Source organism: Microbacterium luteum (genome assembly GCF_015277875.1).
In the GTDB taxonomy this organism is placed as follows: Bacteria; Actinomycetota; Actinomycetes; order Actinomycetales; family Microbacteriaceae; genus Microbacterium; species Microbacterium luteum.
Genome location: NZ_CP063814.1, coordinates 399820 through 455552, shown reverse-complemented (window position 1 = coordinate 455552; position 55733 = coordinate 399820). Strand labels below are relative to the sequence as shown.

Annotated in this window: 57 protein-coding genes and 1 pseudogene (2 of these 58 only partly in view); 25 read left to right on the top strand and 33 right to left on the bottom strand. The window is 68.6% G+C overall.

Translation table 11 applies throughout. The features are described 5' to 3' along the window. On the bottom strand, nucleotides 1-808 hold the 5' portion of the coding sequence (locus IM777_RS02225; RefSeq protein ID WP_194384476.1) for an SLC13 family permease. Its footprint begins 755 nt before the window's first position; only the first 808 of its 1563 coding nucleotides appear in the window; it begins with the start codon at nucleotides 806-808; its stop codon lies beyond the left edge, outside the window. A 16-nt stretch (nucleotides 809-824) separates the two neighbouring features. After that, entirely contained in the window at nucleotides 825-1043 is a 219-nt protein-coding gene (locus tag IM777_RS02220) for a three-helix bundle dimerization domain-containing protein (protein WP_194384475.1), read from the bottom strand. An 84-nt stretch (nucleotides 1044-1127) separates the two neighbouring features. Here IM777_RS02220 and IM777_RS02215 point away from each other — a divergent pair, with 84 nt between their 5' ends. The 4 genes from IM777_RS02215 to IM777_RS02200 all read left to right on the top strand — a co-directional run bounded on the left by IM777_RS02215 (nucleotide 1128) and on the right by IM777_RS02200 (nucleotide 5230). Further along, a complete protein-coding gene (locus IM777_RS02215; protein ID WP_194384474.1) occupies nucleotides 1128-1826 on the top strand; it encodes an aquaporin in 699 nt (232 codons plus the stop codon). Nucleotides 1827-1903: 77 nt separating this feature from the next. Further along, the gene (locus IM777_RS02210; protein WP_194384473.1) at nucleotides 1904-2989 is read left to right on the top strand and encodes an FUSC family protein; all 1086 of its coding nucleotides are present in this window, start codon (nucleotides 1904-1906) and stop codon (nucleotides 2987-2989) included. Nucleotides 2990-3079: 90 nt separating this feature from the next. After that, complete coding sequence (locus tag IM777_RS02205; protein ID WP_194384472.1) at nucleotides 3080-3955, top strand: manganese catalase; 876 nt, start codon at nucleotides 3080-3082, stop codon at nucleotides 3953-3955. Nucleotides 3956-4015: 60 nt separating this feature from the next. After that, nucleotides 4016-5230, top strand: a complete 1215-nt coding sequence (locus IM777_RS02200; protein ID WP_194384471.1) for a cation:proton antiporter — start codon at nucleotides 4016-4018, stop codon at nucleotides 5228-5230. On the opposite strand, the gene IM777_RS02195 is transcribed toward IM777_RS02200, so the two are convergent. From IM777_RS02195 to chrA, 4 genes are all read right to left on the bottom strand, one after another. Further along, nucleotides 5227-5748, bottom strand: coding sequence for a DUF421 domain-containing protein (locus IM777_RS02195; RefSeq protein WP_194384470.1), 522 nt, complete (start codon nucleotides 5746-5748; stop codon nucleotides 5227-5229). The genes IM777_RS02200 and IM777_RS02195 overlap by 4 nt on opposite strands. A 33-nt stretch (nucleotides 5749-5781) precedes the next feature. Beyond that, nucleotides 5782-6048 carry a hypothetical protein gene (locus IM777_RS02190; protein ID WP_194384469.1) on the bottom strand — a complete coding sequence of 89 codons (267 nt, stop codon included), beginning with the start codon at nucleotides 6046-6048 and terminating at the stop codon, nucleotides 5782-5784. Then, nucleotides 6035-6382 carry a DUF7882 family protein gene (locus tag IM777_RS02185; protein WP_071045086.1) on the bottom strand — a complete coding sequence of 116 codons (348 nt, stop codon included), beginning with the start codon at nucleotides 6380-6382 and terminating at the stop codon, nucleotides 6035-6037. The genes IM777_RS02190 and IM777_RS02185 overlap by 14 nt, the downstream gene beginning before the upstream one ends. A gap of 67 nt (nucleotides 6383-6449) precedes the next feature. Next, nucleotides 6450-7688 (bottom strand): chromate efflux transporter, encoded by a 1239-nt coding sequence (chrA, locus tag IM777_RS02180; protein WP_228480913.1) that lies wholly within the window; start codon nucleotides 7686-7688, stop codon nucleotides 6450-6452. Nucleotides 7689-7730: 42 nt separating this feature from the next. Here chrA and IM777_RS02175 point away from each other — a divergent pair, with 42 nt between their 5' ends. Continuing rightward, nucleotides 7731-8573: an alpha/beta fold hydrolase gene (locus IM777_RS02175; RefSeq protein ID WP_194384468.1), complete on the top strand. Its 843-nt coding sequence runs from the start codon at nucleotides 7731-7733 to the stop codon at nucleotides 8571-8573. A 150-nt stretch (nucleotides 8574-8723) separates the two neighbouring features. Here IM777_RS02175 and nhaA read toward each other — a convergent pair whose 3' ends face one another. Next, a complete protein-coding gene (gene nhaA / locus IM777_RS02170; RefSeq protein WP_194385406.1) occupies nucleotides 8724-10508 on the bottom strand; it encodes a Na+/H+ antiporter NhaA in 1785 nt (594 codons plus the stop codon). Nucleotides 10509-10646: 138 nt separating this feature from the next. Between nhaA and IM777_RS02165 the strand changes: the two genes are divergently transcribed. The 3 genes and pseudogenes from IM777_RS02165 to trxA all read left to right on the top strand — a co-directional run bounded on the left by IM777_RS02165 (nucleotide 10647) and on the right by trxA (nucleotide 13090). After that, the gene (locus IM777_RS02165; protein WP_228480911.1) at nucleotides 10647-11657 is read left to right on the top strand and encodes a formylglycine-generating enzyme family protein; all 1011 of its coding nucleotides are present in this window, start codon (nucleotides 10647-10649) and stop codon (nucleotides 11655-11657) included. Beyond that, on the top strand, nucleotides 11654-12637 hold the full coding sequence (locus IM777_RS02160) for an alpha/beta hydrolase (protein WP_194384467.1): 984 nt from the start codon (nucleotides 11654-11656) through the stop codon (nucleotides 12635-12637). The genes IM777_RS02165 and IM777_RS02160 overlap by 4 nt, the downstream gene beginning before the upstream one ends. Nucleotides 12638-12709: 72 nt before the next feature. Next, a pseudogene (gene trxA / locus IM777_RS02155) lies at nucleotides 12710-13090 on the top strand (thioredoxin). Nucleotides 13091-13123: 33 nt separating this feature from the next. On the opposite strand, the gene IM777_RS02150 reads toward trxA, so the two are convergent. From IM777_RS02150 to IM777_RS02140, 4 genes are read right to left on the bottom strand one after another with little or no spacing between them, the layout of a single operon-like run. Then, on the bottom strand, nucleotides 13124-13858 hold the full coding sequence (locus tag IM777_RS02150; RefSeq protein ID WP_194384466.1) for a VIT1/CCC1 transporter family protein: 735 nt from the start codon (nucleotides 13856-13858) through the stop codon (nucleotides 13124-13126). Between the two features lie 37 nt (nucleotides 13859-13895). Next, entirely contained in the window at nucleotides 13896-14573 is a 678-nt protein-coding gene (locus tag IM777_RS17120; RefSeq protein ID WP_228480910.1) for a DUF6596 domain-containing protein, read from the bottom strand. Then, a complete protein-coding gene (locus tag IM777_RS17115; protein WP_228480909.1) occupies nucleotides 14518-15111 on the bottom strand; it encodes a sigma factor-like helix-turn-helix DNA-binding protein in 594 nt (197 codons plus the stop codon). The genes IM777_RS17120 and IM777_RS17115 overlap by 56 nt, the downstream gene beginning before the upstream one ends. A gap of 1 nt (nucleotide 15112) precedes the next feature. Then, nucleotides 15113-15475, bottom strand: coding sequence for a YciI family protein (locus tag IM777_RS02140; protein WP_194384465.1), 363 nt, complete (start codon nucleotides 15473-15475; stop codon nucleotides 15113-15115). Between the two features lie 127 nt (nucleotides 15476-15602). Between IM777_RS02140 and IM777_RS02135 the strand changes: the two genes are divergently transcribed. From IM777_RS02135 to IM777_RS02125, 3 genes are read left to right on the top strand one after another with little or no spacing between them, the layout of a single operon-like run. Continuing rightward, a complete protein-coding gene (locus IM777_RS02135; RefSeq protein WP_194384464.1) occupies nucleotides 15603-17495 on the top strand; it encodes a heavy metal translocating P-type ATPase in 1893 nt (630 codons plus the stop codon). Further along, complete coding sequence (locus IM777_RS02130) at nucleotides 17492-18124, top strand: hypothetical protein (protein ID WP_194384463.1); 633 nt, start codon at nucleotides 17492-17494, stop codon at nucleotides 18122-18124. Before IM777_RS02135 ends, IM777_RS02130 begins: the two co-directional genes overlap by 4 nt. Before the next feature lie 51 nt (nucleotides 18125-18175). Further along, complete coding sequence (locus IM777_RS02125; protein WP_194384462.1) at nucleotides 18176-19504, top strand: MFS transporter; 1329 nt, start codon at nucleotides 18176-18178, stop codon at nucleotides 19502-19504. 21 nt (nucleotides 19505-19525) lie between these two features. Here the strand turns inward: IM777_RS02125 and IM777_RS02120 are convergent, their stop codons facing one another. Both IM777_RS02120 and IM777_RS02115 read right to left on the bottom strand, forming a co-directional pair. Then, nucleotides 19526-20563: a lactonase family protein gene (locus tag IM777_RS02120; RefSeq protein WP_194384461.1), complete on the bottom strand. Its 1038-nt coding sequence runs from the start codon at nucleotides 20561-20563 to the stop codon at nucleotides 19526-19528. Next, nucleotides 20560-21546: a Gfo/Idh/MocA family protein gene (locus IM777_RS02115; RefSeq protein WP_194384460.1), complete on the bottom strand. Its 987-nt coding sequence runs from the start codon at nucleotides 21544-21546 to the stop codon at nucleotides 20560-20562. Before IM777_RS02115 ends, IM777_RS02120 begins: the two co-directional genes overlap by 4 nt. Before the next feature lie 169 nt (nucleotides 21547-21715). On the opposite strand from IM777_RS02115, the gene IM777_RS02110 reads away from it, so the two are divergent. Genes IM777_RS02110 through IM777_RS02100 form a run of 3 tightly spaced genes read left to right on the top strand, consistent with a single transcriptional unit; the run spans nucleotide 21716 to nucleotide 24899 of the window. Continuing rightward, nucleotides 21716-22693 carry a phosphodiester glycosidase family protein gene (locus IM777_RS02110; protein WP_194384459.1) on the top strand — a complete coding sequence of 326 codons (978 nt, stop codon included), beginning with the start codon at nucleotides 21716-21718 and terminating at the stop codon, nucleotides 22691-22693. A gap of 5 nt (nucleotides 22694-22698) precedes the next feature. After that, nucleotides 22699-23955 (top strand): GtrA family protein, encoded by a 1257-nt coding sequence (locus IM777_RS02105; protein WP_194385404.1) that lies wholly within the window; start codon nucleotides 22699-22701, stop codon nucleotides 23953-23955. 41 nt (nucleotides 23956-23996) lie between these two features. Next, a complete protein-coding gene (locus IM777_RS02100) occupies nucleotides 23997-24899 on the top strand; it encodes a hypothetical protein (protein ID WP_194384458.1) in 903 nt (300 codons plus the stop codon). Nucleotides 24900-25021: 122 nt separating this feature from the next. Here the strand turns inward: IM777_RS02100 and IM777_RS02095 are convergent, their stop codons facing one another. Together IM777_RS02095 and IM777_RS02090 are read right to left on the bottom strand one after the other, a co-directional pair. Then, the gene (locus IM777_RS02095) at nucleotides 25022-26272 is read right to left on the bottom strand and encodes an alpha-amylase family protein (protein WP_194384457.1); all 1251 of its coding nucleotides are present in this window, start codon (nucleotides 26270-26272) and stop codon (nucleotides 25022-25024) included. A gap of 70 nt (nucleotides 26273-26342) precedes the next feature. After that, on the bottom strand, nucleotides 26343-27941 hold the full coding sequence (locus IM777_RS02090; RefSeq protein ID WP_194384456.1) for an NAD-dependent epimerase/dehydratase family protein: 1599 nt from the start codon (nucleotides 27939-27941) through the stop codon (nucleotides 26343-26345). A 306-nt stretch (nucleotides 27942-28247) separates the two neighbouring features. On the opposite strand from IM777_RS02090, the gene IM777_RS02085 reads away from it, so the two are divergent. After that, nucleotides 28248-28601 carry a hypothetical protein gene (locus tag IM777_RS02085; RefSeq protein ID WP_194384455.1) on the top strand — a complete coding sequence of 118 codons (354 nt, stop codon included), beginning with the start codon at nucleotides 28248-28250 and terminating at the stop codon, nucleotides 28599-28601. Between the two features lie 74 nt (nucleotides 28602-28675). Here the strand turns inward: IM777_RS02085 and IM777_RS02080 are convergent, their stop codons facing one another. Then, complete coding sequence (locus IM777_RS02080; protein WP_194384454.1) at nucleotides 28676-29161, bottom strand: CinA family protein; 486 nt, start codon at nucleotides 29159-29161, stop codon at nucleotides 28676-28678. Nucleotides 29162-29423: 262 nt separating this feature from the next. On the opposite strand from IM777_RS02080, the gene IM777_RS02075 reads away from it, so the two are divergent. The 5 genes from IM777_RS02075 (at nucleotide 29424) to IM777_RS02055 (ending at nucleotide 34305) form a co-directional block, all read left to right on the top strand. Beyond that, on the top strand, nucleotides 29424-29825 hold the full coding sequence (locus IM777_RS02075) for a DUF6153 family protein (protein WP_228481192.1): 402 nt from the start codon (nucleotides 29424-29426) through the stop codon (nucleotides 29823-29825). Between the two features lie 85 nt (nucleotides 29826-29910). Beyond that, complete coding sequence (locus IM777_RS02070) at nucleotides 29911-30489, top strand: DUF305 domain-containing protein (protein WP_194384452.1); 579 nt, start codon at nucleotides 29911-29913, stop codon at nucleotides 30487-30489. A 180-nt stretch (nucleotides 30490-30669) separates the two neighbouring features. Beyond that, nucleotides 30670-31398, top strand: coding sequence for a WD40/YVTN/BNR-like repeat-containing protein (locus IM777_RS02065; RefSeq protein WP_228480908.1), 729 nt, complete (start codon nucleotides 30670-30672; stop codon nucleotides 31396-31398). Between the two features lie 123 nt (nucleotides 31399-31521). Next, nucleotides 31522-32118 carry a DUF305 domain-containing protein gene (locus IM777_RS02060; RefSeq protein ID WP_228480907.1) on the top strand — a complete coding sequence of 199 codons (597 nt, stop codon included), beginning with the start codon at nucleotides 31522-31524 and terminating at the stop codon, nucleotides 32116-32118. Nucleotides 32119-32172: 54 nt separating this feature from the next. Further along, nucleotides 32173-34305, top strand: coding sequence for a heavy metal translocating P-type ATPase (locus tag IM777_RS02055; RefSeq protein ID WP_194384451.1), 2133 nt, complete (start codon nucleotides 32173-32175; stop codon nucleotides 34303-34305). A gap of 424 nt (nucleotides 34306-34729) precedes the next feature. Here the strand turns inward: IM777_RS02055 and IM777_RS02050 are convergent, their stop codons facing one another. The 8 genes from IM777_RS02050 to IM777_RS02015 all read right to left on the bottom strand — a co-directional run bounded on the left by IM777_RS02050 (nucleotide 34730) and on the right by IM777_RS02015 (nucleotide 42430). After that, a complete protein-coding gene (locus IM777_RS02050; RefSeq protein WP_194384450.1) occupies nucleotides 34730-35236 on the bottom strand; it encodes a Fic/DOC family N-terminal domain-containing protein in 507 nt (168 codons plus the stop codon). Nucleotides 35237-35713: 477 nt separating this feature from the next. Further along, nucleotides 35714-36427, bottom strand: coding sequence for a substrate-binding domain-containing protein (locus tag IM777_RS02045; protein ID WP_194384449.1), 714 nt, complete (start codon nucleotides 36425-36427; stop codon nucleotides 35714-35716). Then, a complete protein-coding gene (locus tag IM777_RS02040; protein ID WP_194384448.1) occupies nucleotides 36424-37389 on the bottom strand; it encodes an aldo/keto reductase in 966 nt (321 codons plus the stop codon). Before IM777_RS02040 ends, IM777_RS02045 begins: the two co-directional genes overlap by 4 nt. Continuing rightward, the gene (locus tag IM777_RS02035) at nucleotides 37386-38339 is read right to left on the bottom strand and encodes a Gfo/Idh/MocA family oxidoreductase (RefSeq protein WP_194384447.1); all 954 of its coding nucleotides are present in this window, start codon (nucleotides 38337-38339) and stop codon (nucleotides 37386-37388) included. Before IM777_RS02035 ends, IM777_RS02040 begins: the two co-directional genes overlap by 4 nt. Next, entirely contained in the window at nucleotides 38336-39739 is a 1404-nt protein-coding gene (locus IM777_RS02030) for a protocatechuate 4,5-dioxygenase subunit alpha/beta (RefSeq protein WP_228480906.1), read from the bottom strand. The genes IM777_RS02035 and IM777_RS02030 overlap by 4 nt, the downstream gene beginning before the upstream one ends. A 1-nt stretch (nucleotide 39740) precedes the next feature. Next, complete coding sequence (locus IM777_RS02025) at nucleotides 39741-40700, bottom strand: amidohydrolase family protein (protein WP_194384446.1); 960 nt, start codon at nucleotides 40698-40700, stop codon at nucleotides 39741-39743. Between the two features lie 3 nt (nucleotides 40701-40703). Beyond that, entirely contained in the window at nucleotides 40704-41396 is a 693-nt protein-coding gene (gene ligK / locus IM777_RS02020; protein ID WP_194384445.1) for a 4-carboxy-4-hydroxy-2-oxoadipate aldolase/oxaloacetate decarboxylase, read from the bottom strand. A gap of 5 nt (nucleotides 41397-41401) precedes the next feature. Further along, a complete protein-coding gene (locus IM777_RS02015) occupies nucleotides 41402-42430 on the bottom strand; it encodes an amidohydrolase family protein (RefSeq protein WP_194384444.1) in 1029 nt (342 codons plus the stop codon). Nucleotides 42431-42539: 109 nt separating this feature from the next. Between IM777_RS02015 and IM777_RS02010 the strand changes: the two genes are divergently transcribed. Next, nucleotides 42540-43454, top strand: coding sequence for a LysR family transcriptional regulator (locus tag IM777_RS02010; RefSeq protein ID WP_194384443.1), 915 nt, complete (start codon nucleotides 42540-42542; stop codon nucleotides 43452-43454). Here the strand turns inward: IM777_RS02010 and IM777_RS02005 are convergent. Together IM777_RS02005 and IM777_RS02000 are read right to left on the bottom strand one after the other, a co-directional pair. Then, nucleotides 43451-44425: an IS481 family transposase gene (locus IM777_RS02005; RefSeq protein ID WP_194384442.1), complete on the bottom strand. Its 975-nt coding sequence runs from the start codon at nucleotides 44423-44425 to the stop codon at nucleotides 43451-43453. The genes IM777_RS02010 and IM777_RS02005 overlap by 4 nt on opposite strands. Nucleotides 44426-44519: 94 nt before the next feature. Further along, nucleotides 44520-45161, bottom strand: a complete 642-nt coding sequence (locus IM777_RS02000) for a nucleotidyltransferase domain-containing protein (protein WP_194384441.1) — start codon at nucleotides 45159-45161, stop codon at nucleotides 44520-44522. Nucleotides 45162-45243: 82 nt separating this feature from the next. Here IM777_RS02000 and IM777_RS01995 point away from each other — a divergent pair, with 82 nt between their 5' ends. Together IM777_RS01995 and IM777_RS01990 are read left to right on the top strand one after the other, a co-directional pair. After that, nucleotides 45244-45996: an IclR family transcriptional regulator gene (locus IM777_RS01995; RefSeq protein ID WP_194384440.1), complete on the top strand. Its 753-nt coding sequence runs from the start codon at nucleotides 45244-45246 to the stop codon at nucleotides 45994-45996. A gap of 88 nt (nucleotides 45997-46084) precedes the next feature. Continuing rightward, nucleotides 46085-47275, top strand: coding sequence for a 4-hydroxybenzoate 3-monooxygenase (locus IM777_RS01990; protein ID WP_194384439.1), 1191 nt, complete (start codon nucleotides 46085-46087; stop codon nucleotides 47273-47275). 278 nt (nucleotides 47276-47553) lie between these two features. Here IM777_RS01990 and IM777_RS01985 read toward each other — a convergent pair whose 3' ends face one another. From IM777_RS01985 to IM777_RS01975, 3 genes are read right to left on the bottom strand one after another with little or no spacing between them, the layout of a single operon-like run. Continuing rightward, nucleotides 47554-48510, bottom strand: a complete 957-nt coding sequence (locus tag IM777_RS01985; protein ID WP_194384438.1) for an ABC transporter permease — start codon at nucleotides 48508-48510, stop codon at nucleotides 47554-47556. Nucleotides 48511-48569: 59 nt separating this feature from the next. Beyond that, entirely contained in the window at nucleotides 48570-50135 is a 1566-nt protein-coding gene (locus IM777_RS01980; RefSeq protein WP_194384437.1) for a sugar ABC transporter ATP-binding protein, read from the bottom strand. Nucleotides 50136-50167: 32 nt separating this feature from the next. After that, a complete protein-coding gene (locus tag IM777_RS01975) occupies nucleotides 50168-51283 on the bottom strand; it encodes a sugar ABC transporter substrate-binding protein (RefSeq protein ID WP_194384436.1) in 1116 nt (371 codons plus the stop codon). 261 nt (nucleotides 51284-51544) lie between these two features. On the opposite strand from IM777_RS01975, the gene IM777_RS01970 reads away from it, so the two are divergent. Both IM777_RS01970 and IM777_RS01965 read left to right on the top strand, forming a co-directional pair. Further along, nucleotides 51545-52330 carry an SDR family NAD(P)-dependent oxidoreductase gene (locus IM777_RS01970; RefSeq protein WP_194384435.1) on the top strand — a complete coding sequence of 262 codons (786 nt, stop codon included), beginning with the start codon at nucleotides 51545-51547 and terminating at the stop codon, nucleotides 52328-52330. Beyond that, nucleotides 52330-52632 carry an NIPSNAP family containing protein gene (locus IM777_RS01965; protein ID WP_194384434.1) on the top strand — a complete coding sequence of 101 codons (303 nt, stop codon included), beginning with the start codon at nucleotides 52330-52332 and terminating at the stop codon, nucleotides 52630-52632. The genes IM777_RS01970 and IM777_RS01965 overlap by 1 nt, the downstream gene beginning before the upstream one ends. Before the next feature lie 16 nt (nucleotides 52633-52648). Here the strand turns inward: IM777_RS01965 and IM777_RS01960 are convergent, their stop codons facing one another. The 4 genes from IM777_RS01960 to IM777_RS01945 all read right to left on the bottom strand — a co-directional run. Next, nucleotides 52649-53575: a LysR family transcriptional regulator gene (locus IM777_RS01960; protein ID WP_194384433.1), complete on the bottom strand. Its 927-nt coding sequence runs from the start codon at nucleotides 53573-53575 to the stop codon at nucleotides 52649-52651. A gap of 74 nt (nucleotides 53576-53649) precedes the next feature. After that, nucleotides 53650-54612, bottom strand: a complete 963-nt coding sequence (locus IM777_RS01955; protein ID WP_194384432.1) for a fumarylacetoacetate hydrolase family protein — start codon at nucleotides 54610-54612, stop codon at nucleotides 53650-53652. Then, entirely contained in the window at nucleotides 54612-54905 is a 294-nt protein-coding gene (locus IM777_RS01950; RefSeq protein ID WP_194384431.1) for a putative quinol monooxygenase, read from the bottom strand. The genes IM777_RS01955 and IM777_RS01950 overlap by 1 nt, the downstream gene beginning before the upstream one ends. Before the next feature lie 114 nt (nucleotides 54906-55019). Further along, nucleotides 55020-55733: the 3' portion of a fumarylacetoacetate hydrolase family protein gene (locus IM777_RS01945; protein ID WP_194384430.1), read on the bottom strand. It continues 264 nt past the right edge of the window; the window shows 714 of its 978 coding nt (coding positions 265-978); its start codon lies beyond the right edge, outside the window — the gene reads right to left on this strand; it ends in the stop codon at nucleotides 55020-55022.

Below are 55733 nucleotides of genomic sequence, written 5' to 3'. Positions count from 1 at the left end.
CCAGCACGACGAGATCGCCGTCGGGTGTGGTCATGCCGGGAGCGACGACGGTGCCGATCAGGGGTGAACGCGGCGCGATGACCACCTCGGTCACTCCCGAGGCGGGGCCGAGGAGCGTGCCGGTGTCGAGCGACACGTCGTACTCGTGTCGAAGCACACGGGCGTGACGGGCGAGGTCGGTCGGCAGCCGCACGCCCTCGCGCATCGGCAGCAGCGGCTTGCCGAGCAGGACGATCACCGCCGCCGACGCGATCACGAGGGGCACACCGACCAGCGCGAACTCGAAGAATCCGAAGGCGCGTCCGCCGTTCTCGGCGGCGATGTCGGAGACGATGATGTTCACCGGCGTTCCGGTGAGGGCGAGGAGCGACCCCGCACTCGCCATGAAGGCCAGCGGCATGAGCAGCTGCGAGGGCGGCAGCCCCGCGCGGGCGGCGACGACGACCACGAGAGGCACGAGGGCCGCGACGGCGCCGTTGATGCTGATGAGCGCCGACGCGATCGCGACGACGGCGCCGATCGCGAGGAGGAGCCGAGCTCGGCCCGTGCCCGCGCGCGTGATCACCTGCTTGCCCGCCCAGGCCGTGACCCCGGTGGCGTCGAGCGCCTCGCTCACGACGAAGAGCCCCGCGATGAAGAGCACGGTCGGGTCGCCGAATCCGGCGACCGCCTCCGGCAGGGTGAGCACGCCGCTGAAGAACAGCAGCAGGGAGACTCCCACCGCGATGACGGCGATCGGCACGCGGTTGCTCACGAACGCGACGACCGCGAGGGCGAGGATGATCAGTGTGGCGGCGACGGGGTCCACGCGGCCAGCGTAGCGATCAGGCCGCGTCGACGGGCTCTGTCGCGAGCCGCTCCTTGACACGGCGTTCGACCAGCACGGGGATGAACGCGCGCACGCGGGCGCCGTCGAGCTGCGCGAGCTCGTCGGCCGCGATCTCGCGCAGCCGATCCTCGCCGACGAACGGGTACGTCTCGGACAGCCGCTCGAGCACGTAGACGAGCGCTTCGTACTCCGATTCCGGCTGGAGGCGGCTCATACTCGCATTGTCCGCCCCGCCGCGGGCGTCGTCCAGGTGCTTCACGGGTCCGTCATGGATCGATCCATAGATTATGGTCTATATATGACCTCCTCGCGCCGGATCGAGACCATCCGCTCCCTCACGGGCGAGTTCGCCGGCAGCGCCGGACTCGCCGCCGTCGTCATCGGGTCGGGGATCGCCGCGCAGACCCTCTCCCCGGGGGACGTGGGCCTGCAGCTGTTCGAGAACGCCTTCGCCACGGCACTCGGACTCGGGGTGCTCATCGCCGTCTTCGCCCCCGTCTCCGGCGCCCATTTCAACCCGGTGGTGACGCTCGTCGACGCGCTGCTCCACGGGCGGCCGGGGCAGAGCGTTGCGACCTACCTTCCGGTCCAGATTCTCGGATGCATCACGGGCGCCGTCGTGGCGAACCTCATGTTCGGCCTTCCCGCCGTGTCGTGGGCGACGACCGACCGGGCGAGTTGGCCGACGCTGTTCGCGGAGGTCGTTGCGACGGCCGGCCTCCTCACGGTGATCTTCGGTCTCGTGCGCACGGGGCGCTCGCACCTCGCCGCCCCGGCCGTGGGCGCCTACATCGGCGCCGCCTACTTCTTCAACTCGTCGACGAGCTTCGCGAACCCCGCCATCACGGTCGGCCGGGCTTTCTCCGACACCTTCGCCGGCATCGCACCGACCTCCGTCCTCCCCTTCATCGGTGCGCAGCTGGTGGGCGCTGGGCTCGCGTGGGCGTTCGTCCGCGCGGTGTTCCCGCGGCCCGTGGCCACCATCCCGACGGCCTAGCCTTCGCGCTAGCCGACCGACGACGGCCATGGGGAGGGGGTTGACCCGAACAGCGCTCCACACGTGAGACTGATGCCGTGACCCGGATGAGAGAGAACCTCCGCGACTGGCGCCAGACGTCGCTGAACCGCCACCGCGTACTGCTGGCGGCCAAGACCGCGGCCGCCGCCGCGATCGCGTGGCTGCTCGTCCCCCTCCTTCCCTTCGTGAGCAACGAGTACTCCTATTACGCCCCCTTCGGCGTGCTCGTGGTCATGTACCCGACGGTGGCCGCCACAGCCCGCACCGGGGGCCAGACCCTCCTGGGTCTCGCGCTCGGGATCGGTTTGGGCGTCGCGGCGCTCGGCGCGACCGAGTTCTTCGACATCCCGCCCGTCATCCCCCTGGCCGCGGTCGTCGGTGTCGGTGTGCTTCTCGGCGGCATCCGACACCTCGGAGCCGGTCGCGACATCCTCGCGGTCGCCGCCGTGTTCGTGCTGCTGCTCGCCGGACAGGCGGGGTCCGGGGACTATCCGCTGTCGTACCTGGTGACGATGGGCGTCGGCGTCGTCGTCGGGCTCGTCGTGAACCTCGTCGTCGTTCCGCCGCTGTATTTCGAGTGGGCCAGTGGCAAGCTCACCGACCTGCGCGAAGCCGCCGCGGCGTTCCTCGACACCCTCGCCGATCACGTGCGCGAGCCGGATGCCGCCCAGGTGGACGCCGCCCTGTCGCACCTGGACGCGATGACCGAAGAGGTCCGACGCGAGGTCGCCGAGGCCGAGGACTCCGCCCGCGCCAACCCCCGGGGGCGGCGCCACCTCGCCGAGCAGCAGGAGAACGCGCGTCGCCTGCGATCGATGGACCTCACCGTCGCCGCCACGCGCGACCTCGCCGAGGTCGTCTCGGGGCGTCATCCCGCGACGCTCCGCGAGATGGACGACGAGGTGCAGCGCCTGTTCGCCGACGCGATCCGCGCCAGCGCCACGCTCACGAAGACGCCGATCGACGACGACGGCCTCGATGACCGGGTGCGCGACGCGAAGGACGCGCTCGAGCGCTACCTCGGTGCACTGCCGTCGACGACCGTCTCGACCTCGACGATGGCCCAGCGCATCGAGCCGGCGATCTTCCTGCGTCGCCTGGTCGACGCCTCCACCCTGTTCATGGATGACACCAGAGCCTGATCTCGGCGCCTGTCAACCCCCGCGGTGATTCGGGGTCTCCGACCCTAGCGTCCGAGCACAACCGCTCACGCGCACAGGAAGGGGAAGACGATGTTCTTCCACAAGCAGGAGTTGCAATTCGCCGCCACGCCCGACAAGCCCGATGCGATCTTCGCCCGGCGGCTTCAGGAGGTGCTCGGCGGACAGTACGGCGAGATCACGGTGGCCATGCAGTACGGCTTCCAGGCCGTCAACTGCCATCTGCCGGGCAAGTACCGCGATCTGCTGTACGGCATCGGCGCCGAGGAGATGGGACATGTCGAGATGCTGGCGGTGATGATCGCGCAGCTGCTCGAGAAGGCACCCGTGTCGCAGAGCGAGGAGGCCGTGGCATCGGACCCGACGCTCGCCGCCGTGGTGGGCGGCATGGACGTGCAGTCGGCGATCGTCGCCGGGGCCGGCGTTCGCCCCGTCGACAGCAACGGCAACCCGTGGCAGGGGTCGTACATCACCGCCAGCGGCAACCTTCTCGCCGACTTCACCGCCAACGCCAACGCGGAGATGCAGGGCCGCACCCAGGTGGCCCGGATCTACCACATGACAGATGACAGCGGCGTGCGGGACATGCTGTCCTTCCTTCTCGCGCGCGACACCATGCATCAGAACCAGTGGATCGCCGCCGCGGCCGAGTTGCGCGAGGAGGGCGTGGAGGACCTGCCCGTTCCGAGCAACTTCCCGCTCAGCAAAGAGGCGCGCGAGCACGCCTACACGTACTACAACTTCTCCGACGGCCAGGCAGCGGCGGAGGGCTCCTGGGCCTCCGGGCCGACGCCCGACGGCAAGGGCGAATTCCGCTATGAGGACGGCCCCGGCACCTCGGTGCCGATGCCGCCGCCGACCACACCCGATCCGCGCTACTACGGCACCGATGCGAAGCCGGGCTTCATCGACAAGGCCGAGGGCGTCGTGCGCGACGCGCTATCGTAGCCGCGAGTCGGCGCGAGACCGGGTGATCCGCCCGGTCTCGCACCATGCGGAAGGGGTCGGATGCTTGCTGTCGCCGTGATCGGTGCTCTCACGTTCGTGCTCAGCGCCCTGTCGGTGAAGCTGCAGCGCACGGGGGTGCCCCCGCTCCTGATCGCACTCGCCTGCGGCGCCCTGCTCGGGCCGTTCGCGGCGGGGGTCGTGCAGCCGACCGCGTGGGGCCTCGGATCGACAGAGGTGCTCGAGTCGGTGGCACGGGTCGTGCTCGCGGTGTCGCTGCTCGGCGTCGCGCTGAGGTTCCCGCGGGGATACTGGCGCGCGAACCTGCGCTGGATCGTCGCCAGCATCGCCGTCGGCATGGTCGTGATGTTCGCCGTCGCGACCGGGGCGGTGCTGCTGCTGGGCATCCCCCTTCTGTCGGCCATGCTGATCGCGGCAGCGATCACGCCGACCGATCCGGTCGTGACCACGCCGATCGTCACCGGCACCGTCGCAGAGGAGCGCATCCCGAAGCGGGTGCGTCTGAACCTCTCGTCGGAGAGCGGGCTGAACGACGGGCTCGCATATCTGATCCTCATGCTGCCGCTGCTGCTCGTGACCACCGGGGGCGCCGAGGCGTGGCGCGAGTGGCTGACGACGACGCTCCTGTGGGAGGTCGCGGTGCCCGTGGTCGTGGGCTTCGGCCTCGGCTGGGCCGCAGGCTGGCTCCTCGACACGGTCATCGCCCGGGGATGGTCGAACTCGACGAGCTACCTCGGCTATGCCCTCGCGCTGGCGCTCGCGATCCTCGCCGGTCTGCGGGTCATCGAGACGGATGCCGTGCTGGGGGTCTTCGTGGCGGGCGCGGCGTTCGGCAACCGCCTGACCGACGACCTCCGCGCCGAACTCGGACGCGAGATCGACGAGCTCGGTCGCGTGCTCATCCTGCCCCTGTTCGCGGTCATCGGCGCTCTCCTCCCGTTCGACCGCTGGGCGGCGGAAGGGTGGGCGCTACCGATCGTTCTCGTGCTCGCGCTGATCGCACGCCGGATCGCCGGCATGTGGCTGACGCGCCCCATCTACGCGCGCCTGCACTCCCGGACCGAGACGGCATTCATGAGCTGGTTCGGCCCGGTGGGGGTGTCCGCGCTTCTCTATGCGTGCCTGGCAGAGCGCCGCACCGGCGACGATCTGGTCCTTCCGGCGGTGCTCCTGGCGATCGCGCTGTCGGTCGTCATCCACGGCCTCAGCACGCGACCGGCCGGCGAGTGGCTGCGACGACGGGAGCGGATGGGCTAAGTGGCGCCGCCCTCGATGCGCACGTCGTCGAGCGCGCTGCCGTCACACCACTCGTCCGAGGTGATCACGCTCAGTCCACCGTTGCTCTCGAGCACCACGACGGCGATGCTCGACAGGTCGCCGACGCCAGCCTGCCGCACGGCCTGCCGCACGTCAGCGCGCGAGAGCCTCGTGCGTCGGAGCGCAGCGTCGTCGAAGCGACCGCTCTTGAGCAGCACCGTCGGCGACGCCGTCGTCAGTCGGCGCACGCGATGCCATCGTGCGGCGAGGAACGCGACGATCACCTGCAGCGCGAGAAGGAGAGCGAGCGCGATCGCGCCTTCGACGTAGGACACGTCGGAGGACAGCAGGATCGTTGCGAGGGTGGACCCGAGGGCGACCGTCACGACGAAGTCGAACGCGTTCAGCTGGGCGAGCGCGCGCTTGCCCGAGACGCGGATGAACACGACGAGCGCCGCATAGGACGCGACGCCGACGAGCAGCACGCGGAGGACGTCTGACCAGGTGTCGAACCACATGCGCCCGACCATAGGCGCGACGGCGGTCGGTGACTACGGGGTTGCGTCGACCTCGTCGAGGGGTTCGCGCTCGGCGGTCGTCTCGCCGTCGTTCACCGGGTCGGGGATCGGGATCACGGCGATCGGGATGCCGGGCGCGACGAAGAGGAACGCCCGCCGCAGCGCCCCCTCGCCGTCGTTGAAGGTCAGCCAGTCCCCGCCGCGAGCCACGGCGTGCTCGATCCGCGCTCGCAGCGCATCCGGTTCGACTCCCCCGATGGAGTACGTCTGTCCGCCGTAGACGACGTCAATGCGCTTCATGGTCACGACCGTTCTTCGACAACACCTTGCCGCCGTCCGCCGAGGGCTCGGGAACGAGGTGCAAGCCGCCCGGGGAGTTCGCCGTGTAGGACAGCGCCTCCAGCCATGCGCCGTTCAGCTGCGCGCGGCGACTGCCGTAGTACTTGTAGACCAGCGAGCAGTTGGCGTGCATCCACACCGTGGTGCGCCCGTCGCCGATGCTGGAATCGTCCTTCCAGGTGAACGTGAAGCTCTCGCCGCGACGCAGCTTTCCGGTGATCACCGTCTGCAGGTGCGCGAGCGCGCGGTCCTCGAAGTCGACCTTCACGCTGTTCTCGTAGATGAATTTCCCCATGGGCTCACCTCCACCGTCACTCAAGCACGTCGAAGGGCGTCCGACCATCGTCTTGACACCGCCGCGGTCAGCTGAACGCGACGACGATGCCGCCGCCCGCGCCGACGAGCACCACCATCCAGGGCGGGAGCCGGAACGCGACGAGCAGAACGAAGCACACCAGCGCGAGCGCGAACGTCGCGGGTCCGGTCACGGCCGTGACGAACACCGGATCGTAGAGGGCGGCGGCGAGGATGCCGACCACGGCGGCGTTGGCACCCGCCATCGCCGCGCGTGCGCCCGCGCGCCGCCGGAGGTCGTTCCAGAACGGCAGGACGCCGGTGAGCAGCAGGAAGCCGGGCAGGAAGATCGCCACGAGGGCGAGCACGCCGCCCGCGACGCCACCGGGCCCGACCGACGAGACCGCGCCGAGGTAGCCGGCGAACGTGAAGAGCGGGCCCGGCATCGCCTGGGCGACCCCGTAGCCGGCGAGGAAGGCGTCGGGCGACACCCAGCCGGGCACGACGACCTCGGCCTCCAGCAGCGGCAGCACGACGTGTCCGCCGCCGAAGACGAGCGCACCGGCACGGTAGAAGGCATCGACCAGATCGACCGCGCCCGACCCGGTCGTCGCCGCGAGCAGCGGGAGCCCGGCGAGCAGCACGACGAAGGTCGCCAGGCACAGCCAGCCGACCGTGCGCGTCACGGGGAACACTGCCGCCGGCCCCGCCGCGTCGACCGAAGCACGGCAGAGCCACAGCCCGACCAGTGCCCCGACGACGATCACGCCGATCTGCGCGAGCGAGCTCGGCAGCAGCACCACGACGACGGCAGCTCCGACGGCGATTCCGGCGCGCTGCCGATCGGGAGCGAGGGCATGCGCCATCCCCCACACCGCCTGCGCGACCACGGCGACCGCGACCACCTTCAGGCCATCGAGCACACCGGCACCGACCGGTCCGCCCACGGCCGTGCCCACGGACGCGAAGGCGATCATGAGCACCGCTGACGGCAGCGTGAAGGCGACGAACGCCGCGAGCGCACCTCCCGCGCCGGCGCGGAGCATCCCGAGACCGAACCCGACCTGACTGGATGCCGGCCCCGGCAGGAACTGGCACAGCGCGACGAGGTCCGCGTACGCTCGGTCATCGATCCAGCGACGCCGCGTGACGAGCTCGTCGCGGAAGTATCCGAGGTGCGCGATCGGGCCACCGAAGGATGTGAGGCCGAGCTTCAGGAAAGCCAGGAACACCTCTGCCACCGATCCGCGAGGACGGGGAGGAGGGGTGGGCACGTCGGCGTTCGCAAGGGGCCCGTCGGATGACACGCACACACGCTACCGTGGCCCGGGAAAGGAAGGTGGTCTGCGATGGCAGGACGACTGGTGCAGCTTTCCGGCGGACGCGCGCTCGGGGTGAGCGGCTTCGGCGATGCCCTCGCGCAGCGTGCGGTGGTGATGTGCCATCCCGCTCCCGGCGGCGGCGGGTTCGATCCCGATCCCACCGTCTCGACCCACTGGGGCGCGCGGATCGTCGGGATCGACCGGCCGGGCTACGGAGCATCCGACGCCTGGCGTGCGGGCGAGCGCCCCTCCTTCGCGACCCACGCCGACGACATCGCCCAGTACCTCTCGCGAATCGAGAGCAGCACCTCGCGCATCTCGGCGATGGAACTCGGACCGTTCGGCGTGGTGGGCTGGGGCCTCGGCGGATACGCCGCCCTCGCTCTCGCGTCGCGGCACCCGCACCTGGTGGACCGGGTGGCGCTCGTCGACGTTCCCGACCCTGGCCGGGTCGCCCGCGAGCGCGCGCCGCAGCCGCCGTTCCGGGTGGCCGACGTCGGCATCGCTCCCGCCGAGCCCGCCTTCGAGTCGACCGCGGCCGGTCGCCGCATCCGCCGGATGCTGGATGCCGCGGCGACGCAAGGCGCCGCCGGGATGCAGGGCGATTATGCGGCAGCGGCCGACGACGACTGGCAGCGGCGGCTCCGCGACATCCGCGCCGACGTGCTGCTCGTCTACGGCGACCAGCACCCGACGGTGGATGCGCATCTCGACGGCCGCCGCCTGCGCCGCCGGCTTCCCCGTGCCCGGGTTGTGCGCGTCGAGGCGGGCACGGGCCTGTCGATCACGACGCACTGGCCGAGCATCCTGAACCACGTCGCCCCACGCCACGGCGGCGTCTCGCCCACTCTGCGCGACGGCGCACCGTAACCGCGGCGCCCGCTCGCCGCGGGGCTCGCTCGAGGCGGGCACTCGCTCGAGAAACCACATTCGCCCCGAGAAACACCGCGCTGCCTGGTTTCTCGGGCCAATCGCGGTTTCTCGGCGAGGATGCGGGCGCGCCACGGGGAAAGGGGCCGGTCAGCCGGGCTCCACCGCCGCATCGGCACTCTCGGTCTCCTGCAAGGCGCGGATGAGGCTGCGCGCGTCGTAGGGACCACGATGGCGACGGCCGTTGACGAAGAACGTCGGAACCGAGGAGATCGACATCGCCTCGGCGTCGAGCATGTCATCCTGCACCCGCGCGGTGACCGCGGATGCGGTGAGGTCGCGTTCGAAACGCTCCACGTCGAGCCCGAGGCGGTCCGCCAGACGCACGATGTCGGAGGGCAGCTGGTTGTCCTGGTCGGCGAACAGACCGCGCAGGAACTCCGGGAACCTCCCCTGTCGCGCGGCGGCCTCGGCCGCCTCGGCCGCCGCGAGGGCGTTCGGGTGCTGATCGGTCAACGGCGCATGCCGCCACACGTAGCGCACCCGGTCCCCGAGTTCGCGGCGCACGTCGTCGATCGACCCCGAGGCCTTGAGGCAGAACGGGCACTGGAAGTCGCCGTACTCGACGATCTCGTAGGGAGCGTCGTCGCGCCCGAACACATGGTCGCGGGCGGGATCGACCGGGCGCACGAGGGTCTCACCCGTCTCCACAGCGGGGCGCACGGCGTCGGAGATCCGGAACACGACCGTGGCCGCCACGAAGGCGATGACAGAGGCGACGAGCACGCCCACGCGTGCTTCGTTCTGCGCCGTCGCGCCGTCGATGGCGATGTCGACGATGAAGAGCGAGATCGTGAAGCCGATGCCGCACAGCAGGCCCCCGCCGGCAATCCGGTCGAGGGTGAGCCCGGCACCGAACTCGCCGGCGCCGAATCGGCGCATGAGCGCGGAAGCCCCGAACACGCCGAGGAACTTCCCCACCGCCAGGCCGACGACGATGCCCCACGTGAGCGAGGAGGTCACCGCGCCGGCGAGGATCTCGGGACTGATGACCACCCCGGCGTTCGCGAGGGCGAACAGGGGCAGGATGACGAAGGCAACGTATGGGGCGTAGGCGCTCTGCAGCCGCTCGTTGACCGAGATCGATTCGCGCAGGCTGTTCGCCGCCGCCCGGGCGTACTCGGTGTTCGGGGACTGCCGGAAGGTGCGTGCCAGTTCCAGGGCGTGTTCGACGTCGCGCCGATTCGGACGATAGACGGGAACGAGGAGGGCGATGGCGACGCCCGCCAGGGTGGGGTGCACACCGGAGGCGAGGAAGGCCATCCACACGATGATCGACAAGGTCGCGTAGACCGGGCCGCGTCCGCTCGGCAGATAGCGGGTGGCATAGACGCCGGCCAAGCCCACGGCCGCGATGACCAGCGGGAGCACGTCGAGACTGTCGGTGTAGACGAACGCGATGATGCTGAGCGCGCCGATGTCGTCGACGACAGCGAGCGCGAGGAGGAACACGCGCAGGCGTCCGGGAACGCGCGGTCCCACGAGCGCGAGAGCACCGACGAGGAAGGCCGTGTCTGTGGAGATGACGACACCCCACGCGTGCGCGTAGCCGGAGCCGGCGGCGACCGCGACGAACAGCACGGCGGGGATGGCGAGGCCCGCGAGCGCGGCGAAGACCGGCACGCTCGCCCGGCGCCAGCTGGTCAGCTCGCCGATCGCGAACTCGCGACGAACCTCGAGGCCGACGGTGAAGAAGAAGATCGCCATCAGCGCGTCGTTGACGAGCGCATGCAGCGTGAAGTCGATCTGAATGTCGCCGAGCCCGATCGACAGGTGCGTCTCCCAGAATGACTCGTATGCGCCGTCGGCGATATTTGCCCAGGCGATGGCGACGAGGGTGGCCAGCAGGAGCAGGAGTGCTCCGGAGCGGTTCATGCCGATCGCCCCGACCTTGTCGGCGATCGAGGCGTGCTTGCGGGAGCGGGCAGAGGGGCTCGACACGTCGACAAGTCTCCACCCGTTCGGGCATCCGCGGGAGAGGTCACGCAGAACCCGCTCGGTAGAGTGACGAGGGTGGAATCCGACGACGAGCTGAGCGAAGACGCCGGACAGAGCGCATGCGGTCCGGGATGCACGTGCGGCGCCCCCGAACGATCCACGTTCCTCCCTCTCGGCACGACGAAGCGCCGCATCGAGGGGGCCGGCGAGCCGTCCGGGGCACACGGCGTCGAGCAGGCGATCATCCCGGCGGGAACCTTCGCCATGGGCGATTCCTCGGGCGACCGGAATCCCGGTGACGGCGAGGTGCCGGTGCACGATGTCACCCTCGACGCGTTCTCGATCGACGCGACCAGCGTGACCAACGACGACTTCGCCCGTTTCGTCGACGCCACGGGCTTCGAGACCGAGGCCGAGACCTTCGGCTTCTCCGCCGTGTTCCACCTCGCGCTCGACGCACCCGACGACGACGTCATGGGGCGCGCATCCGGAACCCCGTGGTGGATCGGCGTCCGCGGCGCCGACTGGCGGCACCCCGGAGGGCGGAACAGCTCGATCGACGGCCTCGGAGACCACCCGGTCGTGCACGTCTCGCACAACGACGCGCTCGCCTACTGCGCCTGGGCCGGTCGGCGTCTGCCCACCGAAGCGGAGTGGGAGTACGCCTCCCGCGGCGGCCTCGACGGCGCCAAATACCCGTGGGGCGACGAGGAGCCCGATTCCGGCGGCGCGTGGCGCACCAACATCTGGCAGGGTGCCTTCCCGCACGCCAATACCCTGGAGGACGGATTCCTCACCACCGCTCCGGTGCGCACCTTCTCGCCCAACGGCTATGGGCTGTGGCAGACGGTCGGGAACGTCTGGGAGTGGTGCGCGGACTGGTGGGATCCCCGCACCTACGCCGCGTCGCCTCCCCGGAATCCACAGGGACCGGAGCGGGGCGATGTGCGGGTGCTGCGCGGCGGAAGCTTCCTCTGCCACATCTCCTATTGCAACCGGTACCGCAATTCGGCCCGCTCGCAGAACACCCCTGACTCCTCGATGGGCAACGCCGGGTTCCGCACGGTCGCCCTGGCCGGTTCGTGAGCGGGTCATCGGATGCGCCGCGAGGCGGCGACGCGTCACGGCGCCGTGATGCGCTGACGTGGATCGCGCTCGTCGTCGCCGCCGCAGCCCTCGGAGTCATCGTGTGGGCCTGCGTCACCGCGTGGGGGGCGATCGTCCACGGACACCCGGCCTATGCCGTGCTGCTGGGCGCGGCCGCTCTGCTCGCGGTCCTGGGCGTCGTCGTGGCGCTGCGCGGCGCTCGTCGCCGGACCGCGGCGCGGGTCACCGGTCGCATCCTCCTCCTGGTCGCAGCCGCCGGGGGCATCGCCGCCCTCGCCTGGCTCCGCCCGTACCCGGCGGTCGAGCCGGCGCTCTCGGCGATGCAGAGCGACGAGGCCGTCACCGTGGTCGAGAGCGCCGATCGGATCGTTTTCGAGCCCGCGGATGCGCCGTCGTCGACCGCGGTGTTCTTCCAGCCCGGAGCGCTCGTCGACCCTCGCGCCTACGCGGCGGTCCTGCGCCCCCTCGCCGAGGCGGGCCATCCGGTGGTCATCGCCAAGCAGCCGCTGGGGATCGCGTTCCTCGCGCTCGGCGCGTTCGACGACGCCCGCGACGTCGTGCCGCATGCCGACGGCTGGGTGATCGGCGGGCATTCGCTCGGCGGAACGGTCGCCGCAATGCAAGCCGACGAACACGACGAAGACACCGAGCGCCGAGCCACGGGCCTGATCCTGTACGCCTCCTACCCCGCCGACGACATCAGCGAGACCCTCACCACGCAGGTGCTGTCGATCTCCGGCACCGAAGACGGGCTGGCCACGCCGTCGAAGATCGCCGATACCGCCGCCACCCTTCCCGTCGACACGGAGTTCCTCGTTCTCGACGGCGTCTCACACGCCCAGTTCGGCTCGTACGGCCCGCAGCCGGGCGACGGTGTGCCACAGGTATCGGATGAGACCGCGCGCACGGAGATCTCGGACGCGAGCCTCGATTTCGTCTCGTTGTCCGCTGCCGGCTGACCCCTCGGGAATGAAGCGGCATCGGCCTACGCTGGAGGAAAGAAGACCGCAACCGACAGAGAGGCGGCTTCCATGGCAACGCAGACCGTGACGATGGACTCGTTCCGCGAGACCATCGCCGACAACGACATCGTCCTGCTCGACTTCTGGGCCGAATGGTGCGGACCGTGCCGGTCCTTCGCACCCGTCTTCGAGAAGGCGTCCGACGAGCATTCCGACGTCGTCTTCGGCAAGATCGACACCTAGGATCAGCGCGAGCTCGCCGGGGGTTTCGGCATCACGTCGATTCCGACCCTGGCGGCCTTCCGCGAAGGCATCATGGTGTTCTCGCAGCCGGGCGCCCTTCCCGCGCCGGCCCTGGAACAGGTGATCACCGCGGTGAAGGGCCTGGACATGGATGACGTTCGGCGCCAGATCGCCGAGCAGCAGGCCGCGGGCGACACCGAGGCATGACGCCCGACCGACGCCGTCGACGGGGCATCGGGGTCAGCCGATCGTGGTGCCGAACAGCGAGCCGACCAGGAACGTCGCGACCAGCGCGAGCGTCCCACCGATGAGCGTACGCAGGACCGCCTTCCACCGTGACGCACCCCCGATCCACGCAGCGACGTACCCGGTCACCGCGAGGGCGACCAGCACGGCGACGAAGGTGAGGGCGATCCGCTCGGGGTGAGGCGTCAGGAGCATGGTCACCAACGGCAGGAGCGCGCCGACGGTGAAAGCGACGGCGGATGCGATGGCCGCGTACCAGGGACTCACGACGTCGTCGCGGTCGATGTTCAGCTCGGCAGCCAGGTGCGCGCCGAGAACATCCTTCGCCGTCAGCTCCCGCGCGACCTTCTCGGCCGTCGCGCGGCTGAGGCCCTGGGCCTGGTAGATCCCGGTGAGCTCTTCGAGTTCCGCCGCCGGGTCCTCGGCCAGCTCGCGCCGTTCCTTCTCGATCAGGGCGTGCTCGGTGTCACGTTGCGAGGCGACCGAGACGTACTCGCCGAGCGCCATCGAGATCGCTCCGCCGACGAGGGCGGCCGTGCCGGCCAGGAGCACCGGCAGGCTTCCGCTGGTCGCCCCCGCGACGCCGACGACGACCGCAGCCGTCGAGACGATGCCGTCGTTGGCACCGAGCACGCCGGCACGGAGCCAGTTCAGGCGCTGCGCGAGGCCACCACGGTGGGGCTCGTCGGGATGCGCAGAGGAGGCCGGGGCATCGGAGGCGGCGTTCACGGGCGACAGGCTAGCGCTTCGGAGAGAACCGCAGTTGTCACGGCGTCCTCTCGGCGGCGACCCTGGCGATCGTCCGACGCTCGGTCTCGTTCTCGCACAGCGCCAGAGCCCGGTCGAAGGCGGCACGGGCCGCGCCCCGCTCCCCCGTGGCGGCGAGCATGTCGGCGCGCGCGAGATGGAAGTAGTGGTATCCGTCGAGTTCTTCGGCGATCGGCGACAGAAGCGCGAGACCTGACTCCGGCCCCTCGGACAGCGCGGCAGCGACCGCCTCGTTCAGCGACACGATCGGCGACGGCTCGAGCCGAGCGAGCACGGCGTACAGACGCCTGATGGTGCGCCAGTCGGTGTCGTCGAAGGTCGGTGCGCTCGCATGGGCACCGGCGATCGCCGCCTGAAGCTGGTACGGCCCCACGCGGCGGAGCGCGAGCGCGCGTGCCAGCAGGCGCCGTCCCGCCGCGATCGCTTCGGCATCCCATCGGCTGCGGTCCTGGTCGCGCAGCAGCACGACCTCGCCGTCGGCGTCGAGTCGCGCCGGGCGTCGCGCGTCGGTGTAGGCCAGGAGCGATGCCAGCCCCCAGGCCTCAGGCTCCTCCGGGAGCAGGTCGCACAGCGTGCCCGCCAGCCAGCGGGCCTCATCGCACAGGTCGCCGCGCACGAGCTCACCCGTGGGCGCGGCGTGCCCCTGCGTGTAGATCACGTAGACGACCTTCAGCACGTCGTCCAGGGAGTCCGCGAGCAGGTCGCGATCGGGGACGGACCTCGAAGGGCACGCGACTGGCCGCGATCTTCTTCTTCGCCCGCACCAGGCGCTTCGCCATGGTCGCTTCGGAGACGAGGAAGGAACGCGCGAGCGAGGCCGTCGGCAGGCCCACGACGTAACGCAGCGTCAGCGCAACGCGTGCCGACTCGTCGAGGGCGCGGTGGCAGCATCCGAAGATCATCGCCAGCAGGTCGTCGGAGATCGGCCCGCGGTCGCGTTGCGGCAGCTCGAGCGCGGCACGCACATCGTCTTCTCGCCGCGCCCATCGCACGTCGCGTCGGGCCTGATCGATCGCCCAGCGGCGCGCGACGGTGAGCAGCCATGCGCCTGGCGCGCCCGGCAGCCCGTCGGCGTGCCAGCGTTCGGACGCAACCGCGAACGCGTGCTGCGCGGCATCCTCCGCGAGATCGAAGTCGCCGAGGTCGGCGCGCAGGGTCGCGACCAGCCGTGGCCACTGCGCACCGAAGACCTCGGCGACCTCGGGATGCGGCACGCTACTGCTGCATCTGCGACACGTCGAAGATCGGCCGGATCTCGACCGAGCCGTAGTCGACGTTGGGGACCTTCTCGGCCCACGAGATCGCCTCATCGAGGTTCGCGACGTCGAGCACGTAGAAGCCGCCGAGGTGTTCCTTGGTCTCGGCGTAGGGTCCGTCGGTGACGACGGTCTTGCCCTCGCGCACGCGCACCGACGTGGCGGTGTCCTGCGGGTGGAGCGCTTCGCCGGAGACGAAGACCCCGGCGTCCTTCACCATCTGGTCGAAGGCGAACCACTCACCCATCTCCGCGGCTTCTTCGGGGCTTCCCGGCTGCGGACTGACATCGGGGGCGCTGGCGAGGAGGAGCATGTACTGCATGGCGTGTCCTTTCGGTCTGGGAGCCGCCCGTCGCAGCCCCTCACTGAAGCGACGAACACCAGTGCACCAGATGGACACCCCCGCCGCATTTCTTTTCTCGGGTGGCTTCGCGTGCCACGGTGATCTCATGCGCATCCTTCGCGCGCTCCGCTCGCACGCCACGCTCTCGGTCACCGCCGGAGTGCTGACGGTCGTGCTGGTCCTCGCGACGACCGGCCGTGGGGATGCGGCCCGCATCGTCGCGACGACATGGGTCGGGGCGGTGGTCGTGTGGACTCTCGTCGGCATGGTGCGGCAGGTGATGCGCGGGCACGTCGGACTCGACATCCTCGCCGTGGTCGCGATGGTCGCCACCCTCGCGGTCGGCGAGTACGTCGCGTCGCTGATCATCGTGCTGATGCTGGCGGGTGGCGACGCCCTGGAGCGGCTCGCCGGACGCCGTGCAACCCGCGAGCTCACCGCGCTCCTGGACCGCTCCCCCCGCACCGGTCATCGCGTGCGGGCCGCGCCCGAGGGCACGGAGATCATCGCGGACGTCGATGTCGACGACATCGCACCGGGCGATGTTCTGCTCGTACGACCGGCGGAGATCGTTCCGGTCGACGGCGTCGTCCTCGGCGACACCGGCGTGTTCGACGAGTCCTCGCTCACGGGCGAGAGCATCCCCGTCGAGCGGCGAACGGGCGATGCCGTTCCGTCGGGAGCTCTGAACGGCGCCGCCGCGGTGCGCATCCGGGCCACGCGCACGAGCGGGGACAGCCAGTACCAGCAGATCGTCGCCCTGGTGCGCGAGGCCGAGCCTTCCCGCGCGCCGGTCGAACGCCTCGCGGATCGCTTCGCGATCCCGTTCACCGCAGTATCGCTCGTTCTGGCGGGCACTGCCTGGGGAGTTTCGGGCGATCCCTCCCGATTCGCCGAGGTGCTCGTGCTGGCCACGCCCTGCCCCCTGCTCATCGCCGCGCCGGTGGCGTTCCTCGGCGGACTCTCCCGCGCCGCGAATGCCGGTGTGATCGTGAAGGGCGGGGCGGTGCTCGAGCAGCTCGCCCGCGTCGCGTCCGCGGCGTTCGACAAGACGGGCACGTTGACGGCGGGGCGACCCGCCGTGTCCGGGGTCCATCCCACGGCCGGATTCACCGAGTCGCAGGTGCTCGGAGCCGCCGCGGCGGCCGAGCAGTACTCCACCCACGCCTTGGCGCCGGGCATCGTCACCGCCGCCCGGGAGCGCGGTGTGATCGTGGGCGCCGCGACCTCCGCTCGCGAGGCGGCGACCGACGGCGTCACCGCCATCGTCGACGGACACCGCATCGTCATCGGCAAGCCGGCCTTCGTGTCTGCGGCGGCGCCCGAGCTGCAGCGCGCGATCCTCGCACCGGGCGAGGCCGCGGCCTACGTGGCGATCGACGGACGCTTCGCCGGTCACCTGACGTTCGTCGACACGGTGCGACCGGAGTCCCGCCAGGTCGTGAACTGGCTGACGCACAACGGCGTCGGCCGGGTGGCCATGCTGACGGGGGATGTGCCGGCGACCGCCGACTCCATCGCCCGCGACGTGGGGATCACCGAGGTGCACGCCGAGCTGCGACCGCGGGAGAAGGTGCATCTCGCGGCCGAGATGCGTCCTCGCCCGATGATGATGGTCGGTGACGGCGTCAACGACGCGCCGGTGCTGGCCGCCGCCGACGTGGGCATCGCGATGGGGGCGCGCGGGGCCACCGCCGCCGGCGAAGCAGCGGACGCGGTCCTGCTCGTCGATTCGCTCTCCGGCGTCGTCGACGGCATCGCGATCGCGCGTCGCACGGTCCGGGTGGCCGTCACCGCGATCGGCATCGGCATCGCGCTGAGCATCGGCCTGATGCTGATCGCGATGACGGGTGCGATCCCCGCCGTGGCCGGTGCGCTCATCCAGGAACTGGTCGACCTCGCGACGATCCTCTACGCCCTCCGCGCCTTGACCGGCGGCCTCCCCTCGCGAAGCACCCGGACGGGATTCCCAGGCGCGCGCGGTGGACTGGAGGAGTGAGCCCGACACGACGCCGACGGCGACGGCGCCTGACACGCCGCCGCGTGGTCGGCGTGCAGGTGGGCGCGACCGTGGCGCTCGCCGGATTCTTCGGCGTGTGGGGGCTCGTCGTCGCCGCCGACGTGGCCGATTCTCCGACCGAGGTGTGCACCGCGCCCGGCGTGGTCGGCGAGGCGAGCGTCGCCGGGTACTCGGGAGACCAGCTGGCCCATGCGCTGACCATCATGGAGGTCGGCGCCGACGCCGGATTCGACGAAGTCGGGCAGCGCCTGGGCGTGATGGCGGCGATGGGCGAATCGGGGCTCCGCAATCTCGACTACGGCGACTGGGAGACCTCGGGCATCCGCAACCCCGACGGGTCTCGCACGTCGTCGATCGGGCTGTTCCAGCAGCAGGACTGGTGGGGCACGGTCGAGGAGCGGATGGATCCCGCGCGCGCCGCATCCCTGTTCTTCTCGCGGCTCGCGACCGTCGAGGGCTGGGAGCGGATGCCGCCCTCGCGGGCGATCCACACCGTGCAGGTCAACACCGATCCCGACCACTACGCGCGCTGGGCCGATGCGGCCACCGCCGTCACCGACGCCCTCGCGGCGGACTGCTTCGGCGCAACGGCGAGCGCCGGAAAGTAGGATTTATCCGCTCGCTCTCGCGAGATCATCTCCACCGTCGACGGGTCGCACGTGACATCACCCTCTGCCCTGCACACGCCCGGCTGGCGTACGTGGACGGTCTGGATCGTCGGGGTCGCCGCCTACGTCGTCGCGATCACGAACCGCACGTCGCTGTCGTCCGTCGGCGTCGACGCGGCGATCCGGTTCGATGCCGACGCCTCGGCGCTGTCGATGTTCGCCGTCATCCAGCTCGCCGTCTACGGTTCGCTCCAGGTGCCGGTGGGGCTGATCCTCGACCGCCTCGGCGCGCGCCCGGTGATCGCGGCCGGCATGGTGCTCATGGCCACCGGTCAGCTCGTCATGGCCTTCGCCGACGCCGTCGGGATCGGCATCCTCGCGCGCGTGCTCATCGGCGCCGGCGATGCCGCGGTCTTCCCGAGCGTGCTGCGCGTGATCGCCACGTGGTTCCCGGCGCAGCGCTCACCGCTCCTGGTGCAGCTGACGGGCATCATCGGCCAGCTGGGTCAGATCGTCGCCGTCGTGCCGCTGGCAGCCCTCCTGCACGCCACGTCGTGGAGCGTCGCGTTCGGCAGCCTCGCCGGACTCACGGTGCTGTTCGCGGTTCTCACCTTCGCGGTCATCCGCAATCGTCCACCCGAGCGTCGCGACGATCCGCTCGACACCGCCGTCGACACCGACACCGGCGCGGTGCGTATCGTGCGTTCGGCGGCCGATCTGCGCGAGGGATTCCGCGAGTCGTGGTCCCACCCGGCGACGCGGTTGGGCTTCTGGTCGCACTTCACCACCCCGTTCGCGGGCACGGCGTTCGTGCTGCTGTGGGGCTATCCGTTCCTCACCGCGGGCGAGGGGCTCAGGCCCGCCGCCGCGTCGGGACTCATGACCCTGCTCGTGCTCGCCGGCATCGTGTTCGGACCGATCCTCGGGGCGCTCTCCTCACGGCACCCGACGCGCCGGTCGCGCTGGCTCGTGCTGCCGACGGTGGTGTTCCAGGCCGTCGCGTGGCTCGCGGTGATCGTGTGGCCCGGCGCCGCGCCGGTCTGGCTGCTGGTGATCCTCGTCATCGCGCTCGCCTCGGGCGGACCCGCCTCGATGATCGCCTTCGACCATGCCCGCGCGTTCAATCCGACGCATCGCCTGAGCACGGCGACCGGCATCGTCAACGGCGGCGGCTTCCTCGCCGCGCTGATCGCGATCCTCATGATCGGCGTCTCGATGGACCTGCAGGGCGCCGGCACACCCGAGACCTACTCGCTGGACGCGTTCCGCATCGCCTTCCTCACCCAGGTGCCGCTGTGGATCATCGGTTCCTGGGGAATCATCCGCGAGCGCAGCCGCACGATCCGGCACGTCGGCGGACCGGGGAATCTCCCCTGGTGACGCATCCGGCCGGTGCGGGCGCTAAAGGCGCGGTTCGATGAAGCGAACCCAGTTCGCGCCGCCACCGGTCTCGGCGCGCTGGAGGAGTTCGAGGTGCTGCCCGTGGACGGCGTAGAGAGAGACCGTCGTGCTTCGCTCACCCGCGGCGACCAGGTATCGGCCGTCGGCGCTCAGCGCGAATCCGCGCGGCTGCGGCTCGGTGGGCGTGAAGGTCTCGGCGGGACGGAGGGAGCCGTCTGCGGCCACGGGCACCGCTGCGAGACTGCTCGTCGACCGCTCCGATGCCCAGAGATGCTTCTGTCCGGCACCCCAGTGCAGGTCGGCTCCCCACAGCGCCGGGTTGACGGTGGGATTGCCTCCGAACACGCCGGGCGGCAGGCCGACGGCGACATCGTGCGCCGCGGTGGATCCGTCCGGAACAAGCACCCCGTTCTGCCGGTCACGGTGCAGACGCACGATCTCGGCACTGAACTCCGTGAGCACGTAGACGCTGTCCTCCGCGGCGTTCAGCGCCAGGTGGCGGGGCCCGATGCCGGGCGGGAAGGCGACGGTGGACGGACTCAGCGGCTCCAGCGAAGGCTCATCGGTGATCGCGTACTGCGCGACGAGATCGTCGCCGAGCGAGACGAAGTAGGCGAACCGACCGGATGCATCCGGCAGCACCGCGTGCAGGTTCGCATACGCGATCTCGGAGACCGGAGCGCTCACCACGCCGTCCGCGACGGTGCTGAGGATGCCGTACCCGCCGCCGTAGGAGGCGCCGAGCAGCACCTCGCCGTCGTGAGTGAGGGCCAGGTAGTTCATGCCGCCCCGCGGCAGATCGCGCCGCGAGACCTCCGTCAGCACTCCGGCTGCGCGGTCGAGCGAGAGCGTGACGATGCCCGCGGGGTCGCCCTTGACGGCGGCGTAGACGAGGTCGCGCGTCGAATCGACGGCGAACGTGGAGCATCCCGTCAGCCCCTCGGTCACCGACAGGCGCTCGAGCGCTGCCCCGTCGAAGCGGAACAGCGACAGGGATCCGTCGCCGGCGTTGGCGACGAGCACGAGGGAATGGGTCATGAGGGGTCGCTCGGGAGGAGTCCGGCCGACCGACGCGCCGCGGTGGCGACGGCGAGCACGGCCTGGCTGTGGTCGAGACGTCGGTCGCGCTCGGCCGTGTCGTGCCGGGCGATCATGTCGACGAACGCGCGGAACTCCTCGACCATGCGATGCGGATGCACCGACAGGTCACGGGTCTGCACCTGTTCGCCTCGGCGCTGGGATCGCACGACCGGCATCGCGTTCGGCGCCCCGTCGACGGCGATCCAGCCGTCGGTGCCCTGGATCTTCGAGCGGATCGGGCCGTCGGAGTCCTTCGCGCACACGCACACCGCGGTGCGGTCGCCGTACTCCAGCACGAGCACGCCGGAAGTGTCCACGCCGCGCTCGAGGTTGGCGGTGTACTGCACGCTCTCGGGAAGCCCGAGAAGCCCCACGACGAAGTGGATCGTGTAGATGCCGATGTCGAGCAGCGCGCCGCCACCCTGCGCCGGGTCGAACGCCGGCAGCACCTCGCCGGCCCGGAACCGGTCGAAGCGCGACGAGAACTGGGAGTAGTCGCACTGCACGACGCGGATCTCCCCGACGCTGTCGAGGTGCTCCTGGATCCAGCGGTAGTTCGAGAGGTACACCGTGCTGATCGCCTCGACGAGGATGAGATCGCGCTCCTCGGCGAGGTCGCGCAGTTCCTGCAGATCGCGCTCATCGAGCACGAAGGGCTTCTCGCACACCACATGCTTGCCGGCCTCCAGGGCCTTGCGCGCATACTCGGCGTGCAGCGAGTTCGGCACCGCGATCCACACCGTGTCGATGTCGGGATCTGCGAGGCAGGCATCGAGGTCGAGGTGCACGCGGTCGATGCCGAACTCGTCCCGCATCGCGGCGAGGCGATCGGCTGACGCCGGACGCCCGCAGATCGCGACGAGGTCGAGGCCGTCGACGGCGGCGGCGTGGGGCAGGAAGTCGCGGACGATCATCCCCGACCCCAGCACGGCGAGCTTCATGCGAATCTCTCCTCGGGATGCGATCGGGCACGCGGATGGCGTCGCAAGACGCGGCTCTCCCCATCGTATGCGCGGCCCCGTGCGGGCCATAGCCGCCGCATAAGCCTCCATAGCGCGGTATCAGCCGGTCGCGGGGTGCCGGATAGGCGGGGTGCGTATCCCTGGATGCATGGAACCCACGCCCCGCCGCAAACGCCGCACCCGTCGCCGGAACGTGATCATCGCGTCGGCGCTGACGACCACGCTCACCCTCTCGGGCGCCGCAGCGTGGGCCGCGGACCGCTACCTCGTGCAGCACGTCGAGATCGACGATGTCGCCGCGTACGAGGCGGAGAACTCACCGGTCACCGTGGACGACGGTGCCGACGACACCGGCGACGACGCGAGCACCGAGACGGTCCTGACCGACACGTCGTACACGAGCGGGGAGACGTCGGTCGAGATCTCGACCGTCGTCGAGGGGTCCGGGGACTCGACGGTGACCTACTACGTCGCCGAGGTCACCTTGGGCGACGCGACCGCGCTGCGGAGCGCCTTCGCCAACAATCAGTTCGGCGAGAACATCACCGACCTCACCAGCTCCATCGCCGAGCAGAACGATGCCGTCTTCGCCATCAACGGCGACTACTACGGGTTCCGCGACACCGGCATCGTCATCCGCAATGGCGTCGTGTACCGCGACGACCCCGCCCGCACGGGCCTGGTCTTCTACACCGACGGCAGCGTCGAGGTCTACGACGAGACCGCCACCAGCGCCGACGAACTCGTGGCCGCCGGCGCGTGGAACACCCTCAGCTTCGGGCCGGCGATCGTCGAGGACGGCGCGGTCCTCGAGGGGATCGAAGACGTCGAGGTCGACACCAACTTCGGCAACCACTCCATCCAGGGCGACCAGCCGCGCACCGCGGTCGGCGTCATCGACGACAATCACCTGGTCTTCGTCGTCGTCGACGGGCGCCAGAGCGGCTACAGCGAGGGGGTCACCCTCACCGAGCTCGCCGACATCTTCGTCGACCTGGGGGCGACGACGGCCTACAACCTCGACGGGGGCGGCTCGTCGACGATGTTCTTCGACGGCGAGGTGGTCAACAGCCCGTCCAACGGCGGCGAGCGCGCCACCAGCGACATCCTCTACATCGCGGGGTGACCGGCATGATCGTGCTCATCCCCGCGCTCGAGCCCGGACCGCGCCTGCCCTGGCTGGTCGACGAACTGCTCGCCGCCGATCCCGACCTCACCGTCCTGGTCGTCGACGACGGCAGCGGGCCGGGGTACGACGATCTGTTCTCGGTGGTCGAAGACGCCGGCGCGCGCGTCATCCGCTTCTCGAGGAACCGAGGGAAGGGGGCTGCGCTGAAGGCGGGCTTCGCCGAGGTCGTGCGGTGGGCACCGGATGACGACGTCGTGACCGCCGATGCAGACGGCCAGCATCGCGTCGACGACATCCTCCGTGTCGTCGAGGCCCTGCGGCGGGAGAAGGCGGCCGAATCCCCGGCGCTCATCCTCGGGTGTCGCGACTTCGGCGGTGACGTGCCGGTGCGCAGTCGTGTGGGCAACGCGGTGTCGCGCGGGGTGTTCCGCGTGGTCGCCGGGTGGGCGCTCAGCGACACGCAGACCGGACTGCGCGGCATCCCGGCGGCGCTGCTCCCGTGGGCGATGTCGGTTCCGGGCGACCGTTTCGAGTACGAGCAGAACATGCTGCTGCGCAGCCGGAGCGCGGGGGTGACCGCTCGCGAGGTGCCCATCGCGACGGTCTATCTCGAGCGAAACGCCTCGAGCCACTTCCGTCCGTTGACGGACTCGCTGCGCGTCATGCTTCCCCTGATCCTCTTCGCGGGGTCGTCTCTCCTAGCCTTCGCGCTCGACACGGTGCTCCTGCTCGTGCTGTCGGCCGCGACGGGCTCGCTGGTGTTCTCCATCGTGGCGGCCCGCGTGATCAGCGCATCCGTGAACTTCGCCGTGAACCGTCGGGTGGTCTTTCATCGCCGGAGCCGGAGCCGGGGCCGCACGCGCGAAGCCCTGCGGTACGCCGCCCTGGCGCTCGTGCTGCTCGCGTCGAACATCGCGTGGATGGGAGCGCTGACCGACATCGGCGTCACCCTCCTGGCAGCCAAGATGCTCACCGAGGTGGTGCTGTTCCTGACGAGTTACGCCGTGCAGCGCTCGCTCGTCTTCCGCGGAGGACAAGGGGCTGGTCGGAAGCGGCTGCATGCAGCGCGCGCCCGAATGCGCTCTCTGGTCCCGGAATCGTCACAGGCCATCCGTACCGGCACCCCGTTTGAGCGAGCCCTTCATGCCGGAACATCCCCTCCGCTCGGCACCGAGGCGCGGCACCATCGCGTCATCGACGACGACACCGCCAGGGCCACGGCGTTTCGGGATGCGGAAGAGCCGGCGGGCCGCCGCTGACGGGCACGCCGGTCGAGCGCGTCGCGTCGACGCTGGCGATCATGGGGACCGGGATCGATCCGCTGGAACTGCGCCGATTCATCGTCGGCACCGAGAGGAGCGTGTCACCGAAAGCGGTGGCCGCCCTCTACGGGCGCGCCGAGATGCTCGCACGGATGCCTCGCCGCGGGCAGGAGTGGGTCGTCTCGCACGCCCGTACCGAGGGGCACATGGGCTTCGTGGTCGAGCCGTACTGCTTCTTCCTGTCGTACGAGATCACCGATTCGGATGCCGCGGCCCGACTCCTGCCCCCGCACTACCGACTCGTTCCCACCGCGATGTTCGCCGACGAGACGCCGCGTCTGTGCGCGATCGTCGGGGCGTTCACGGTGCACACCTCGGTCTTCTGGGGAACGCGCGTCGAGCTGTACGTCATCGCAGAGGACACCCGATCGGGCATGCTCACGTGGGTGATCTGCGACTACGAGTCGAACACGATCAACTACGGCCCCGGCGAGGGCTTCGCGCGGTCGACCACCGAGCGTGCCGTCGTCACGACCGTGCACACCGGCGACGTCGTCATCGATGTGCGCAGTGCCGAACGGCCCAACCATCTCGAGGTGACCGCGGCGTTGCCTGCCGCGAAGACGACTCCGCTCGAGCAGCGCCTGTGGATCGAGGGGAACCTCAGCGTCGACTACGGCGGGCGCTTGCGGCGCGAGAGCTCGGAACCCTTCGGACTCGTGTTCGACCCCGACGAGATGCGGCAGGCTCTGCGGCTTCCTCTGGATGCCGTCACGGTGACATCGGATACGTTCGGCGCATCCTTTCGCGCCGCCGAACCGTTCGAGGCGGCGTGCTTCCCCTATGCGCAGCACTTCCTCACCAGCAGTTTCTCCCGCCCGCAGGCCATCCGGAGCCGGGATGAGCTGGAGGACGCCGTGCGCGGGTACGACGTCGAGTGACGGGAGGCGCTCCCTCCGAGCGTTTCGTCTCGCTCCGCTCGCTCAACGACCAGCGGGCCCTTTGTCCGGAGGTCGTTGAGCGAGGAGCGCAGCGACGAAACGAAACGTCGCAGCAGAGCACCCTACGTCAGGATCGCCCACCCGTGCGGCGGCAAGACGACGCGTGCGTCGGCGAGCGCCCCGTCACCCAGCTCCAGCTGCCCAGCGCCGGCGGCGGCGACGACCGCCTCGTCGTCGCCGATGTTCAGCGCCACGATGGCAGCGTCGTCGTCGACGGCGGTGCGGATGACGAGCGTGAGATTGGTCGTCTCGACGACGTCGGTGTGGGCCGAGTGCAACCACGGCCTGCGGCGACGGAAGGCGACGAGGTCACGGGTGAGTCGCAGCGCATCGCGTGCGGCATCCGTCTCCTCGACCTCGTCCGGCATGGGCGGGAACGCCGGCCTCACGGCATCGTCACCGCCGATCCGCTCGGCCTTGACCGCTTCGAAGCCGTACTCGTCGCCGGCGTAGACCGCGGGGGTTCCGGCGACGGTGAACAGCACGGCGAGCGCGTGGGGCAGATGGCGCCGCCCCACGGCTGTGGCGATGCGGGTGACGTCGTGATTGCCGACGAAGGTCGCCGGAACGAAGGTATCGAGCAGGGCGACGTGGCGGCCGAGCGCATGCGCGAGCTCGAAGAAGTTCCCGTCGGCGATGCCGTGCCAGATCCCCTGCCACAGCTCGTACTGGGTGACGCTGTCGATGCCGGAGTCGCGCACGGTCGTGGCGTAGTCGCCGTGGATGACTTCGCCGAGGAACCACGCGTGAGGGTGTCGCTCGCGCACGCGCGGGAGCACCGCCGCCCAGAACGACGGCGGAACGGCGTACGCCGCATCCAGCCGCCACCCGTCGATACCGCGGTCGAGCCAGTAGTTCATGGCGTCGACCGCGAGATCGCGGACCGCCTCGGAGTCGTGATCGAGCTCGACGAGGCTGTCGTGGCCCTCGAAGACACCGTCTCCGCGCAGGGTCTCCACCTGGGGATGCTCCCGGCCGACGTGGTTGAAGACCCCGTCGAACAGCACCCGGACGCCGCGGTCGTGCGCCGCGGCGATCAGGCGACGCACGTCGTCCTCGTCGCCCAAGCGGGGATCCACACGGAAGTGGTCGACGATGTCGTAGCCGTGACTGGTCGAGGCGAACACCGGCCCGAGCAGGATGCCGTTCAACCCGAGTTCGATGACGTGATCGAGCCACGCCTCGATGTGCGGCAGGCGGTGCACGATGCGGCCTTCGTCGGCGCCTTCGCGGATCGGCGCCCCGGTGAAACCGAGCGGGTAGACGTGCCACCACATGACGTGCTCGACCCAGGCCCGTGCGGACGCACTCATGCGGTCGTTTCCTCGTCGAGCCTGCGGTACGGCATGCCCTTCATCCTCTCATCGACGCGCGCCGGGAGAGCTACCCCACCCGGAAGGCGCCTCCCGCCACTCGTTCATGCAGCCCCTGCAACGTGGTCAGCTGTGCACGCGCCCGAGCAGCCAGGTCGATGAACACAGCGGAAGGAAAGCCCAATTCCGGCGACAGGTCGGCGAGCGTCTCCCAGCATCCGAGCTTGGAAGCGACCGCACCGCGCATCAGCTCGATCTCGAGCACGGGAGTCATCGGAGAATCGGTCGACTGTCCGTTGCTCTTCAACCGTCCGATCCTCTCCCCGATCCAGGCAACGGCCTGGCGATGCCGTCGCCTCGGTAGCTCCAGCGAACTCACCAGCTCCTTCAGGAACGCCCGCTCGCGCCGCACTTCCGCGGCGATCCGGGCAAGTTCCTCGCCGATCGGGGTATCGGCGTACCCGTGCGCCATACGCGACGCCCGGTCGGCTCCGCCGGTCGCGCCGGTGAGGTGATCAGAGAGGTAGAGGGCGAAGATGTCGCGTTCGATGGATGCCGGCAGGCGGTGCCTTTGTCCCGGCACGGTGATCGGAGGGATCTCACCCGGCGCCTGCTGATCTCGGGGCCATCGAAGCCTTGGACGCATCGGCGCGCTGGCCGCACCGTCGCCGTCGGCGATCGCGGTGATCATCTCCCGCAGCGTACTGCGGGCGTCGCGCCGTGGACGCCAGTCCAGTTCTGCGCGGATCCGCTCGGTGTCCATTATCGGCGCCGACATCGCGATGTCCATCCAGCCGGGGTCTGCGGCGACGGCGTGCGCGCACCAGGCGAGATTCATCGCCGGCCGAAGTGCGCGTGCCGGCAGTGACACGCGACGCCGAGCACCCAACGCCTCGGCGAGGTCTCTCCCACGCAGCACCCCGTCCGTCGCGACGTTGAAGGGGCCGGTCGCGACCGAGCTGAGGATTCGGCGGTACGCGTCGGCGAGGTCTTCCGCATGCACGACCTGGAAACGCAGACCTGCCGGAAGCGGAATGACGGGCAGCGCGCCCGGCCGCAGCAGTCGAGCGGGGAACATCGGGCCCAGGAAGAGGCGCGTGACCTCTGCGCCCGCAGACGCGTCGAAGACGAGCGCCGGTCGCACGCGGGCGATCGCCAACCCCTGGCTCTCTGCGTCGTCCAGCACACGCTCCTGCGCGGCCTTATCCGCCGAGTAGTGAGCGGACGGCACTCCGCGGGTCGACCATGTCTCGTCGCGAGGATCCTCGTCGTGGACGCCGGAGTACGCCCCCACGGACGAAGCACAGACGAGATGACGGACCCCGGCGCTCAGGCACGCATCGACGACGCGGCGCGTGCCCACCACGTTGGCGCGTCGCAAGAGCCGCCGGTTGCGATTGGGCTGGATCATCCACGCCAGATGAACAACAGCGTCCATGCCTTGGAAGACGGCCGCGAGCTTCTCCACGACCTTCGTCTCGTCTTCAGCGGACGGGACTGGCATCGCGAGGTCCACCACCTGCCACCGCGCCGTGTTGTAGGGCGCTGCCGTCGTATCGGGCCGTCGGCGAGCGATGCCGACCACCTCTTCGACTTTCGGGTCCGAAGCGAGCGCGCCCAGCAGCGCCGTACCGACATTTCCACTCGCACCCGTGACGCACAGTCGCATTTCAGCCCTCTCACCGAAGTTCAGACGACGATGGCGGTCGGATGCTCCCGTGTCGACCGGGTTGCGAATCACGACGGGTGCAGATAGGAACGGTCGCCGCGGGTGCGCGGCGGATCTCCCACCGCGGAGGTCGCATTCGCCGAGTTGGGCTGGTCCGGTGAGGTGACGCGCCGAGCATGAGTGGGCAACCTCGCCCGCGGTGCGAGGCCCGCCACCGCGCGGGGTTGACGCGTGTGGCGCTCACCCGCGTCGAAGAACACGTCAAGACCCTTGGTCCGGCGTCACCGCCCTCGTATCGTGGCCGTCATGTCGATCGAATTGAACGGCCCCGCCCTCCGGCTCGCCCGTTCCCTCGTGCGCGACGGCAAGGTGGTGCACGACGAACGGGACGACTGGTCGGGCGCCGCTCCGTCTGCCGAGCAGGAGAACGCCTTCATCGACGAGAACGGCTGGACCGAATATTCGCACTGGCACCTGGGCATCGATAAGAGCGAGAACCGCGAGACGAAGCGTGCCTACAGCTTCCCGTTCGGCGACTTCGACAAGGTGCGCAGGTCCGGCGTGATCTCGGCCGAGAGCCGCGCGGGTCAGTACGACCACACGGAGATCCGCGACGCCCTCAAGTCGCTCCTCGGCCTCATCGACGAAGACGACAGCTGACGATCACGGCCCGAGGAGTCACGCGGTTACGTCACGCCCGGTGCCCCGTGAATCGACCTCACCCTTGACGGGATTCAATCCGATCGCGAGCCTCCGGTGGCGGCGAGAGAGACCAGTTGCAGCACCGCGAGCTCCGTGGCGCGCCGCACGACATCGGCGGGGTCGCCGTCGTGTTGCGTGAGCATCGCGCCAGCATCCTGCTCGGTGGCCCAGCCGATGTACACCGTGCCCGCGGGATGGCCATCCTGGGGTTTCGGCCCGCCGACGCCTGTGGTCGACACCGCCACGTCGGCGACAAACATCACTCGCGCGGCCCGTGCGAGTTGTGTGGCGGCTTCACCCGAGCAGGGGTCGGTGTCCGGCAGCAGCCCGAGCAACCGCTGCTTCACCTCCGTTGCGTACGCGACGATCCCACCTTGGAACCAATCTTGGGCCCCCGATCCGCGCCCGATCTCACTCGCGACGCGACCCGCCGTGAGGGACTCGGCGACCCCGACCCGGATGCCCGCGTGCCGGCAGAGTGCCGCAAGGCGCTCTGAAGGATCATCGACTGCGCTCATGGCGACACCCTAGCGCCGCACGCTGTCGCGGCCGCGCTACGGGGCTCGAGCACCAGCCCGGGCATGTCGCCGGGCGAGACCCTCGAGCGGCCAGAAGGCAAGCGTCGTTGAGCTCCATCGTGGCACGCGGCACCGACGTCGCGGTTCCCGCACTCCTGAGGAACGACGTCCGATAGCTGCGCACCATGCGCACGTTCGATGGTGTCTATGACCCCTGGATACCGGGGCGGGGTATCATCCTCGAGGGAGCGAGGTGATCACCATGGCCGGACGCAGCGGAGGCGCGTGCCTTGCGCTTCGGCGGCTGTGGCGTGTCATCCTTGCGGCGGCGATCGCGTTTGGCGTCTTCGCGATGCATTCCGGCGTGTCCGGGCCTGCGACCGACCATGCTCCGATCGCGGCAACAGCGGCCAGCCATCACACCGCCCAGCCGACGGCTGTCGAAGAACCCGCATGCGCGGGGTGCGTCGCCCCGGACGGGCATGAGGTCGCCGCCGCGATGTGCGTGTTCATTCTGCTCTCCGTCGGCCTGTGGCTTGCACCTCCCCAGCTTTTCGGGTTGCGCGTTTCCTCGCTCTGTCGGCGGTGGATCGGCGTGCTGCTCAGGCACACGCGCGCGCCCGCGCCGTTGTCTCTTCATCAGTTGTCGATCAGCCGGATTTGATCGTTTCTCGCACCGGACTTGTCCGGGCGTCCGCCGCGCTCGCTGAGCGCGGTGCAGAGAAACGACACGAAGGACTGAGAGAGAGATGAAGAGAAGAAGTGTGCGCTGGATGGGCGCATTGGCGGTCGCATCGACACTGGCCGTGACGGGCTGCGCGGCCGGCGCCACGGTGACCGCGCCGACGCCGAATCAGTCGGGAGAGACGTTCGCATCTGCCGACGTCATGTTCGCGATGATGATGATTCCGCACCACGAGCAGGCCGTTGCGATGAGTGACGTTCTCCTGAGCAAGGAAGACATCGACGTGCGGGTCCGCGAGCTCGCCGAGGGAGTCAAGGCTGCTCAGCAACCGGAGATCGAGTTGATGGAGTCCTGGCTCGACGAGTGGGGAATGGATGAGTTCGGCGACATGGGCCGGATGACTCCGGGGCCCGGGATGATGATGTCCGAGATGGACATGTCCGTCCTGGAGGACGCCTCGGGGACCGACGCGGAGCGTGTCTTCCTCGAGGGGATGATCGTGCATCACGAGGGCGCGATCCAGATGTCTGAGGCTCTGCTCGAAGCGGGATCGAACCCCGACGCTCGCGACCTGGCGGAGGAGATCATCGTCGACCAGACCGACGAGATCGCCCTCATGCGCGACCTGCTCACTGACTACTGAGCCCGAATCCTCTGTGGGGGAACCGCTGTGCGAAGCGGCCCCTGCCGCTGTCTGAACGAAAGGGTGCTCATGCGCCGTATTCATCGTGTCCTGGCTGTGTCCCTTGCCGGGCTCGCCGTTGTTCTTTCCGCCTGCTCGCCCGGGGAGCCACCGACCACAGGAGAGGAGCACTCGGCGACGGTGTCACACGTGCATGGCGCGGTCGTCGACCCATCGGGAGAGGGATTCCTGCTGGGAACCCATGAAGGCGTCTTCCGTGTCACGGCGGACGGTGACGTATCCGGCCGTGAGGGCAGCGTGGTCTTCGACGCGATGGGTTTCGCCCGCGTGGGAACCTCGCTGTTCGCTTCGGGCCATCCCGGACGCAACACCCCGGCCGAATGGGGCGACCCCCACCTGGGGATCATCCGAAGCGACGACGCTGCCGGCAGTTGGCAGTCGATTGCTTTCGCCGGGACACGTGACTTCCATGCTCTGACCGGAACCCCGGACGGAACCATGTTCGGTGCCACGACCGACACCGCAGCGTTGCTGATGAGCGCAGACCTCGGTGTCACGTGGACCGAGACGGGCGCTCAGCTTCACGCGTTCGCTCTGACGGCCGACTCCTCCGGGCGCCTGGCGGCTCTCACTCCCGACGGAGTGATGGTCAGTGACGATGATGGCGCGACCTTCTCGCCCTGGGACGGCGCCCCGCTCCTCGTCGTCGTCGGGTCCTCCCCGGACGGCGACCACCTCGCGGGCATCGATTCTTCCGAGCGGATCTGGGTCTCCTCCGCCACAGATACGACGTGGGAGCAGGTCGGAACCGCACACGGCACTCCACATGCGATCACGGTCACCGACACTGGCGCTCTCCTCATCGTCGACGACAGCGGCGTGACGCTCCTTCCCTCACCGTCATCCTGACACGCATCCGAATACCCCAGGGGGCATGGGGTTGCAAGGCCCCTGCAAGCAACCCGGGACGGCTTCTAACCTGCCGACCGCGGGACCACCCGCACTGCCCTCATCGAAACGAAAGGCTCAGAAATGTCCACTGATAACTCACAGAACACTGATGGGCACGAGCCCGACGCACGCTCGAAGATGACCGCGAAGACCTATCTGAAGTTCGCCGCGATGATCCTCACCGGAATGGTCGTGATGTATTGGGTCATGTTCGCCGGGTCCTGGGAGTGGTCCCACATCCGATTCAGCGAAAGCCGAGTGTTCATGGCCCTCACCATGGGCGGCACCATGGGTCTGGTCATGCTCGCCTGGATGCTGAACATGTACAAGAACTGGAAGGCTAACATCGCCGTCATCGGCGTAAGCCTGCTGCTCATCGGTGGCGGCATCGCCCTCGACCGCTCCCAGATCACTGTCGACGACACCGACTTCATGCAGGGGATGATCCCGCATCACTCCCTTGCGATCACACGATCCGAACGCGCGCAACTGCAGGACGTTCGCGTGTGCGAACTCGCCGTGGAGATCAGTGAAGCTCAGCGCCGGGAGATCTTCGAGATGGACTGGCTCATCCAGGACATCGCCGATAACGGACCCGCCACAACCCCTGCTGAAGCAGCGGAGCGGCCCGTCCCGGACTACTCTGAGGCGGCCGCGCGAGATTGCGCGGCCGATTAGCGGAATACCCCCTGGGGGTACTTTGTTGGCAGGCGTAGACGGAAGGAAGGTCCCATGGAATCCACCGACGCTCACCACGGAACGGGCACGGCTCAGTCCACCGATCACGGCCATGCGGAACCGCATCAGGAACACCACGGCCACTCAGGGCACGGTGGCCACGCGGGGCACGGTGGCCACTCCGGTCACCAGGGGCATGGTGATCACGTCGGGCGGTTCCGGCGTCTGTTCTGGATCAATCTGATCCTCGCTGTCCCGGTGGTGGCGTTCTCGAGCATGTTCGCGATGCTCGTCGGGTACGAGATCCCCGATGTCCCCGGGGTGATGTGGATCGCGCCGGTCCTCGGGACGGTCATGTACGTGTGGGGCGGGTGGCCGTTCCTGACTGGCGCGCTCGACGAGATCCGGGCGAAGTCGCCGGGGATGATGCTGCTCATCGGGCTGGCGATCACCGTCGCGTTCCTCGCGTCGTGGGGCGCGAGCATCGGGCTGCTCGATCACCAGCTGGAGTTCTGGTGGGAGCTGGCCCTTCTGATCGTGATCATGCTCCTCGGGCACTGGCTGGAGATGCGGTCTCTCGCGCAGACGACTTCGGCTCTCGACTCGCTCGCGGCTCTCCTGCCGGACGAGGCCGAACGCGCCGAAGGCGACGAGACCGTCACCGTCTCCCCCGCCGATCTGGAGGTCGGCGACATCGTCATCGTCCGCCCCGGCGGCAGCGTCCCCGCCGACGGCACCATCACGGAGGGTCACGCGCACCTGGACGAGTCGATGATCACGGGGGAATCCAAGCCGGTTCGTCGCGAGATCGGCGACACCGTCACGGCGGGGACCGTCGCGACCGACTCCGGCATCCGCGTCGAGGTCACCGCGATCGGGGACGACACCGCTCTCGCGGGGATCCAGCGCCTGGTCACCGACGCACAGAACTCCACCTCCCGCGCCCAGCGCATCGCCGACCGAGCCGCGGCCTGGCTGTTCTGGTTCGCGCTGGGATCCGCCGTCATCACCGCGATCGTCTGGTCCCTAGTCGGCAATCCGGATGCCGCCGTGATCCGCACCATCACCGTTCTCGTCATCGCCTGCCCGCACGCACTCGGCCTCGCGATCCCCCTCGTGGTCTCCATCGCCACCGAACGCGCCGCCCGAGGCGGCGTGCTCATCAAGGACCGCCTCGCCCTGGAGAGCATGCGCACGATCGATGCGGTCCTCTTCGACAAGACCGGCACCCTCACGAAGGGCGAACCGACCGTCACCGACATCGCGACGGCCGGCGACCACTCCCCCGACGACCTCCTCGCCCTTGCCGCCGCGGCCGAGTCCGACAGCGAGCACCCGCTCGCCCGGGCCATCGTCCGGGCCGCCGCCGACCGATCGCTCACCGTCCCGAGAGCGACGGGCTTCACCTCCGAGCCCTCCCTCGGCGTCACCGCCACGGTGAAGGGCGACGAGGTCCGCGTCGGCGGGCCCCGCCTCGTCGAGTCCCTGGCCGAGAAGGAGATGCCCGACCTCGACGGATGGCGCGACGACGGCGCGATCATCCTCCACCTCGCGATCGACGGGCACATCGCCGGCGCGTTCAAGCTCGCCGACGAGATCCGCCCCGAGTCCCGCGACGCCGTCGACGCCCTCCACGCCCTCGGCATCCACGTCGCCATGATCACCGGAGATGCCGAACCCGTCGCCCGCGCCGTCGCTCGAGAGCTCGGCATCGACCAGGTGTTCGCCGGAGTCCGACCCGACGACAAGTCGGAAAAGGTCGCGGAGCTGCAGCGCGAGGGCCGCAAGGTCGCGATGGTCGGCGACGGCGTCAACGACGCCCCCGCCCTCGCGAAGGCGGACGTCGGCATCGCCATCGGAGCCGGCACCGATGTCGCCATCGCCTCCGCCGGCGTCATCCTCGCCAGCTCCGACCCCCGCTCGGTTCTGTCCGTCCTCGAACTGTCCCGCCGCACCTACCGCAAGATGACACAGAACCTCTGGTGGGCCGCCGGCTACAACCTCATCTCCGTCCCGCTCGCCGCGGGCGTCCTCGCCCCCATCGGGTTCGTGCTGCCGATGTCGGTCGGCGCCATCCTCATGTCCCTGTCGACCATCATCGTCGCCGCCAACGCGCAACTCCTGCGACGCCTGAAGCTCACCCCCGAGAACAGTGCACGGCACATCCTCCGGCACGCACAGGACTGACCCGGGCGACCGACAGGCCGGGTCAGCGGCCGCTTCTCAGATCGGAGCGGGCGGTTCCCGCGCAGGCGGTGGGTGCGCGGGAACGTCAGCGCAACCGCCCCCGCGACCACAGCGAGGATGAGGAGCACGACGGCGGCACCGGTGAGGCTCGCCCGCCGAGCCATCCTGCGGTGGTCGTGGCGACCGCAGTGACGACGACCGCGTCCGAGCCAACTCGGGCAAGAAGAAACCCCCGATAGACAGGTGCTTCTCTGGCGGTGACGGTATGGGATTTGGCCCCATAGCCGATCACACTGCGTTGCTGTGCAGGACCCGTTCTTCGTTGATCGTCCGCGGGATCCGACCTTTCACCGATGTGCCCGATTGATCGCGGTTCACACGATTTTGCTCACGGATTGCTCACCGAACGGCTCGGTTCACTCGCTCAGAAGAGCGTCGCGGGTTGGTCGTCGACGGCCTCGGGGCGGACCAGGAGGTCGAGGAAGTCCTGGTTGATGACCAGTCGCTCGCGGCCGAGCTTGACATCGATGAGCACGCCGGCAGTGGCCAACTCGTTGAGCCATTTCGTCGCGGTGGGGCGCGAGACGGCGCATCGGTCGATGACGGTGCTGATTCGACAGTAGGGCTGTTCGAACAGCAGGTCGAGGAGATCGGAGTTCGAGCCGGCGAGCTGGGAATCGTCGTACGCGAACCGGAACAGCTCGTCGGTGGTCGTGACGATGTTCTCGATCTCCGAACTCGCCTGCGCCTCGAGGATCGGGATCGTGTCGATCAGCACGGCGGGGTTCGGCATCCGCTGCGCCGCTCGGTCCAGCGCCGCGACTGCGGCGCGGGCCTCAATGACGACCTTCAACACGGGCGTGGTCTCGATGATGGTGTCCGGCGGCAACAGCGGAAGCGCGTCGTACGGCTTCTCGGCGTGCCGACTCATATGCAACGCTTACGCAACCATCCGCAAGACGTGTAAACATGCAGGCGAAATCTTTGCATGTCCTGAGGATGTGTGCGCGATCTTGCAACGTCCGCACGGTCTACCTTGCTCACGAGCCCCCGGAAGCGTAGATGGCCTGAGCTTCCGCGTGATTCCGCGGATCTCAAGCCTCGGGGCCTGTACCCACTTCTTTGCTCACGACGCCGAAAACCACCGATTCGCGCCACGAGAAAGTGAGCCGATCGGGGGTTTTCGTTTGGCGGTGACGGTGGGATTTGAACCCTTACCCAATCGCCTTTCGAGACTGTGCCGACCTTTCCTCACGCGGATTCATGCGGACCTCGACCTTTCGACTATGTAGCCGAGACGCTCGACCGCGCGACAATTTTTCTCACGCCTTACCCGGCCGACAAGCAGCGCCCGATCACCGAGCCGTGGATAACAACGTCACCGAACGCCGATCACCTCCGCACCTTCTCAGCGGAACGGCTCGTCCGGCACCTCGAAGCTGTGCGTCCTCTTGATCGGCGCTGACGCCTCGGACGTATAGAAGGCGAGCGCCTCCCGCGCGAGCGATGGAGCCGTGGATGTCGTGGCGACCGCACCGGCGAACACGGTGGTGATCGCACAGTCGGCAGGCAACGTTCCCAGGATCTCCACCCCGGGCTGCCCCACGAGCTCACTGAGCTGCTGGAAGCCGAGGTCCACCCGGCCGTCGGCGAGCAGCGCGGCGACCGGGAGGCCGGGTCGCGCCCGAACAAGGCGTTCATCGACCTCGCCGGCGAGCCCCCACCTCGCGAGGAGGTCAAGAAGAGCGTCACCGCTGGGACCGGTCGAATATCCGATGCGGTCGGCCGCCGCCACAGCGTCCCGCACGGCTGCGGCGTCGGAGAAGGACGGCCGTCCGGGATCGACCGACCGCCGAGACGAACCTGAGGCCACCGCGACCGCAACGTGGGAACGGACGACGGGACGGAGGGTCGCCGCGTCGACACGCCCCTCATCGGCGAGGAGCACCAATGCGCTCTGCGCGAGGAAGACCAGATCCCACGACTCGCCGGCGCGCACTCTCTTGGCGGCATCGACTCCGCCCACGGACTCAATCTCCACCGCGGGGAGTCCGGCCGCGGATGCGGCTGACGAAATCTCCGCGAGCACGTGGCGCGTCGCCATCGACGAGATCGCCCTCACGCGGCATCCTCGGCGAACACCTCGCGGGACTGCACCGCGTTGTAGCGCGGCCCCGAGACGGTGGTCGCGCTGATGAGGTCACCGGCGCGACGGAGGAGCTCCGGGTCCACCGCGAGATCAGCGGCCGCGAGGTTCTCGCGGACGTGTTCTGCGCGGGTCGTCCCGGGGATGGCGACCACGTGGTCACCGCGGGAGAGCACCCACGCCAGCGCCAGCTGGGCCGGCGAACAACCCGCGGCGACGGCGAGGTCGCGCCATGCCGGCAGCAGGGCCGCGTTCGCGGGCCAATGCTCGGGGGTGAATCGCGGATGCGCGCGCCGGATGTCCTTCGGCGCGAAGGTCTCCGGATCGGTCACGGCGTCGGCGAGGAAGCCGCGCGCGACGGGCGAGAAGGCGACGAACGCGACGCCCGACGCCCGGGTCGCGTCGAGCATGCCCCATTCGGCGTTGCGTGTCCACAGTGAGTACTCGTTCTGCACGGCCGCGATCGGAGCAACATCCAGCGCGTCCTCCAGCAGGGCGACGGAGATCTCGGACAGCCCGATCGCCCCGATCTTCCCCGCCGTGACGGCATCCGCGAGTGCGCCGACACTGTCACCGATCGGGACATGCGGATCCCATCGATGGAGGTAGTAGAGGTCGATGTGGTCGACCCCGAGCCGCCGCAGCGACGCGTCGATCTGCGCACGGAGGGTCTCCGGGCGGCCGTCGATCGTCTTCACGCCATCGACCGGTGCCATGCCGCCCTTGCTGGCGAGCACGACCTCGTGCCGACGTCCGTCGATCGCCCGCCCCACGAGTTCTTCGTTGCGCCCGGCACCGTACAGCGTCGCCGTGTCGAGGAACCGCGCACCCGCGTCCAGCGCCTCGCGCAGCATCCGAAGTCCGTCTCCCTCCGACGGCGGCACCCCGTATGCATGGCTCAACTCCATGCATCCGAGCCCGATCCGCGGCAGTCTCACGCGAGCTGCTCCTCCAGCTGCCCCAGGACGCGGTAGCAGTCGATCACCTGACGCAGCGACGAGTTCGGCTCGCGTCCTTCACGGATCGCCGCGATGAACTCGCGATCCTGCAGCTCGATACCGTTCATGCTGACAGCGACGTGGGAGACGTCGATGGGCTGTTCCCGGCCGTCGACGAGGTCGTCGTAGCGAGCGATGTAGGTGCCGGTGTCGCCGATATAGCGGAAGAAGGTGCCGAAGGGTCCGTCGTTGTTGAACGACAGCGACAGCGTGCAGATCGCTCCGGACTCTGCCTTCAGCTGGATGGACATGTCCATCGCGATGCCCAGCTCGGGATGGATGGGCCCCTGGATGGCGTTGGCCTGGACGATACGACCCGCCTGGTAGGCGAAGAGGTCGACCGTGTGGGCGGCGTGGTGCCACAGCAGGTGATCGGTCCACGAACGAGGCTCGCCCTTGGCGTTGGTGTTGGTACGGCGGAAGAAGTAGGTCTGCACATCCATCTGCTGGATGCCGAACTCGCCCGCGGCGATCCTGTGGTGCAACCACTGGTGCGAGGGGTTGAAGCGGCGCGTATGCCCCACCATCGACACGAGGTCGGATGCCTCCGCCGCCGCCAGCGTCGCCTCGGCGTCGGCGAGCGAGTCGGCCAGCGGGATCTCTACCTGGACGTGCTTGCCGGCGGCGAGTGCCGCCCGGGTCTGGGCGGCGTGAAGGCCGGTGGGGGTGGCGAGGATGACGGCATCGACGTCGTCGCACTCGAGGACGGCGTCGTACCCGACGACCGCGTTCGGCACACCGTACTTCTCGGCGACGGCCTGGGTGGGCTCGGGGCGGGTGCCGCTCACGACCGTGACCTCGGCGTCCTGGATTCGTGCGAGGCCGTCGAGGTGCTTCATGCCGAACGCGCCGGCGGCGCCGACAACAGCGACTCTGGTCTTGTCGTTCATGCAGGAACCTCCGCCTGTCGAGCCTGCTCGGCCGTGATCTCCGCGTCGTCATCAGCCTCGGACACGCGGTCATCCGCGGCATCGGCAGCCGCTGTGTCACCCACCCTCGCAGGGTTGGAGATGACGAGATGCCCGACGGCGGTGTTGGATGCCGGCACGTGGTAGAACCGGTGGTTCACATCCGGGGCGCCGCCGCCGAACTGGTCGTCCATCGCACCGCGCGCAATGAGCCAGTCAACCAGCTCGATGCCCTCGGAGCCCGCCTCGTCGACGTACTCCATGTGCGGCCACTCGGTGAGGCCCAGCGGATCGGCGATGAGGTGGTCGAGGAACGCGTTGTCCCATTCCCTGTTGATCAGCCCGGCGCGCGGACCCTGAAGCTGGTGACTCATGCCACCGGTGCCCCAGATCTGCACGTTCAACTCCGGGCCGTCCCACTTGTCGAGGGCCCGGCGGATGGCCTTGCCGAGCTCATAGCAGCGGCGCCCGGATGGCACCGGGTACTGCACCACGTTGACGGGGAGTGGGATAACGCGGCACGGCCATTCGTCGACGTCGCCGAACACGAGCGACAGCGGCACGGTGAGGCCGTGGTCGACCACCATCTCGTTGACGAGGGTGAGGTCGAAGTCGTCCTGGATGACCGACTGCGCGATGTGCGCGGCGAGCTCGGGGTAGCCCTTGACGTCGGGCACCGGGCGCGGGCCGTAGCCCTCGTCGGCGACGGGATAGTGCGAGCCGGTGCCGAGGACGAAGGTCGGGATGATGTTGGAGTCGAACGCGGTGGCGTGGTCGTTGTAGACCAGGATCACCACGTCGGGGGTGTTCTGCTTCGCCCAGGCGCGGGTCCACTCGTAACCGTCGAACACTCTCTTCCAGTACGGCTCCTCGGTCTTGCCCAGATCCATGGCGGCACCGATAGCCGGGACGTGCGACGTGAACAGCGCCGAGGTGAACCGTGCCGGGGCATCCTCCCGCATCGTCGTCGCCTTGTCGGTCGACGGCGGAGTCCACCCATCGAGGTCCTTCAGCCGATTGCCCTCGGGCCGTCGACCGCCGCCCACCATCATGTCGCGGTAGGCGGCCTCGCTCATCCCGGTCATCGAGCCGGCCATCTGCTGGAAGCTGAGGCCGTGGGTCGCACCGATCTTCGACAGGAAGTAGATGTTGCCGCCCTCGCGGATCATCGTGTTCAGATCCATGTCGAGCACGGCCTGCTTCTGCATCTCGGTCATCGGCCACTCGTCCACATAGGAACGCTGGTCGGCGAGGAAGCGGGCGCGGTTCTCGGGCTTCATCAGTGACATCGAGAACTGGTTGAGGTGGTAGCCCTTGCGGGCCTGCTCGGCATCGAAGATGGTGGTGCCGGGTACGTTCTTGTACGGCTTGTCGAGGGCCATGTCAGTCTCCTCCGGTTGAGAGTTCCTGCCAGTACAGCCGCCGCGGGTTGTCGACGAGCAGCCTGCGCTGCAGGACGGCGGTCGCGGCGATCTGCGGGATGTAGTCGACCAGCAGCCCATCGTCGGGCATATGGTCCTTGAGGTTGGGGTGCGGCCAGTCGGTGCCCCACAGCACGCGGTCGGGGAATTCCTCGACCACGCGTCGGGCGAACGGCACAACGTCGGCGTAAGCGTGCTGTTCGCCATCGAGGGCCTTCGCCCCGGTGACGCTGAGGCGCTCCGGGCACGAGACCTTGGTCCACACGTTCGGGTTCTCGCGCATGAAGCGGAGGAACAGACCGAACTCGGGACCGTCCGGGTCCTTCGTGACGTCGGGCCGGCCCATGTGGTCGACGACGACGTCGGTCGGGATGGCGGCGAAGAAGTCATAGAGATCGGGCAGGTCCGCGGCCTCGAAATAGATCACGACGTGCCACCCGAGCGGGGCGATCTTCGCGACGATCTCGTCGAGCGAGTCGGTGGGCACCCGGTCGACGAGCCGCTTGACGAAGTTGAACCGCACCCCGCGCACGCCCGCGGCGTGCAAGCCAGCGAGCTCCTCGTCGGTGACATCGCGGCGGACGGTGGCGACGCCGCGGGCGCGGCCCTCGCTGCGGTTCAGCGCGTCGACCAGCGCCCGGTTGTCGGCGCCGTGGCAGGTGGCCTGCACGATGACATTGCGGTCGAAGCCGAGGTGGTCGCGCAGCGCGAACAGTTGCTCGGCCGACGCGTCGCACGGCGTGTACTTGCGTTCGGGGGCGTAGGGGAATTCGGCCCCCGGACCGAAGACATGGCAGTGTGCATCGACCGAACCGGCAGGTACCCGGAAGGTCGGGGTGGCGGGGCCGTTGCACCAGTCGAGCCAGCCGGGTGTCTTCTCGAAGTCGCCGGTGGTTACACCGTGTGCGGTGGTCTGCGGCATCCGTCAGTCCTCCACGTACTCGAGGCCGGCCGCGGCGAGCGGCTCGCGCATGCCGTAGAGGTCGAGACCGAGAACACCGTCGCGGAACTTCTGCCGCTTCGACTCCTCGTTGTCTTCTCGCTTCTGGCTCGCCTCGGCGACCGCGCCGACGAGGTCACGCGGCACCACGACGACACCGTCGACATCGGCGACGACCACATCACCGGGGTTCACGAGGGCGTTGGCGACCACGACAGGGATGTTGACCGAACCGAGAGTGGCCTTCACCGTGCCCTTGGAGTTGATCGCGCGGGAGAACACCGGGAAGTCCATCTTCTCGAGGTCGGCGACATCGCGAACCCCACCGTCGATGACGAGCCCCCTGCATCCGCGTGCGGTCAGCGACGACGCAAGCAGTTCGCCGAAGAAGCCGTCTTCGCTCTCGGTCGTGCACCCGGCGACGATCACATCGCCCTCTTGCACCTGCTCGGCGGCGACGTGGAACATCCAGTTGTCGCCCGGCTGCAGGAGCACCGTCACCGCCGGCCCGCACAGCTTCGCGCCCGTGTAGGCGGGGCGGATGTAGGGGCGAAGAAGCCCCACGCGACCCATCGCCTCATGGATGGTCGCGACACCGAACGGCGACAGCTTCGCGACGTCGGCGGGATCGGGGCGCTGGATGCTCGTGTGAACGAGGCCGAGTTGGTTCAGGCGCATGGTGATTACCGTCCCTGCGCCGTAAGGGCGCGATCGAGCCGGGGATAGATCCGGCGGGCGTTGCCCTCGAACACCTGGGCGCGCTCGGCGTCTGAGAGGTTGGGGGTCGCGTCGACGTACCGCTTGGTGTCGTCGAAGTAGTGGCCCGTGTGCGGGTCGATGTCGCGCACGGCGCCGATCATCTCGCTCGCGAACAGGATGTTGTCGGTCGGGATCACGTTCGTCAGCAGATCGATGCCCGGCTGGTGATAGACGCACGTGTCGAAGAACACGTTGCCGAGCAGGTGCTCTTCGAGCTCGGGCTTGCCGAGCGCCATCGCGAGGCCCCGGAACCGGCCCCAGTGGTACGGCACGGCTCCGCCGCCGTGCGGGATGACGAACTTCAGATCAGGGAAGTCGCGGAACAGGTCGCCCTTGAGCAGCTGCATGAACGCGGTCGTGTCGGCGCCCAGGTAGTGGTCACCGGTGGTGTGGAACTGCGGCTTGCACGACGTCGACACGTGGATCATCGCCGGCAGTTCGCACTCGACGAGCTTTTCGTAGACCGGGTACCAGCTCTTGTCGGTCAAGGCAGGTGCCGTCCAGAGGCCGCCCGACGGGTCGGGGTTCAGGTTCACGGCGACGACGCCGAGGTCGTTCACCGCGCGATCGAGTTCGCCGAGCACGGTCTTCGGGTCGACGCCGGGCGACTGCGGCAGCATCGCACCGTTCAAAAACCGTTCGGGGAACAGCTCGCTCACACGTGCGCAGAGGTCGTTGCAGATCCGCGCCCAGGTCGCACTCACCTCGTAATCGCCGATGTGGTGCGCCATGAACGACGCGCGCGGGCTGAACAGGGTCACATCACTGCCCCGATCGTTCATCAGCCGGAGCTGATTGGCCTCGATCGTCTCGCGGATGTCCTCGTCGCTGATCGCCAGCTCCGCCGGGTCCGGTGCCGGACCGGTTCCCTCGGCGAACGCGACCTGCAGATCACGCCACGCGCCCAGCTGCGCGGGGGCAGTGGTGTAGTGCCCGTGGATGTCGATGATCAACGCGTGTCGTCCTTGTCACTCGGGTGTCGTCGACCCCGAGGCTAGGCCCGATCTGCTGTACTAGTCCAATAGATGTGAATGAGCAAAGCCATAGAGATTGTCGATATCCATGCTGGCCGATCTGAACCAACTGCGAACATTCGTCGTCCTCTACGAGATGCGGAGTGTGACCGCCGCGGCCGAGCGCCTGCATGTCACCCAACCGACGGTCAGTTACACGCTCCGGAGACTGCGCGAACGCTTCGGTGATGCGCTCTTCCGCCGCGAGGGAAACGACATGGTGCCCACCGCGCGAGCCACCCAGCTCTTCGGCCCGCTCCACGAGGCGCTTGCGCGGATCGACGCGACGGTCGGCGACCCGGACGGGTTCGAGCCCGCCGGATTCAGCGGGGAGCTCACCCTCGGACTCACATCCATCGGGGAGCAGACATTTCTTCCCCCGGTGATGACCGCCCTCGCGGACACGTCATCGCGTCCCCACCTCCAGGTCGCCCGACTGGACGCGGATCAGGTCGAGGGTGGTCTCATCCGAGGCACCGTCGATCTGGCGATGACCGTATCGATGATCGGGAGCCCACGGCTGTGGCGCACGCACGTGCGCGCCGTGGAGTACGTCGCGCTGTCGGCGGGTCGGCACCCCCTTCCGCCGACGGGGCCGACCATGTTCGCCGAGCGACGGTTCGTGCGCGTGACCGCTCGAGGCGGCCATATCTTCCCGCTGCAGACCTTGACCGAACACGGCTTGATGGGTCAGGTCGCCCTCACCGTCGAGGAGTACGCCACGGTTCCGGCCGTGCTCGCGGAGACGGACCTCGTCGTTCTGATCCCTCGGCACGTCGCGGAGGTGTTCTGCGGCTGGTTCCCCGGGCTTCGCATCGCCGAGCTCCCCTGGCCCGCACAGAGCACACCGGTGTCGCTGTACACGCGTCGCGAGGCGAGCCTGTCGGCCGTGCAGCGGTGGTTCCGCTCCCTCGTGCTCGACGCGGTCTCCGCCGGCGAGTATCGCACCGGACGGCGCCGCTAGATGTACTGACCTCGACCGTTGTTGATTCGGTCGATGGGGGACTTGCCTCCGATGCCGAGGTGTCGCCTCTCCAGGTTGTAGTGGTCGATCCAGGCCGTCAAGGCGGCGGCTCGGTCCTCGTTGGAGGTCCAGGGTTGGGCGTATGCCCATTCGGCGGCGAGGGTGCGGTTCAGTCGTTCGACTTTCCCGTTTGTCCAAGGGCAGTGCGGGCGGATGAACTTCTGTGTGATCCCGTGTGCGTTGATGACCGCGCGGAACGCGGTCGAGTGCCGGTAGGCGAATGCGTTGTCGCTGATCACTCGTTCGACTCTGACCCCGAGGTTGGCGTAGAAGCCGATGGCGCGGTCGAGCACGCCGGCGGCGGTGGCGCCTTTCTCGTCGCTGTGGATCTCGGCGTAAGCGACTCTGGAGTGGTCGTCGATGACGGTGTGGACGTAGTCGTAGCCCAGGCCCCGCTTGTGCTTCGGACGTTCGCTGCGACCGTGCAAACGCCAGCCGCCGCCGTCCGGGATGCGGCCGAGCTTCTTCACGTCAACGTGGATGAGGGCGCCGGGATGGTCGTGCTCGTAACGCTGCGCAGACCGCCGCGTCGCTCGGATCACCGTCCCGGTGACCGGGTCCAGCTCTCGCAGCAGCGGGGCCCGGTGGCGGCGCAGCACCCGCCCCACCGTCGAGGCCTGTAATCCGAGCTTGTCGGCAATGAACACGGGGCCGCGGCGGGTGAGGTGACGCATGATTCGCACCCGCGCCTCAACGCACGCCGCCGTCCGGTGAGGGTGGGAATGGGCGACGCTGGACCGGTCGACGAGCCCGGCAGGACCGTGCTCTCTGAACCTGCGCCACCACCGCCACGCGGTCGTGCGGGAGATTCCCATCTCAGCGGCGACGTGCGCGACCGCACGCCCGGACTGGATGCGCTGAACGAGGATCAACCTGCCGGCCGGAGCAAGCCGGGCATTACCGTGGGACATGAGAGGCCTCCGTGGGAAAGAGCCGGGGAACTAGACAGCTCCAACTCGACCCCGGAGGCCTCTCCTACGTCAATAACGATCCGGGTCAGTACATCTAGACGCCGGGGCGGTTCCAGCTCGCCTTCGCCGGCGCGAACGGGCTGCGGATCGGAATCGTCCACGACGAGTGCGGGTGGATGCGAAGCAACGCCGTCTCGAAGAACGTCCGCGCCTCCCCCGCGAGCGTCGGCAGGACCGCGTCCTTGTCGAGGTCATCCTCCGGACGCGGGCGCAACGCCTTCCACACGAGCTGCACCTCGGGCGCCCCGGTCGGAATGCCGCCGAGGTCGAGCACCGCGCGATCCCACGGGAGCGTCAGACGCGGATCGCGCTTGTACATCCAGGCACGCGGTGCACCGTCCTCGACGTTCACCTGGAGCACCCACGCCTCCATCGCGTCGTCGTGGACGAGAACCGGCTGCAGGTCCTCCTCGGCAGAAGCCTCAGCCCACGGCCGGACCTCACCGTCCACCGTCGCCCACACACTGAACCTCGCGGTCAACGCCGTGACCACTGACGGCAGGTCCGCCGCCGTCGTGCTGATGTCGATGTTCTCGCGCGCCCGGATCGGCACCCCGAGCCAACGATCCAGGGCGACGCCACCGGAGAGCCACCACCGCGCCCCGGTGCCCCCGAACATCCGCGGGAGCTGTTCTGGGACGAGGGGGGCCCACGGAGAGACGGGGACGGCCGACATGCTCTGAGGCTACCTCCACCCTTCTGGTCCACGCGAGGACAGCTGGATCCCGTTCAGTGGGGATCCATGGCATGCTTCGGCCGTGGCGAACTCCCCTTCCGGCGACTCGATGACAGACCGCTTGATCCGTGTGCTCGAGACCTTCACGCCGACCCGGACGGTCCAGACCGCGGCCGGGATCGGTCGCCGCGCCGGTCTGCCGTCATCGACTGCTCACCGGATCATCGCCGAGCTCGTCGACGCCGGGCTCCTCGACCGTGACGACGATCGTCGGATCCGTGTGGGCATACGTCTGTGGGAACTTGCGACCCGCTCGTCCTTCGCACTGCAGCTGCGTCAATCGGCCCGCCCAGCGATGGAGCGCGTGCAGGCGCGGGTGCGGCAGCATACCCAGCTCGCCGTCCTGGAACAGGACGAGGCGCTCTTCCTCGAACGCCTCAGTGGAGAGGATGCCGGCGCCAACATCACCCGCATCGCCGGGCGACTTCCCCTGCACGCCTCGTCGTCCGGGCTCGTGCTCCTCGCCTTCGCCGACCCCGAGCTGCGGGAGCGCATCCTCCTCGCCCCCCTCCGCGCGCTCACCCGCTCGACTCCGACAGACCCGACAGCCGTCCGTGACAAACTCGCCGAAGTACGGCGCATCGGGCACGCCGTCGCTCCCGGCTACATCGAGGAGGTCTCCACGGGGGTCGCCGTTCCGGTGCGCGACGAGGCCGGAAGCACCGTCGCCGCCATCTCGGTCGTTCTCCCGCGAGACCGTCGTGTGGAGTTCGCCCTCGAAGAGCTCCACCTCGCCGCGCGCAACATCGAACGGGCGATGGGCTACCGGCACTGAGAATGAAATCCCGTTGATCGGGATACGGCGGGGCGCCACGGGCCCCGCCGCGGAGTATGAGTGTCGCACCCTGTCGAAGGAGACACTCATGACAACCCGCATCCGCACGCGCGTCGCCATCGTCGGCGCAGGCCCCGCCGGCCTCGTCCTCTCGCATCTGCTCGCCGAGTCGGGCATCGAGTCGATCGTCGTCGACCAACGCACCCGCGAGGAGATCGAGACCACGATCCGCGCCGGCATCCTCGAGCAGGGCACCGTGGAACTCCTCGCCCAGATCGATGGTTCGCGCGTCCACAGCGTCGGGTCCCGGCATGAGGGCATCGAGCTGCGCTTCGACGGCACCGGACACCGCATCGACTTCACTGCCCTGGCGGACCGCGCGGTCTGGCTCTACCCGCAACACGAGGCCTTGAAGGATCTCATCGCCGCTCGTCTTCGCGGCGGCCAGGATCTTCGCTTCGGGGTCTCCGTGGCCGGGGTCGACGGCGTCGACACCGACCACCCGCGGGTGCTCGCCACCGATTCAGACGGCTTGAGGATCGAGATCGAAGCGGACTTCGTCGTTGGTGCCGACGGTTCCCGCTCGTGCGTCCGCGGCGCGATCACCGGCCCCCATGGCGGCTCCTTCCGCGAGTACCCGTTCGCCTGGTTCGGCATCCTCTGCGAAGCTCCGCCCAGCGCCGATGAGCTCATCTACTCCAACTCCCCCGATGGATTCGCCCTCATCAGCCAGCGCTCACCCCAGGTACAACGCATGTACTTCCAGTGCGACCCCGACGACGACCCGAACGCGATGAGTGACAGTGAGATCTGGGACACCCTGCAGAGCCGCGTCCCCGGCCACGACCTCATCGAGGGCCCCATCTTCCAACGAGACGTCCTCCGGTTCCGCTCCTTCGTCGCTCACGAACTGCGCCGCGGCCGCGCCGCCATCGTCGGCGACGCCGCACATACCGTGCCACCGACCGGCGCGAAGGGCATGAACCTCGCCGTAGCCGACGTGATCCTCCTGGCCCGAGCCCTCGATGCGCTCCTCAACGCCGCCGACGAGACACTGATCGACGGGTGGGCCGATGCCGCGCGCCGACGCATCTGGAAAGCCCAGCACTTCTCCTGGTGGATGACCCAGATGCTCCACCGCAGTCCCGCCGACACCGACTTCGATCGCCTCCGACAGCTCGGCGAACTGCGCACCGTCGCCGACTCGACCGCGGGGAGCACCTACCTCGCCGAGGCCTACACCGGGTGGCCGCTGACGGACGGAACCCCCGAGGGATAACACACCGCCTCAACGACGGGTCCGCTCACGCCGTCGGCCCCACCGGATTCCGCTTCGGCCTTGCCGAGGCCTGCACTCCATGGCTGCACGTCGGGCGTTGCTGTCGGAAAACGAAACCACGCGTGAGCGGGGTCTTCGCCGTGCATCGGATGCCACCGGAAAGCTACTGATGCGCGGAAATCTGGAAGGAGTCCGAGCCGTCCGCGGAACTGACTGCAGCATAATCTCGATCGGCGACGGCGCCTCAGGGGCCGTGTCACCCGGCACCGTCGGGTTCGCTACGACCCGGAACGCTGCCGGCGGCCGAGGTACGTCGACAATCCGACAGCAGCGAGCAGAGCCACACCGTTGAACACGTTCGAAGCCCAGCCGCTCGCACCCGACAACGTCAGACCGCTGACAGAGATCGACACGAAGATCGCACCGATGAGGGTGCCGATCACATTGAAGAAGCCGGGACGGATCGCCGTGGCACCGAGGAAGACCGCGGCGAGTGCCGGGAACAGAAGCGAATTACCATCGGACGCCGTCCCCGACCCGGTGCGCGCGAGCTGAAGAACACCCGCGACGCCCGCGATGGACCCGGCGACGACGAAGCTCCACCACACATTCTTCCTGACCGGGAGGCCGACCAGCTTCGCAGCTGTGGCGTTCGATCCGATCGCATAGAGCGATCGGCCGTAAGGCGTGTGCGTGAAGAAGTACCACGCGACCGCTCCGACGCCCAGGGTGATGATGAACACCAACGGGACGCCGCCCAGCCGCGATGAGCCGAATCGTATCAGCGCCGGATCGATGCCGCTGATGATCGTCTGACCGTTCGTGTACCAGATCATCAGACCGGCGATCAGCATGGCCATGCCGAGCGTCGTGACGAACGGACTCATACCCATCCTCGTGACGAAGAACCCGTTCACCGCTCCCACGAGCGTTCCCAGGAGAATCGGGATGATCACCGCCGCCCACAACGGCAGCCCGACGTTCGCCATGAGACCCGCGCAGAGCACCTGCGCCATTGCCGCCGTAGCGCCGAGCGAGAAGTCGAAGTAGCCGCAAACCAGGGGGAACAGCGCCGCGACCGCGACGAGCGCTACGACGGCCTGGCTGCCGAGGATTACGTTGAGGTTGTTGCTCGTCGGGAACGCTCCCGACGACGCCGGGAAGAGCGCGAAGAACACCCACACCAGCACGGTTAGCAGCGGTAGCGCGTACGCCTCAAGCAGTTTCAGCGGCACGGGTCGCCGCTTGACGGGAATGGACACCGTCCCTGTAGTGACTGGGGGCATTGTCTGGGTCATGGCTGCGCCTCCGTGGTCGCGTCGTTCGTTGGCTTCTCGCGCAGGACGAGGCTCGTCAGGCCGTCCACGTCGAGTTCGCCGGAGAGCACCTCATCAGTGATCCTCCCTCGGCTCAGTACGAGGGTCCGGTCGCAGAGCGCGCGGATCTCGCTGAGGTCGCTGGAGGCGACCAGAACCGCGCAGCCGTCGGCGGCGGCGCGCCGGATGACGTCGTAGATATCGGCGCGGCTCATGACATCGACGCCCTGCGTCGGCTCGTCGAGCAGCAGCAAGCGCGGGTTGCGCCGCATCCATCGGGCGATGACCACCTTCTGCTGGTTTCCGCCCGACATCGAGGAGAAGAGCGCGTCGGGCCCGGCGACCTTGACGCCGAACGAAGCGATCAGTTCGGTCGCGGTGCTCGCCTCGCGGCCGCGAGGCATGAGTCCACGCGTCCAATTCTCGTTGAGCGTGGCGACGGCGATGTTCTCCGAGACGGACTGGTCGGCGAACGCCGCCTCTGAGCCTCGGTCCTCAGGCACGAGCGCGATCCTGGCATCCATCGCGTCGCCGATGCTTCGCGGTCGAAAGGGTGCGCCGCCGAGTTCCATTGAACCCGCATCCATCTCGTGCTCTCCGAAGATCATCTTCAACACGCTTGATCGCCCCGAGCCGACCAGACCGGCCAGACCCAGGATCTCGCCGCGGTGCACCGTGAAATCGACCCCGCGAATCGGTCCGCCGCGCAGGCCCGAGGTAGAGAAGACCGGTTCGCGATCCGCGTTCGCGGCCTCGCCCGTGGGCCGCAGAGCCTTGACTGCGCGACCGGCCATGATCTGGATCAACTCGTCCTCAGTCGGCGAACCGTCGACGATAGAGCCTGCGACGCGCCCATCGCGGTAGACCGTGAAGTCGTCGGCGACCGCGAGCACCTCGCGCAGTCTGTGACTGACGATGATGACGGTCTGTCCCAGCTCGGCGCGGCGGCGGACCCGCTGCAGCAGCAGCTCCGACTCATGCGCGGCGAGCCGTGCTGTCGGCTCGTCGAGGATCAGCACCTGTCGACTGTCTTCGGCCTGATCCTGCAGCGCTCGGGCGATCGCGACCATGGTCCGATCCGACGGACGCAGGTCGCCGACGCGCGTCCGGGGGTCCGCGGCGAGTTCGTACTCCCGCAACAGCGTTGCGACGTGGCTTCGCAGGCCGCGCCAGTCGATGCCGGGGCCGCGCCTCGGGTACCCGTTATCCAACGCGAAGTTCTCTTCGATCGAGAGATCTTCGAACAGACCGAGATCCTGATGAACAAAACGCAGTCCCGCCGCCTGCGCGGTCGTCGGCGTATAGCCGTGCAGCAGGTCCAGCGACCGGCCGAACAACTCAAGCTCACCGGAATCCGCAGAATAGACGCCGGCGAGGATCTTGATGGTGGTGCTCTTTCCCGAGCCGTTGCCGCCCAGCAGGGCGTGCACGGTGCCGGGTCGAACCCGCAAGGACACGTCGTTGAGAGCACGCGTGCCCGAGAAGTCCTTACTCAGATGCTCGATCTGCAGCGCGACGGATGCGCCCTGGGGCGACGGGCTCACGTCCGCCACCCCAGAACCGATGGTCGATGACGTCACTTGCCCCACGCCTCGAGGAACTTGGTACGGAAGTCGATCGACCCCTCGTACGAGCCCGACTCTGGCAGGTTGTTGTCGGCATCGACGACCTGGACGGACTGTCCGATGTAGGCGACATCCTGACCATTGAGGACGCGGATGGCGGTATCGATCGAACCCCATCCCTGCCAGGAGTTGCCCATCGCGACCGTAGCGGTGATGCCGGGCTGTCCACTGCGAATCATGTCGATCGCACCATCGCCGCCGAAGGCGCCGATCACGGTGAGCTGGTCGGCGAATCCGGCCTGATCGACGGCGGCGGCGAGGCCCGTCTCGAGATAGCTATCCGTCGGAACGATCAGTGTGTTGGCGTCGGGGTTGGCCAGGAGCGCGCTGGTCACCTTCTGCAGGTACGAGTTGTCGGCGGTCTCCGGGTCGGACACGTCGATCGTGTCGAGAACCTCGCCACCGTCCAGCTCGGCGAGCTGGTCTTCGAATCCCTGCGTGATCCACGGCCCCCACGCGTTCGTCGTGCTGTTGATCACGATCGCCTTGACGCCGTCGGGATTCTTGCCGTACGCGTAATCGGCCATTAGTTCGCCGAAGACGCCGAAGAAGCCCGTCTGCGGGGCATCCGCCAGCCAGAGCCGCTCCGAATCCCAGACCGCCGGGTCGCAGTCGTCCACACCGCCACCGCCGATGATGGTAACCCCGGCATCGGCCGCCTCCTTGAAGGCCGCGGCAGCAGCGCTGCAACTGATGCCGATCGGCACGAGCACGTCCGCTCCGCCGGCTACTGCCTGTCGGATCGCGGTTGCGAATCCCTCGGGACTCAGCTTCCCGTCCACGATCTGACCGCTCCACCCCGCGGCCTCCGCGCCTTCGACGACGGCTGCAGCGGGCTGGTGACAGGTGGCGAGCTGCTCGCCGCACGACATCACGTACACGCTGAGATCGTCCGGGACAGTGACCGGCTCGAGGCCCGAAAGGTCGGATCCGACGCCCTCGTACGCACGGTCGAGCGCAGCCTGCGCCTCGGCGCTGATGTCGCCGCTGCCGCCGCCGGTGTTCGGGGTCTCCGTGTCGCTGCTGCAACCGGAGATGACGAGTGCTGCGAGAAGAAGCGCTGACACCGATGTCGCTGTTCTTGCCTTGATCACAACTTGCCTCCTGGGTTAGGCGGCATCGCTTGACTCGGGTCGGCCGCGCTGCCGCAAGGCTCCGGTGCGGGAGCCATGTGCTTCATTCAAGACGGCGGGCCCTGAACTGACCATAGCGGCGCGACGATGGAAACCATCGACGGACCGCATACGACCGATCCGCACGGTTGATCGATGCCTGGCATCGTGCGCACACGGTGCGGACCAGGACGCGGCACCCCTACCGTAAAGACCATGACAACGACGACTCCGTCTGCAGGCGAACTCTTCTCCCTCGACGGGACCGTCGCCCTGGTCACCGGTGCGACCTCCGGTCTTGGGCTCGCGACAGCGGAGCTGCTCGCCTCTGCCGGGGCGCGGACGATTCTCAGCGGGCTGGTGTCAGAGCGTCCCGAGCAGGTCGCCGCCGATCGTGCAGCCGCCGGGCTCTCAATCGAAGGGTTCGCCTGCGATGTGACGTCCCCTGCGCAGCTCGAGGCACTAGTCACCCACACCCTCGCAGAACACGGTCGCATTGACACCGTGGTGTGCAACGCCGGAGCCGCCCTCGACACCGGTCCGCACACGACGAGCACAGACGATCAACTCGATCGCATGATGGACATCCATGTGCGAAGCGCGCTGCGTCTGGCGAATCTCACGATCCCACAGATGGCCGAACGCGGCAGCGGATCATTCGTCATCATGTCGAGCCTTTCCGGTCTCCGCGGCAACTCGCACATCGGCCTGTACGGCATCACGAAGGCGGCGAGCGCACAGCTCGCTCGCAATCTGGCCGTGCAGTGGGGCGAACACGGAGTGCGGGTGAACGCCATCTCACCCGGCGTCATCGCCACCGATTTTGCCAAGCCGATCACAGAGGGCCCGGGGCGGGAAGCGCGTCTGGCCAAGACTCCGATGAAGCGCTTCGGAGACCCGAGCCACGTGGCCGGCACCGTGTTGTACCTGGCCTCGGCGGCGGGTGGTTTCACGACAGGTCAGAATCTCGTCGTCGACGGCGGAACGCTGGTGAGCGACTGATGACCGAGCGCTCGTTGATGCTGCGGCACTACGACCTCGCTGAAGGAACGTCGGAGCAGTTCCTCTCCTGGTGGTCGTCGCACATCCCCGCTCTGCGGGAGCGGGCCGGCTTCACCATAGAGTGGGCGTATCTCGATCGTGATCGTGAAACATTCACGTGGGCGATCTCGTATCCCGGCGGCGTAGCGGACTTCCGGCGCGCCGATGCCGTCTACGAAGCGGATCCCGAGAGAGAGGCTGCGATCGCCGTCGCCCCGCCGTTGCGCCGCGCTTCCGTCGGGTTCCCCCAGCGGGTGCGATGAGCGGGACCGGTGCAACTCAGACGTCGACGGGGTCGGAGGCAAATTCGACGCGCTCGGCCGTCATACGTAGGATGCCGACGAGCCACCGCAGCGCCGGATCGTCATTCTTCGACGGATGCCAATAGACGACCTCGACCAAGGTCGGCGGTGACACCGGCGTCCGAGCAATCGTGAGACCGAGCTCATCGGCGTACAGCTCGGCGATGCGCTCGGGGACGAAGCCGTAGCGGTCGGTGCCCGCGATCATGAAGGGCACCGGCAGGAACCCCGACACGCTCATGGCGGTGAACGGGGTGACCCCCGCGCTCATTAATGCGTCGCGGACGACCATCGGGACTTCGTCCGCGAAGGTCACATCGACATACGGCAGCGTGTTCAGGTCGTCCAGGGTCAGCGCTTCGTCCACGAGGTTCGGATGCCCGCGACGCACGAGGCAGACGAACGTGTCGGAGAACAGGGACTGATGCTTGCCCGGCACGGTGCGGTCGGACGAGGCGACGACGACATCCTTGCGCAGCAGATCCACCGGGCCGACGTGGTTGAGCGGGTCGAACTCGACGGATATGCCGGGCGCTTCCTCCTGGAGCACCGCCAGTAGCGGAGCGGTCATGACCGACAGCGCATAGTCGGACGCCGAGATCCGGAACTGCCGGTCGCTGGTCGCCGGGTCGAAAGCAGGTCGCACGTTGAACGTGCGCCCCACTTCCTCGACGGCTTCGCGCACGACCGGCTGCAGCTCACGGGCCTTATCGGTGAGCTCGAACGTGCGGCCACTGCGGATCAGCAGCTGGTCGCCGATGATGGTGCGCAGCTTGGCGACCGCTCCGCTGACCGCCGGCTGGGTGAGGCCGATCGATTCTCCCGCGCGGGTGAGACTGCGTTCGGTGAGCACGGCGTCGAGCACGACGACCAGGTTGATGTCGATACCGCGAAGATCATCCATGCCGTGAGTTCCGCTCCTTTGCGCATCACCCACAGCATATCCGAGCGGATCCGCCCCGCCCCAGGGGTCGTCGGTTACAGCCGATCGGGTCCGTACGTACGCCGTGCTCGCGGAACGGTGTATGCCGGGCTGGCCTGCTCCACGATCCGGTTCTCGATGGTTCCCAGACCCTCCACCGTCATCGTGACGACGTCACCGACCTGCAGCGGCGGAGGCGTAAGAGCTCCATTCCGGGCCCAGCGCTCCGAGAGCGCACCTTGAGAGGCCGTCCCTGTGGCGAGCACATCGCCCGCGCCGACCCAGGCGTCGCGTGAGGCGTGCACGAGCATCTCCTCGAACGACCACGACATGTTGCGCAGGTTGTCGGTTCCGATGACCTCACCGTTGATCGCCACGCTCATCTCCAGGGCGTAGCGATCGCCCTCGCGGTACTGCTCGAGCTCATCGGGCGTCGTGAGCCACGGACCCAGGGTATTGGCGAAGTCCTTGCCCTTGTTGGGGCCGAGGCCGACGCGCATCTCGTTGCCCTGCATGTCGCGGGCCGACCAGTCGTTCAGGATGCAGAAGCCGGCGATGTGCTCGTGCGCTTCTTCCAGGGGCACGTCACGGACGGTGTTCTTCACGATCATCGCGACTTCGAGTTCGAAGTCGAGCTTCTGCGTGAATGGGGGCATCGGAACGTCGGCCCCCGTCGGCACGACCGACCAGGGGTTCATGAACAGGAACGCCGGCGCCTCATACCACTGCTCCGGCACCGTGCCGTCGCCCGGCTCATTCTTCTTCATTCCGGCGATGTGCGCCTCGAAGACCAGGAAGTCGCGCATCGCCCGCGGCTCGACCGGGGGCAGCAGCGTCGTCTCGGAGACGTGCTTGCGCTGCTGCTTGCCACCGCGGAGCAACACGTCGTTGCGCTGCGCCTGCGGCGCCTGCAGCAAGGCGAGGATGTCGGCATCCAGTGGCAGGTCGTGCACCCGATCATGGCGGACCGTGCCGGTGTGCACGATCCCATGCTCGATGTAGCGGGCGTAGCGGGGCATCAGAAGTCGAGCGTCTCGTAGAAGTCGCGCTGACGAGTCTCCAGCGCCGGGATGGCCTGGCCGAGCGCCCACTGCTCGAAATGCGGGTAGGTGCCATGGGCCTTGAACGCGGCCTCGTCGTCATAGACCTCGAAGATGCGGAAGACGTTCGGCTCGTCCGGGCTCTGGTACGCCTGGTAGTAGCGGTTGCCGGTTTCTTCGCGGGACGCCGGCGAGAGCTTCTCGAGGGCGTCGCGGACGGTCTCCTCCTCTCCGGGCTTGGCGATCCAAGTTGCGCTGCATACGAAGGCCATCAGGGGTTCCTCTCTCAACATCGTCGTCGGGTGTTCCCGGCTTCTCTCACGGTACGGATGCTGCGATCACCCGACCAGTGAGAAGAAGCGATGCCTGCTATCGGCGGCGCGGTGTCATCGCCTGCGAGCACGGCTCCGCAGGCGCGCCGGCGGGATTTCCGGCACGTCGCGGACCGCACCGACCCGGCCGCGCAGCTCTCCCAGGCGCTCGACGATCAGGGTGACTTCGTCGCCTTCGATGAGCGGCGGCGGTGTACGCTCGCCCGCGCGTCCCCACAGCTCGCCCAGGCATCCGCCGTTGCCCGATGTGCCGGAGCCCAGTACATCTCCCGGCACGACACGGGTGTTGCGCGAGGCATAGGCCACCAGCTCGCCGAACGGCCACCCCATGTTCGACAGCAGATCGTGTCCGATCCGCTCCCCGTTGATGCGCGCTTCCAGTTCGAGCCCGAGGAAGCCCTCGTCATCGATGAGATCGGCGACCTCGTCAGCCGTCACGATCCAGGGCCCGAGGGCTGTCCCGAAGTCCTTGCCCTTGGCGGGTCCCAGGCGCACCTCCATCTCGCGGGACTGCACATCGCGCGCCGACCAGTCGTTCATGATCGTGTAGCCGAAGATGGCGTCGGCGCCCTCCTCAGCCGTCAGATTCGAGCCGTCCCGTGGAGGAGACCCGATGACGGCGGCGACCTCGAGTTCGAAGTCCAGCGCTTGCGTAGTCGGCGGAGTAACGAACTCGTCGGGCCCCAGAACAGAGTGCGGGTTGGTGAAGTAGAACGTGGGGTACCGGTACCACGCCGCAGGGACCCCGCCGCGGCCGTCGACCGACAC

What these genes read in the sequence shown, in the direction of transcription:
- IM777_RS01955 (WP_194384432.1), bottom strand. Translation starts at nt 54,612, where the DNA reads ATGCCCCGCTACGCCCGCTACATCGAGCATGGGATCGTGCACACCGGC.
- IM777_RS02080 (WP_194384454.1), bottom strand. Translation starts at nt 29,161, where the DNA reads ATGAGCGCAGTCGATGATCCTTCAGAGCGCCTTGCGGCACTCTGCCGG.
- IM777_RS02220 (WP_194384475.1), bottom strand. Translation starts at nt 1,043, where the DNA reads ATGAGCCGCCTCCAGCCGGAATCGGAGTACGAAGCGCTCGTCTACGTG.
- IM777_RS02175 (WP_194384468.1), top strand. Translation starts at nt 7,731, where the DNA reads ATGGCAGGACGACTGGTGCAGCTTTCCGGCGGACGCGCGCTCGGGGTG.
- IM777_RS02000 (WP_194384441.1), bottom strand. Translation starts at nt 45,161, where the DNA reads ATGTCGGCCGTCCCCGTCTCTCCGTGGGCCCCCCTCGTCCCAGAACAG.
- IM777_RS02215 (WP_194384474.1), top strand. Translation starts at nt 1,128, where the DNA reads ATGACCTCCTCGCGCCGGATCGAGACCATCCGCTCCCTCACGGGCGAG.
- IM777_RS02075 (WP_228481192.1), top strand. Translation starts at nt 29,424, where the DNA reads ATGGCCGGACGCAGCGGAGGCGCGTGCCTTGCGCTTCGGCGGCTGTGG.
- IM777_RS02085 (WP_194384455.1), top strand. Translation starts at nt 28,248, where the DNA reads ATGTCGATCGAATTGAACGGCCCCGCCCTCCGGCTCGCCCGTTCCCTC.
- IM777_RS01950 (WP_194384431.1), bottom strand. Translation starts at nt 54,905, where the DNA reads ATGGCCTTCGTATGCAGCGCAACTTGGATCGCCAAGCCCGGAGAGGAG.
- IM777_RS02060 (WP_228480907.1), top strand. Translation starts at nt 31,522, where the DNA reads ATGTCCACTGATAACTCACAGAACACTGATGGGCACGAGCCCGACGCA.
- IM777_RS02010 (WP_194384443.1), top strand. Translation starts at nt 42,540, where the DNA reads ATGCTGGCCGATCTGAACCAACTGCGAACATTCGTCGTCCTCTACGAG.
- IM777_RS01965 (WP_194384434.1), top strand. Translation starts at nt 52,330, where the DNA reads ATGACCGAGCGCTCGTTGATGCTGCGGCACTACGACCTCGCTGAAGGA.
- IM777_RS02110 (WP_194384459.1), top strand. Translation starts at nt 21,716, where the DNA reads ATGGAACCCACGCCCCGCCGCAAACGCCGCACCCGTCGCCGGAACGTG.
- IM777_RS02190 (WP_194384469.1), bottom strand. Translation starts at nt 6,048, where the DNA reads ATGAAGCGCATTGACGTCGTCTACGGCGGACAGACGTACTCCATCGGG.
- IM777_RS01990 (WP_194384439.1), top strand. Translation starts at nt 46,085, where the DNA reads ATGACAACCCGCATCCGCACGCGCGTCGCCATCGTCGGCGCAGGCCCC.
- IM777_RS01970 (WP_194384435.1), top strand. Translation starts at nt 51,545, where the DNA reads ATGACAACGACGACTCCGTCTGCAGGCGAACTCTTCTCCCTCGACGGG.
- IM777_RS02035 (WP_194384447.1), bottom strand. Translation starts at nt 38,339, where the DNA reads ATGAACGACAAGACCAGAGTCGCTGTTGTCGGCGCCGCCGGCGCGTTC.
- IM777_RS02140 (WP_194384465.1), bottom strand. Translation starts at nt 15,475, where the DNA reads ATGCAGTACATGCTCCTCCTCGCCAGCGCCCCCGATGTCAGTCCGCAG.
- IM777_RS02030 (WP_228480906.1), bottom strand. Translation starts at nt 39,739, where the DNA reads ATGGCCCTCGACAAGCCGTACAAGAACGTACCCGGCACCACCATCTTC.
- ligK (WP_194384445.1), bottom strand. Translation starts at nt 41,396, where the DNA reads ATGCGCCTGAACCAACTCGGCCTCGTTCACACGAGCATCCAGCGCCCC.
- IM777_RS02070 (WP_194384452.1), top strand. Translation starts at nt 29,911, where the DNA reads ATGAAGAGAAGAAGTGTGCGCTGGATGGGCGCATTGGCGGTCGCATCG.
- IM777_RS02050 (WP_194384450.1), bottom strand. Translation starts at nt 35,236, where the DNA reads ATGAGTCGGCACGCCGAGAAGCCGTACGACGCGCTTCCGCTGTTGCCG.
- IM777_RS02055 (WP_194384451.1), top strand. Translation starts at nt 32,173, where the DNA reads ATGGAATCCACCGACGCTCACCACGGAACGGGCACGGCTCAGTCCACC.
- IM777_RS02120 (WP_194384461.1), bottom strand. Translation starts at nt 20,563, where the DNA reads ATGACCCATTCCCTCGTGCTCGTCGCCAACGCCGGCGACGGATCCCTG.
- IM777_RS02005 (WP_194384442.1), bottom strand. Translation starts at nt 44,425, where the DNA reads ATGTCCCACGGTAATGCCCGGCTTGCTCCGGCCGGCAGGTTGATCCTC.
- IM777_RS02100 (WP_194384458.1), top strand. Translation starts at nt 23,997, where the DNA reads ATGGGGACCGGGATCGATCCGCTGGAACTGCGCCGATTCATCGTCGGC.
- IM777_RS02025 (WP_194384446.1), bottom strand. Translation starts at nt 40,700, where the DNA reads ATGCCGCAGACCACCGCACACGGTGTAACCACCGGCGACTTCGAGAAG.
- IM777_RS02205 (WP_194384472.1), top strand. Translation starts at nt 3,080, where the DNA reads ATGTTCTTCCACAAGCAGGAGTTGCAATTCGCCGCCACGCCCGACAAG.
- IM777_RS02105 (WP_194385404.1), top strand. Translation starts at nt 22,699, where the DNA reads ATGATCGTGCTCATCCCCGCGCTCGAGCCCGGACCGCGCCTGCCCTGG.
- IM777_RS02090 (WP_194384456.1), bottom strand. Translation starts at nt 27,941, where the DNA reads ATGCGACTGTGCGTCACGGGTGCGAGTGGAAATGTCGGTACGGCGCTG.
- IM777_RS02195 (WP_194384470.1), bottom strand. Translation starts at nt 5,748, where the DNA reads ATGTGGTTCGACACCTGGTCAGACGTCCTCCGCGTGCTGCTCGTCGGC.
- IM777_RS02095 (WP_194384457.1), bottom strand. Translation starts at nt 26,272, where the DNA reads ATGAGTGCGTCCGCACGGGCCTGGGTCGAGCACGTCATGTGGTGGCAC.
- IM777_RS02135 (WP_194384464.1), top strand. Translation starts at nt 15,603, where the DNA reads ATGCGCATCCTTCGCGCGCTCCGCTCGCACGCCACGCTCTCGGTCACC.
- IM777_RS01960 (WP_194384433.1), bottom strand. Translation starts at nt 53,575, where the DNA reads ATGGATGATCTTCGCGGTATCGACATCAACCTGGTCGTCGTGCTCGAC.
- IM777_RS02185 (WP_071045086.1), bottom strand. Translation starts at nt 6,382, where the DNA reads ATGGGGAAATTCATCTACGAGAACAGCGTGAAGGTCGACTTCGAGGAC.
- nhaA (WP_194385406.1), bottom strand. Translation starts at nt 10,508, where the DNA reads ATGAACCGCTCCGGAGCACTCCTGCTCCTGCTGGCCACCCTCGTCGCC.
- IM777_RS02115 (WP_194384460.1), bottom strand. Translation starts at nt 21,546, where the DNA reads ATGAAGCTCGCCGTGCTGGGGTCGGGGATGATCGTCCGCGACTTCCTG.
- IM777_RS02200 (WP_194384471.1), top strand. Translation starts at nt 4,016, where the DNA reads ATGCTTGCTGTCGCCGTGATCGGTGCTCTCACGTTCGTGCTCAGCGCC.